Genomic DNA, 55,269 nt, shown 5'->3' on the forward strand with positions numbered 1-55,269 from the left:
GCGCGCGTCGAACGCGAACGGCGCGCGTCCCACCTTTCCTGAACCGAACCCTCCCGGAGGCTGCATGACCCTGGCGACCGCGCCCACCATCCTGATCGTGCCCGGCTTGCGCGATCACGTCGAAGACCATTGGCAGACGCATCTGCAACGACGCCTGCCGAACGCACGGTCCGTCGCGCCGCTCGAAGCCGACAAGCTGAGCCGCGCCGCGCGCGTCGCGGCACTCGATGCGGCGCTCGCCGCGATCGACGGCCCCGTGATTCTGGTCGCGCACAGCGCGGGCGTGATGATCACGGTGCACTGGGCACGGCAGGCCACGCGCAAGATCCACGGCGCGCTGCTCGCGGCACCGGCCGATCTCGACACGCCGATGCCCGCCGGTTACCCGGCGCCCGACGCGATCGCCGCGAACGGCTGGACCCCGGTACCGACCGGGCGGCTGCCGTTTCCGAGCGTCGTGGCCGCTAGCCGCAACGATCCGCTCGCGCGCTTCGAACGCGTCGAACTGCTGGCGGCCGGGTGGGGCAGCAAGCTCGTCGATCTCGGCGAAGTCGGGCATCTGAATCCGGCGTCCGGGTACGGCGAGTGGCGGGATGCGGAGCGGCTGATCGGGGAGGTGATCGCGCTCGGTGCGGCCTGAGCGCCATCGGCAACGCGCCGCGCATGAATTCCCTGCCGGCGCGTCAACGTGAACCGATTCCATTTGAGCGCCCAGCGACATACGACGTCCTAACACGCCGCGTGCCCGTCGCCGTGTCGCGGCGCCAAATCGTTCAATCTACAAATCCTCGGGAAACGGAAGGTTTCTGTTAGGGAAATTCCCGCCCCGCGCCAGTCGGTTTTTTGTTGACCGACATCGTATAACGCCGTCATGATTTCCTGAAAAGAAAGGTCCCATCCACCGACCGAAGTGAGGAGACATGAACGCCACCCCGATCGCTCGCCGTGTCCGCCGGATCGCACTCGCGCTGGGTTTCACGCTGTCGGCCGCGGCAGCCGTTGCCGCACCCGTATCGCTGAACGTCGTCGACGTCGCGGGCAACCTGCAGCTCACGCAGAAGGCCATCGAGGCGTTCAAGGAGAAGAACCCGAATCTCGTCGCGAACGTCACGTTCACGAACGCGCCCGCGCCGCAGCTGCCGGGCAAGATCAAGGCGATGCAGGCGGCGGGGCGCGCCGACATCGATCTCGTGCTGACCGGCACCGACGCGCTGGCCGCCGGCATCGAGCAGAACCTGTGGCTGAAGCTGCTGCCCGACAACGCGGGCGCGTTCCCCGGCGTGCTCGACCGGTACGCGCCCGGCCCGCGCAAGATGCAGGATGTCGCGCAGGGCTTCGGCCTCGAAGTGACCTACATGCCGGCCGGCCCGCTGCTCGAATACAACCCGGCGAAGGTCGCCGACCCGCCGAAGACGCCCGAACAGCTGCTCGCGTGGTGCAAGGCGCATCCGAACAAGCTGATCTACGCGCGCCCGGCGAACTCGGGCCCCGGCCGCACGTTCCTGATGGGGCTGCCGTACGTGCTGGGCGACAAGAACCCGCAGGATCCGATCAACGGCTGGGACAAGACCTGGGCGTTCCTGAAGCAGCTCAACGACTGCGTGCCGTACTACCCGGGCGGCACGTCGGCCGTGATGAAGGAGCTCGGCGAAGGCACGCGCGACATGACCGTGACCGTCACCGGCTGGGACCTCAACCCGCGCGCGCTCGGCATCGTGCCGGCCGACTTCCGGATCCAGGCGTTCGACAACATGACGTGGGTCAACGACGCGCACTACATGGTGATTCCGAAGGGCGTGGCGAAGGACAAGCTCGACGTGCTGTTCAAGCTGATGAACTTCCTGCTCGAACCGGCGCAGCAGGCGATGACCTACGACGACGGCTACTTCTATCCGGGCCCGGCGGTGAAGGGCGTGACGCTCGAGATGGCGCCCGCGCACAGCCAGGAAGTGATCAGGAAGTTCGGCCGCCCCGAGTACGCGAAGCTGCTCGCGGAACGTCCGCACGTGCAGCCGCTCAACGCGCAGGCGATGGTGGCCGCGTTCCAGAAGTGGGACCGCGAGATCGGGTCGCAGAAGTCGAAATGACGGATGAACCCGCGGGCGCCGCGGCGCCCGCGCCGACGGAGTTCGCGTAATGAAGCACAGTTTCGAACGGTTGCGGCTCGACGGCGTGTGCCGCAGCTTCACCAATGCGGAGGGCGCGCAGGTCGCCGCACTGAACGGGCTCGATCTCGACATCCGGCGCGGCGAGTTCGTCGCGCTGCTCGGCCCGTCGGGCTGCGGCAAGTCGACCGCGCTGAACTGCATCGCCGGGCTGCAGCCGCTCACGAGCGGCGGCATCTGGCTCGACGACACGCGCATCGACGTGCTGCCGCCCGAGCGCCGCGGCTTCGGCATGGTGTTCCAGAACTACGCGCTGTTTCCGCACATGTCGGTGCTCGAAAACGTCGGCTTCGGGCTGAAGATGCGCGGCGTGCCGAAGCAGGAAACGCGGCGGCGCGCGCAGCAGGCGCTCGAACTCGTGCAGCTCGTCGGCCACGAGGGCAAGCTGCCCGGGCAGTTGTCGGGCGGGCAGCAGCAGCGCGTCGCGATCGCGCGCGCGATCGTCATCGAGCCGCCGCTGGTGCTGATGGACGAGCCGCTGTCGAACCTCGACACGAAGCTGCGCATCGAGATGCGCGCCGAGATCCGCCGCATCCACACGCAACTCGAACGCGCGACGATCTACGTGACGCACGACCAGGACGAGGCGCTGTCGATGGCCGACCGGATCGTCGTGATGAAGGAGGGCGTCGTGCAGCAGGTCGCGTCGCCGAAGGACGTGTACACGCGCCCGCACAACCTGCACGTCGCGCGCTTCATGGGCTATCGCAACGTGCTGCCGTTCACGCTCGAAGGCATGGCCGGCGATTACGTGAACGTCGCCGCCGCGGGTGTGCGCATCACCGGCGTGCCGATGGCGGGCTTCGACGGCAAGGACGTCGTGGTCGCGCTGCGCCCCGACGACATCGAGCGCGCACAAGCAGGCGCCGACAACGCATTCGACGCGACCGTCGAAACGGTCGAATACGGCGGCCGCGACTCGCTCATTCGCGCGATCACGCCGTTCGGCCCGATCTGGGCGCGCGTCGCCGGCGAATTCGCGCAGGGCGAACGGCTGCGGCTGCGCGTGAGCCCGGCGCGCACGCTCGTCTATGCGGGAGACGCGCGATGAACGGCCGCGGCGCCGCGTGCGCGGCAGCGCGCCCCCGGGAGGCCAGCATGAAAACCATCCCCGATCGCCGCCGGACGCACATTCTTGCGCAACGGAATGCTTCTGTCGGGCACTGTCGAAACAGCACTTGCAAGGGCGGTGCCGCATGAGCACGCTCGCGACCGGCGGCGCGCCGCGCGACGCGAAGGCGTGGCTCGTCACGCCCGCGCTCGCGTTCATCGTCGCGCTGTTCATCTATCCGTTCGCGTACGGCCTCGTGCTGTCGTTCCAGCCGACGAACGGCGGCGGCGTGCTCGCGAACTACGTGCAGTTCTTCACCGACACGGCGATGTGGCCGACCGTGCTCGTCACGCTGAAGCTCGCGGTGCCGGCGACGCTGATCAACGTCGGCATCGCGGTGCCTGTCGCGTTCGCGCTGCGCCGCAACTCGCCGTACCAGAAGTTCGTCACGACGCTGCTCGTGATTCCCGTCACGCTCGGCACGGTGCTCGTCGCCGACGGGATGCTCACGTACTTCGGCCCGAACGGCTGGTTCCCGCAGGCGCTGCAAGGGCTGCACCTGTACACCGACGAGGTGCGCCTCACGCACAACTACTGGGGCGTGCTGCTGTCGCTGATCGTGTCGGGCTTTCCGTTCGCGTTCCTGCTGATGCTGTCGTACATCAGCGGCATCGACCCGACGCTCGCGCGCGCCGCGGCCACGCTCGGCGCGAACCCGTGGCAGCAGTTCCGGCGGATCTACCTGCCGCTGCTCGTGCCGGGGCTCACGATGGCCGCGTGCCTGTCGTTCGTGCAGGCGTTCTCGGTGTTCCCGTCAGCCGTGCTGCTCGGCGCGCCGGCCGGGCCGACGCGAGTGATCTCGATCGCGGCCGCCGAAGCCGCGTTCGAGAGCTACGACTATTCGCTCGCGTCGGCGATCGCGATCGTGATGGGCTTCGTGCAGCTGCTGGTGGTCGCGTCGATGCTCGGCGCGCGCCGCTTCTTCTATACCGGTCCGGTCACGGGAGGCAAGGGCTGATGGCGACCGACAATCATGCCGCGCCGGCGTGGCCGCCGAAGCACAGCCCGCCCGGCGCGCAGCCGGTCAACGCGATGAAGCCGCGCAAACTGCGCGGCAGCCTCGCCGGCCGTGCATGGAAGGCGCTCGTGTGGGGGCTGATGGCGTTCTTCCTGCTGAACGTGATGCTGCTGATCGCGACCGTCGCGGTGAACTCGGTCGCGACGCGCTGGTTCGGCACGCCGCTGCCGCAGGGCTTCACGCTGCACTGGTATGCCAAGGCGTGGGAAGACTTCCAGCTCGCGAGCGTGCTGTGGGTGACGGTCGAAGTGGTCGGCGCGGTGGTGCTGCTGTCGGTCGCGCTCGGCGTGCCGGCCGCCTATGCGCTCGCGCGCGTGCAATTCCGCGGCAAGCGCTTCGCGCTGCTGGTGTTCCTGCTGCCGCTGATGGTGCCGCCCGTCACGTACGGGATCCCGATGGCGACCGTGATGTACAAGGTCGGGCTCGCCGGCACGCTGCCGGGCGTGATCCTCGCGAACCTGGTACCGGCGCTGCCGTTCGTGATCCTCGTGATGACGCCGTTCATCGAGCAGATCGATCCGAACCTCGAAGCCGCCGCGCGCATCTTCGGCGCGAACACGTGGCGCTATTTCCGCTACGTGCTGTTGCCGCTGCTGGTGCCCGGCATGCTCGCGGCCGGGCTGCTCGTGCTGGTGCGCACGATCGGGATGTTCGAGCTGACCTTCTTCACCGCGGGCCCGAGCACGCAGACGCTCGTCGTCGCGCTGTATTACGCGGTGTTCTCGACCGGCGTGCGCGCGCCGCAGTCGATCGACGCGATGGCGATGATCTACATGGCCATCACGCTCGTGTGGGTCGTGATCGCGCTGCAGTTCGTGAGCCCGACGCAGCTCGTGAGTCGCGTGAAGCAGGAGCGGCAATAGGCGTCCACGTGTGGCGGCGTGCGTTAACGCGACTCAACGCGAAGGACAGCGGCGGCGCAGCGATGCAGGCGGTCCTGCCGATGCTTGCGCGCGCCATCCGTGCAATTGGTTACAAATGGATACCGCGAACCGTGCACGGACGTTGCAGACTACGCAGCGTACCGGCCCGGCGATACGTTCGCTCGCATCGCCGCATGCCGCCCGACGTTCACCCGATTCGCGGAGTTCCATGAAGTTTCCCACGCTGCTCACGCTCGGCTGTGCGGCCACGCTGCTTGCCGCCTGCAACCTGCTCCACGACGGCCCCGGATCGAGCGACGTCGATGCCGCGGTGCGCCGCGCGCTCGAAGCGGAAAACCACGGCGGCCTGAACGCGCTGTTCGGCCAGCCGCTGCCCGTGTCGGCCGACGTGATCTCGGCGAAACCCGACGGCGACTGCAGGAAGGTCGGCGAACGGACCTACACGTGCGACGTCGTGGTCACGTGGCGCAACCACGATTACGCGCCGTCGCGCGCGAACCTGACCTTCGTCAAGGCCGCCGACGGTTCGTGGCAGACCTCGGGCGTCGACGCGGCCATCGCGACCGGCGCCGCCAAATCGCTGATCGACCGGATCGGCAAGGCGTGGCCCGGCAACGCGGCGAGCGGTGCGTCAGCGCCGCAGTGACGCGGCCGGCGACGGGCTTCGTCGCGCTTTCTTCAGAGGACGCTCCCGGCGCGCGGAACCGTACCGTTCTCCACGGACCGCTGGCGGACTGCGCGAACGGTGCCGCGACCGCGGCGGTGCCCCATCTTGTTCGACCCGTGCTCGGGCCCGGATTAGCGGCAAAAAAGGGCGCAAACGCGACCGGGTATCGACCGAACCCATCCTCGGTATGCGGATCGGAATATAGGGAAAACCCTTAATTCGAGCTATAATCACGACCTAGAAGAAAGGTCGAACCATGCCCGAACGTCTCCAATCCCTTGAAAAATTTGTGTTTTCCCTGGTCGTGATGTCCGCGGTCTTCTGCTCCGCGTTCCTCGCGTACGAGCGTCACCCCGAGATCAAGATCGCGCTGCACGAAGGCGAAGCGCTGATGCGCGAAAGCGCCAAGTATTCGGTCATCTGCTCGCCGTCCAAGGTCGATCCTTGCGTCGAGATGTCCGCTTACTGATCGATCTTCGCGTCGAGGCTCGCGCGCCGGTCGGCGCGGCAGCGAACGGTGTCCTGGGCACCGTTTCATCAGTTTTGGACTCGTCCTACAGATTTGGCGGCCTGATTTCCTTGAAGTAGCGCCCATCAGGAATTCGGAAACCGGCCGCAAGACAGGGCGGATGTACGAACCCGTACCGTGCCGAGTCGCTGGCGTAAGCAGCCCCCATTCCGTCGGCCCCGCTTCGAGCAATCGAGCGGGGCCGCTCCATTTGCGCGGTCGATCTGCGCGCCCCATTTACACGGCCCTGACTGCACGGCCCGAATTCGCGCGGTCCGCAGGTTCGGTCCGCAGCGACCGGCGTCACACCACCTGCCGAGGTTCGCCGCGCGCAAACGCGGCAACGTTGTCGACGAGCTGATCGGCCAGTGCCCGCATCGCCTCGTCGCTCGCCCACGCGACATGCGGCGTCAGGATGAACGCCGGATGCGACAGGATCGCGTGGAACGGGTGCGCGGCCGGCAGCGGCTCCTGCGTGACCACGTCGAAGCCGGCGCCCGAAATCTGCCCCGACTGCAGCGCGTCGACGAGTGCACCTTCATCCACGAGCCCGCCGCGTGCGGTGTTGATCAGCAGCGGCCGGCGCGCCATCCGCGCGAACGCGGCCGCGTCGATCAGGCCGCGGGTCCCCGGCGTGAGCGGGCAGTGCAGCGTGATCACGTCGCTGTCGCGCAGCAGCGTGTCGAGCGGCACATGCCCGGCGCCCCGCGCAGCGCCGTGCGCGGCGAACAGCACGCGCATGTCGAGCGCGCGGGCGATGCCGGCCAGCGCACGGCCGAGCACGCCGTCGCCGACGATCCCGAGCGTCGCGCCGGCCAGGTCGCGGATCGGATGATCGAAGAAGCAGAACTGTCCGCTGTCGAGCCAGCGCCCCGCGCGCACCGCGTCGCGATACGCGACGAGGCTGCGCCGCAGCGCGAAGATCAGCGCGAACGTGTGTTCGGGTACGGTGCGCACCGCATACCCGCGAATGTTGCTGACGACGATGCCGCGCGCGGCGCACGCATCGAGATCGACGATGTCGGTACCCGTCGCGGCGATCGCGATCATTTTCAGGTGCGGCGCACGGTCGAGCGCCGTCGCGTCGAGCCGGACCTTGTTGGTCACGACGATGTCCGCGTCGCCGATACGCGCGGCCACTTCGTCCGCGGCCGTCCGTTCGAAGGTCCGCAGCGCGTGCGGAAACGGAAACGGCTTCAGCACGGTCTGCGGCGACAGCGTCGCGCGGTCGAGAAACACGATCTGCGCAGGAGAGGAACTGGAAAACATGGCGGGCCTCGCTGACGGGCGCCCGGCGGGCGCGCAACGGCAACGATTCTGCCAACGGCGCATGCGATCGGGCTTGCGCATTGCGCGAGCGCGCTTTCCCGCGTGGAAAACGTCGATGCCATCCGTGCACGGCCGGCCCGACGACTTCCCGGTTCACTGTTCCGTCGCACGAGCCGCTGTGGCAGCGCCCCGTCGTGCTGCAGGCGATGGCGCACGCGGGCGCCACTGGGACGATGCGTGTGCGGCGCTCGACGAAGCCGCCGTGCTGGCCCGCGAAAAGAGCCACGCGCCCCTTTCCGTTCAGGAAAGGCTGGTTGAGCATCGATCGATTTTCGCCGGATGCGAACGCCGTCATGATCGCCGTCATCGACAACACGATTTTCAGGAGACAGTCATGACGCGCCCCCTGGACGGTATCCGCGTGCTGGAACTCGGCCAACTGATCGCCGGGCCGTTCGCGGGCCGGATGCTCGCCGAATTCGGCGCGGACGTGATCAAGGTGGAGCCGCCCGGCGTCGGCGACCCGCTGCGCAAATGGCGGCTGCTGCACGACGGCACGTCGGTCTGGTGGGCCGCGCAGTCGCGCAACAAGCGCTCGCTCGCGCTCGACCTGCGCACGCCCGAAGGGCAGGACGTCGTGCGCCGCCTCGTCGCCGGGACCGACGTGCTGATCGAGAACTTCCGGCCCGGCACGCTGGAAGGCTGGGGGCTCGACTGGGAGACGCTGTCCGCGATCAACCCGCGTCTCGTGATGCTGCGCGTATCGGGCTTCGGCCAGACCGGCCCGTATCGCGACCGGCCCGGCTTCGGCGTGATCGCCGAAGCGATGGGCGGCCTGCGCCACCTGACCGGCGAGCCCGGCCGCACGCCGGTGCGCGTCGGCGTGTCGCTCGGCGATTCGCTGTCGGCGCTGCACGGCGTGATCGGCATCCTGCTCGCGCTGCGCCATCGCGAACAGCAGGGCGGCAAGGGGCAGGTCGTCGACGTCGCGCTGTACGAATCCGTCTTCAACATGATGGAAAGCCTGCTGCCCGAATACTCGGCGTTCGGCGCGGTGCGCGAGCCGGCCGGCAGCAGCCTGCCGGGCATCGCTCCGACCAACGCGTACCGCTGCCGCGACGGCAGGTACGCGCTGATCGCCGGCAACGGCGACAGCATCTTCCGGCGCCTGATGGCGCTGATCGGGCGCCCCGATCTCGGCGACGATCCCGCGCTCGCGCACAACGACGGGCGCGTCGCGCAGGTCGCGCGCATCGACGCGGCGATCGGCGAATGGAGCGCGCGGCTCGATCTCGACGACGTGCTCGCCGCGCTGCACGACGCACGCATCCCGTCCGGGCGCATCTACGACGTCGCGGACATCGCGGCCGATCCGCATTACCGCGCACGCGACATGATCGTCGACGCCGCGCTGCCCGACGGCACGCCCGTGCTCGTGCCGGGCATCGTGCCGAAACTCGGCGCGACGCCGGGATGCATCGAGCGTCCGGCGCCCGCGCTCGGCGCCGATACCGACGCGGTACTCGAATCGATCGGCATCGATGCGGCGACGCGCGACGACTGGCGCACGCGCGGCGTGATCTGAAGCGACCAACCCGCCGCCACCCGGACGACGACATGAACCAGCCCCATCCCCAACGACTTTATATTCACGAAGTCGCGACACGCGACGGTTTCCAGAATGAAGCGGCGTTCGTCGACACCGACGACAAGATCGCGCTCGTCGACGCGTTGAGCGCGTGCGGCTACGCGAAGATCGAGGTCACGTCGTTCACGTCGCCGAAGGCGATCCCCGCGCTGCGCGACGCGGAAGCCGTGATGCACGGCATCGTGCGCGCGCCGGGCGTCGTCTATACGGTGCTCGTGCCGAACGTGCGCGGCGCGGAACGCGCGCTGTCGTGCGGCGTCGACGAGGTGAACCTCGTGATGTCGACGAGCGAGAGCCACAACCGCACGAACCTGCGGATGACCCGCGAGCAGTCGTTCGCGCAACTGCGCGACGTGATCGACACGGTGCGCGGCACCGGCGTCGCGCTCAACGTGTCGCTGTCGACCGCGATGGGCTGCCCGATGGAAGGCGACGTGCGCGCGCAAACCGTGCTCGCGTGGATGCAGCGCTTCGCGGATCTCGGCGTGCACGGCTTCACGCTGTGCGACACGACCGGCATGGCGTATCCGTCCCAGGTGCGCGACCTGGCCGAACGCGCGCGCGAACGCTTCGGCGCGCTGCAGCTCACGCTGCACTTTCACAACACGCGCGGCATGGCGCTCGCGAACACGCTCGCCGCGCTCGACGCCGGCATCGACCGCTTCGACGCATCGCTCGGCGGCCTCGGCGGCTGTCCGTACGCGCCGGGCGCGACCGGCAACGCGTGCACCGAGGAGCTCGTGCACATGCTCGCGCTCGACGGCTACGATACGGGCGTCGACTTGGCGGGCGTACTCGCCGCGGCCGCGCGGTTGCCCGCGCTGATCGGGCATGACGTGCCGAGCCAGATCCTGAAGGCCGGGCGCCGCTCGGACCTGCATCCGCCACCGCGCGCCGAAGCCGGCCACATGCCGGCGCAGCGGGCTTTCTCGTAACCGAACCGGAGCGAATCACATGGCACTGATTGACCACCTCGACCACCTCGTGCTGACTTGCGTCGATCCGGAGCGGACGAAGCATTTCTATACCGAAGTGCTGCAGATGCAGCTCGAAACCTTCGGCGCGGGCCGGCTCGCGTTCCGCTTCGGCAACCAGAAGATCAACCTGCACGTGCGCGGCGCGGAGTTCGAGCCGAAGGCGCACGTGCCGGTGCCCGGCGCGCTCGACCTGTGCTTCATCGCGTCGGTGCCGCTCGACGACGTGATCGCGCATCTGCACCTCGTCGAATGGCCGATCGTCGAAGGGCCCGTCGAGCGCACCGGCGCGACGCAGAAGATCCGGTCGGTGTACGTGCGCGACCCGGACCTGAACCTGATCGAGATCTCCGAGCTGATCTGAGTTGCGTTGCCGTGAATTGCACGGCGCGCGCGGCGGTCATGCCGAGCTGTCGTGCGGCGTGGGCGCAGCATCGCGTCCGTTCTGCCGGTTCCGCATGCGCCGGCGCGATGCGCCCGCCACGCAGCAATCCTCCGCCGAAAGCGGACAGGCGCGTACCGCACCCGCCGATTCCGGATAGGCGCGCCCCGTTGTACTGCGGATAATGGCGTGCATCGGCGCCGGTCCGTCCGCCGCCTTCGCAGCGGGCGCGACGCGCGTCCCGCGGATCCGCAATCCGACCCACGCACATTCCGAATGACGATCCTCTATCGCGGCATGGACCGCGCGGCGCTCGACGCCGCTTACCTGAACACGAAGGCCATTCCTGACTTCCCCGCGGTACTCGCGTCCTGCCAGGCACGCAGTGCCGCGCTTTACGCCGCGACGCCCGCGCAGCGCGACCTGCGTTACGGGTCGCGCCCCGCGCAGCGCTTCGACTGGCTGCGCTGCGGCCTGCCCGGCGCGCCGCTGTTCGTGTTCATTCACGGCGGCTACTGGCAGCACTGCGCGAAGGAAGATTTCGCGTACGCGGCCGCCGGGCCGCTCGCACGCGGGTTCGATGTCGTGCTCGCCGAATACACGCTCGCACCGGCTGCATCGATGACCGACATCGTCGGCGAGATCGGCGCGCTGCTCGACCATCTCGCGGCCGATCCCGATCGCATCGGCACCGGCGGCCGGCCGATCCACCTGAGCGGCCACTCGGCAGGCGGTCACCTGACCGCCGTGTATCGCGCGCATCCGGCGGTCGTGTCGGCGCTTGCGATCAGCCCGCTCGTCGATCTCGAGCCGATCTCGCTGTGCGTGCTCGGCGAGAAGCTTCGACTCACCGCGCAGGAAATCGCCGCCTACAGCCCGCTGCGTCATGTCGGCCCCGGTGCGCCGACCGTCGTCGCGGTCGGCGCGGCCGAGTTGCCGGAGCTGGTGCGCCATGCGCATGAATACGCGGACGCATGCGAGGCGGCCGGCGAGCCGGTTGCACGCGCGTGGCTGCCGGGCATGCAGCACTTCACGGTACTCGACGATCTAGCGCGACCGGACAGCGCGATGCTCGCCGCACTGCAGGCGATCGCGCCGCGCTGAGCGCGCCGTCCTGCGCCGTCTCGCGCGCTTTCGCCGCGTGCATGGCCGGGCGTATGATCGGCATCAAGCCGGTCGGGCGCCGTTCGCACGCGCCGCACGGCACACCCCAGGATCCTCGTCATGGTGAACCCGCTTCATTTCGATCTGCAGTCGCTGCGCGTGTTCGCGCTCGTCGCCGAGCACGGCAGCCTGACCAAGGCGGCCGAACACGGTCAGCTCACGTTGTCCGCGGTCAGCAAGCGGATCGCCGAACTCGAGAGCGTGACCGGCAGCGCGCTGTTCGTCCGGCATGCGCGCGGCGTCGAGCTGACGCCCGCGGGCCGCGCGCTGCTCGAACATGCGGCGAAGGTGATCGAGCAGGTGAACCGGATGGCGCACGAGATGAGCGATTACGTCGCCGGCGTACGCGGCCACATTCACGTGTGGACCAATACGTCGGCGATCGTCCAGTTCCTGCCGGCCGATCTCGCCGCGTTCCTGACCGACAACCCGGGCATCAAGGTCAGTCTCGAGGAAAGGCTGAGTCACGAGATCGTCGATGCGCTCGGGTCCGGCAAGGCCGATCTCGGCGTGTTCGCGGACAACGTGCCGGCGCCGGGCATCGAACGCCGGCTGTACCGGCGCGACGAGCTCGTGCTGCTCGTGCCGCGCGGGCATCGCTTCGCCGCGCGCGACAGCATCCGCTTCGCGGATACGCTCGATGAAGACTACGTCGGCCTGAGCGACGGCAGTTCGCTGCTCGCGCGGATGACCGACGCCGCGTTCGCGGCCGAGCGCTCGCTGAAGCTGCGCATCCAGGTATCGAATTTCGACGGCGTGAGCCGGATGATCGAGGCCGGGCTCGGGATCGGCGTGCTGCCGCGCGATGCGGTGACGGGCGAGCGCGCGGCGCGGCTCGGCGTCGTGACGCTCGACGACGCGTGGGCGACGCGCACGCTGTGGGTCGGCGTGAAGGCCGGCACCGTGCTGACGACGGACATCGCGAAGCTGTTCGATTTCATGTCGGCGCGCTGAATGCGAAGAATGCGACGAATGCGCGACCTGCGTTCAACGCGCGGCAGGCGCGACGCACGGGGCACGCATGCCCCGTGCCGCATACCGCGTCATACCGGGTTGATGTCGTCCTGGCTGCGCCGCGTGGTCAGCGGCCCGAGCACGCGCAGCGTGACCGCGACGATGCCGAGCGCGACCGAGATCACGCCGAACATCGCTCCGGCGCCGTGCTCGGCCAGCACCGGCAGCAGCACGAACGGCAGCGCGCCGCTGACGATGCGCGACAGCGAGTAGGTGCTGCCGATCGCGGTCGAGCGCACGCGCGCCGGGAAGATCTCCGCCTGATACACGTGATACGCGTTGCTGAACACGTTCGACGCGCAGGTCGTCAGGAACCCGAAGCAGACGATCAGCGCCGTATTGCCCGAATACGCGAAGCACAGCCCGAACGCGGCGATCGAGAGGATCGACACGATCACGAGCGTGCGGCGCTCGATCCAGTTCAGCAGCGGAATCGACAGCAGCGAGCCGATCGGATAACCGATGAACGACAGTGCGATGAACAGCGTGCTGTCGGTGACGTCGAACCCGCGGCTCTTGACGACCGTGCTCGCGAGCGTGCCGAAGCCGTAATAGCCGAAGCCCTGGAACAGGTGGAATACCGCGAGCATCAGGTAGCGCGCGCCGTAGGGCCGGCGGCGCAGCAGCGCGATGCGCTCGCCGACGCGCAGCGGCCGCTGCGGTTCGGCCGATGCCGCGAACTGGTCGGGCACGCGCACCCCCGCGCTGTCCGCGAAGCGCTTCGCCGCGGCATGCGCATCCGCGGCGCGGCCCTGCGCGAGCAGCCAGCGCGGGCTTTCCGGCAGACGATGCTGGACCAGCAGCACGTACACGGCGCCGAGGCTGCCGATCGCGAGGATGATGCGCCAGCCGGCCACGCCCGCGACGTGCAGCGGATTCAGCCACAGCGCGAGGAAGCCGACCAGCGGCACGGCGACGTACGAAGTCGTATAGGCCCATGCGGCAAGCCGTCCGCGCTTGTCCTTCGGCAGGATTTCGGACAGGAAGCTGTCGGCGACCGGGTAGATCGCGCCGACGCCGATGCCCGTGAGAAAGCGGCATGCGACGAGCATGTCGGCGTTCACGGAGAACGCGCCGATCAGCGAGAACGCGCTGTACCAGACGAGCGTCATCAGGAACGCCTTGCGCCGGCCGATGCGGTCGGCGAGGCTGCCGAGACACAGCGCGCCGACGAACATTCCGATGAATGCCGACGCGAGCAGCAGCTTGAAATCGACGCTTTGCCGGCTGAGCCCGTATTCGTGCTGCAGCGCGGAGCCGATCGTGCTGACGAGGAAGATCTCGTACATGTCGAAGAACAGCCCGATGCCGATCACCCAGACGACGAACCGGTGCAGCGCACCGACCGGCAGGTCGTCCATGAATTCGCCGAGCGTGATGCCACGCGCGGGCAGGGCCGTCGCATCGGCGCCGGCCCGGGCCGCGGACGATGCGGCGGACGCGGGTCCGCCCGCGGTGCCGCCAAGGTCGAGGGATTGGCTGTTCATCGTGTCTCCTGATTATCGATTTGCCGTGGCGCGATGCCCGGCCGTTCGCGGCTATTCGCGGCCGGCATCACGGGCCCGGTCGCGCGACGCGGCGCACGTGCCCGCAAGGCCCGCGAAAGGCCGGATGCGCGCGATCGCGCCGATCGTCCGAAACATGGTCGGCGAATTTGCGCGACGCGATAATTGCGGATGCTTCAAGCATCCTTTCCCGCGCAGAAAGGCCGGGAAACGCCCGCTGGGCGGGCGTCGGACGGAAGGCGAGCCGAAGCTGGAAGGTCAGGGCAGGGAAAACGATAGGCCGCGCTGCGCGGATTCGGCGGCCGGTGATGGTGATGGCGTACCGCGCGGTTCGGTATCCTCGGTCAATCCGCCGGCGCCGCGCGACGGAACGGCGGAGCGACGCCGCGGGACCTTGCATTCGTCAGCGTTCATCGATCGCTGCGACGCACCGAATGTGCAGCGCCGCCGCTCGTCCGCCCATCCGGCTCATGGCGACGCGCACGGATCGGACCGTTCATCCGTCGCCGCCGCACCGGCATCGGTGCCGGTCCCGACCCCGACGTCCGCCCGTTCATGCCGCACCGTCTCCGACGCAACCGCCTGCAGCTTCACCGCCAGGTCCGGCGCGATGCCGAGCTGCGCGGCTGCTTGCTCCCGCGCGCCCAGGGTGCGCACGTCGACGCCGGCGATCTGCTGGAACAGCACGAGGGCGCTGAGGTAAGCGCCCGTCACGCCCGGATGCTGATAGTCGAGCCGCGAGATCGGCGGGTCGTTGTGCGCGCGCATGCCGTACCACAGCAGCGGGGCGCCCGACGGCGCATACGGATCGGGATCGGCGATGCCCGCCATCCACGCGCGCTGCCATGCGCGGCCGACCGGCGCGACGGCCACGATCGACGGATCGGTGCGGCGGGCGCGTTCGAATGCATCGCGATACGCGGCGCCGAGTTCGGCGAGACGCTCGACATAGCGCGCGTGAAAGCCGGCGCTGCCCGGCTCGCCCGCTAGCGCCTTCGCGAGATCGGCGCCCGGCCAGGTTTCGTACAGATAGACGCGCGCTTGCGGTGCAGCAGCGCGAATGCCGCGCGCGATCTTCGCGACGCTCGCGCAGAAGGCGGCGGGATCGCTGGCACGGCTATGCGTGAGCACGAACGGCAGCGGCTTCGCGCTCAACTCCTGCAGCACGACCGCGTCCCAGACGGGCCGGTCGATCACGTCCGATGCAACGCGGTCGTGTTTGGCGAGACTCGTCGCCGACATCGCTTCGAGATGGACGTCATAGTCGAGCCCGGCTTCGACGGCAAACCGCGCGAAGATGCCCGGAATCCCGCCCCACGGGCCCGGCTCGCGTTCCGCGCGGGCGCCGGTCTGCCCGAAGTTCTCGTCGATCACCCGCGCCGCGGCCGCGCCTGCGGCCTGACGGCCGGCATGCATCGCGCCGTACGAACGCACGGGCGTGTAACGGCCGTGCGTGAGACTGTCGCCGACGAACAGGATGCGTTGCGGCGAGCGGATTGCGGGCGCCGGCAACCCGGGCGGCGACACCGCCGACGAGCCGGCCATCGCCGGCCCGGCGACCAGCCACGCGACGACGCACGCCGACGCGCAACGCATGACGACGCAACGCAACGCGGGCACGGCAGGCAAGTCGGTCATCTCGAAGTTCCGCAAGGACGCGTGGCCGAAGTATTTCACGAAGCGGCGCGACCGCGCTGCCCCCGCGTTGCGCAACGCGTACGGTAGACTGCTCGCTGGCTTTTCCCGCCCACGACACGACCCCACGCGCCCCCGCACACGACATGGACCGAATCGATGCGATGAAGGTGTTCGTCGCCACGCTCGACGAGGGCAGCCTCGCGGGCGCGAGCCGCCGGCTGGGCCGCTCGCCGGCGGCCGTCAGCCGCGCGCTCGCGTTTCTCGAGGAACACACGGGCACCGCGCTGCTGTACCGGACCACCCGGACGATCCGTTTGAGCGAAGCCGGTGAACGTTATGCGGCAGCGTGCCGCCGCATCCTCGCGGATCTCGAGGAAGCCGACATGCTGATCGCCGACGAACGCTCGGCGCCGCGCGGCCTGCTGACGATCACCGCACCGGTCGCCGCGGGCGAAGACGTGCTGCGTGCGCTCATCGACGAATTCATCGACCGCCATCCGGCCGTGTCGATTCGCCTGCAACTGCTCGACCGTCCCGTCAGCCTGATCGACGAGGGCATCGACGTCGCGCTGCGCATCGCGCACCTGAGCGATTCGACGCTCGTCGCGATGCCGGTCGGCGCGGTGCGGCGTGTCGTCGTCGCGTCGCCGGACTACCTTGCGAACCATCCGCCGATTACCGCGCCGGCCGATCTCGCCCGGCACCGGATCATCTCGATGACGCACTTCGGGCTCGATTCGTGGAGCTTTCCGCCGTCCGCGCCGTCGGCGCTGCCACAGGTGGTCCAGTTCGCACCGCGCTTCATCGTCAACACGATCCGCGGTGCGCTCGCGTCGGCGCTCGCCGGCCACGGCGTCACGCGGCTGTTCTCGTATCACGTCGCGGAGCCGGTGCGGGACGGCGCGCTGCGCATCGTGCTGCGCGACAGCGAGCACGCGCCGCTGCCGATTCATCTGGTCACGCCTTACGGACGCCTGTCGGTGCCGAAGGTGCGGACGTTCGTCGATTTCGCCGCGCCGCGATTGCGCGAGCATTTCGCGCAGCTGGCGGCCATCACCGACGGAGATTGAATCGCGTTGCGGAAGAATGGCTTCCGTGCTGCATGGATTCTCCCGATACCCGGTTCAATCTAGACTTCCTTCAACCGGCGGATGCGCGTGCATCCGCCCAGCGAATGGGAGGTCTCCATGCAACAAGCGCTTCTCGACCGGCCGCACGCCCCCGCGTTCAACGTGTGGCGCGGCACGGTATCCGGCGCCAGCGCGAGCCTGATCGGGATCGGCCTGGCGCGCTTTGCGTACACGCCGCTCTTGCCGGCGATCATCGGTGCGCACTGGTTTCCCGCGTCCACCGCCGCGTATCTCGGGGCGGCCAACCTCGGCGGCTATCTGGCCGGCGCGCTGGTCGCCGGCACGCTCGCGCGCCGCGCCGGCTCGACCGCCGTGCTGCGCGCGATGATGCTGCTCGCGACACTCGCATTCGTCGCGTGCGCGGCACCAGTGTCGTTCGTGTGGTTCTTCGTGTGGCGGTTCGCGTCCGGCCTGTCGGGCGGTGCGCTGATGGTGCTCGCGGCGCCGGCGATCCTCACGCACGTGCCGCCGTCCCGGCGCGGTTTCGCGAGCGGCGGCATCTTCACCGGGATCGGGCTCGGCATCGCGGCATCGGGCACGATCGTGCCGATCCTGCTGCGGCAAGGGCTCACCGTCACGTGGCTCGGGCTCGCGATCGTGTCGCTACTGCTGACCGCCGTCGCGTGGCGCGGCTGGCCGGCCGACGACGCACGGCCCGCAGCCGCCGCGGCGCATGCCGCGCACGCGCGCAACCTGCCGGCCGGCAGCCTGCGCGCGCTGTACGTCGAATACGGGCTCAACGCGGTCGGGCTCGTCCCGCACATGATCTTCCTCGTCGACTACGTCGCGCGCGGACTCGGCAAGGGCGTCGACGCGGGCGCGCAGTACTGGGTGCTGTACGGCCTCGGCGCGATCGTCGGGCCGCTCGCGTGCGGGCATCTGGCCGACCGTGCGGGCTTCGGCCGCGCACTGCGGATCGCATTCGCGATCGAAGCCGTCGCGGTCGCGCTGCCGCTGCTCGGCCTGGGCCCGGCCGCGCTGATCGTGTCGAGCCTGCTCGTCGGCGCGTTCACGCCCGGCATCGTGCCGCTCGCGCTGGGCCGCGTAAACGAGCTGCTCGCGCATCATCCGTCGGTCGCGAAGCGCGCATGGCGCAGCGCGACGACCAGCTTCGCGATCATGCAGGCGGTCGCCGCCTACGGTCTGTCGTACCTGTTCGCATCGAGCGGCGGCCGTTACGAAGCGCTGTTCGGCGTCGGCACCGCCGCGCTGTTGCTGGCGCTCGCGGTCGACGTGATCTCCTCGGCGAGGACGCGATGAGCACGACCGCCCACGCACCGGCCGCCGCACACGCCGGCCGCTCGAGCGCCGGCTACGCCGAACGCAATGCGCGCTACTGGCGCCGCAATCTCGCCGTGTGCGTGTTCGGTTCGTTCACGACGCTCGTGAGTCTCAGCATGCTGCTGCCGTTCCTGCCGCTGTATGTGCGGCAGCTCGGCGTCGACGCGCAGTCGGCCGTGATCCAGTGGTCGGGCGTCGCGTTCGGCGCGACGTTCCTCGGCACGGCCGTCACCGCACCGCTGTGGGGCCGCCTCGCGGACCGCTTCGGCCGCAAGCCGATGCTCGTGCGCGCGGCACTCGGGATGGCCGTCGTGATGTCGCTGATCGGCGTCGCGCACAACGTGGTGGAACTCGTTGCACTGCGGCTGATCGCCGGGCTCGTCGGCGGCTATGCGTCCGCGTCGACCGTGATGGTCGGCACCCAGGCGCCGCGCGAACGCGCGGGCTGGGCGCTCGGCATCCTGTCGACCGGCGCGCTCGCGGGCAATCTCGTCGGGCCGCTCGTCGGCGGCCTGCTGCCGGGCTGGCTCGGCATTCGCGGCACGTTTTTCGCGGGTGGCGCGATGATCGCCGTCGCCGCGCTGCTGACGATCGTCGTCGTGAAGGAGGACTTCGATCCGGCCACCGACGCGCACGCGCGGCACGCCCGCGCAACGTCGGCGAACCCGGCCCGGCGCACCGATCGCGTGGCGGTCGCCGCGCTGCTCGTGACGGCGATGATGGTGCTGCTCGCGAACATGTCGATCGAGCCGATCATCACGGTCTATATCGGCGGGCTCGGCGTGGACGGCAATCATCTGGCGCGCGTCGCCGGCGTCGTGATGGCCGGCTCCGCACTCGGCAGCATGCTGACCGCCGCGCGGCTCGGCGCGCTTGCCGACCGGATCGGCAGCTGGAACGTGATCGTCGGCTGCCTGCTGCTGACCGCGCTCGCGATGCTGCCGCAGGCGTTCGTCACGCACTGGTGGCAGCTCGCCGCGCTGCGCGTGCTGATGGGGATGACGCTCGCCGGGTTGCTGCCGTCGATCGGCAAGCTGGTCCGGCAGTCGGTCGACGAGCGCGCGACGGGCCAGATGCTCGGCTACCTGCAGTCCGCGCAGTTCGGCGGGCAGGTGATCGGCCCGGTGATCGGCGGACAGATCGGCGTCGCGCTCGGCCTGCATTCGGTGTTCTTCGTGACGGCCGCGCTGCTGGCGGCCTGCGCGGCGCTCGCATATCGGGTGCGCAGCCGGTAGAAGCGCTGCGCGCTGGCCCGCGGGCGGAGCTCTGGCGTAGCATGGGCGCAGTTGCGGGGCGGCCGGTTCGAACGCCGTGCGGAGGCGACGCCGCAACCACGCGTCGCGACGGCCGCGTCGTCGTTTGGTCAGCCGCCGTATCCGGCACCGCTTTCGCATTCGCATGACAGGGTCCATACGACGCACCGCGCATGCGCGACGTCGCCGGACCCGACCCAGCCGCTTCGGCCGGCAGCCGGCCCGAGCCTTCCGATCCCGGACGTTGCAGGAGGCAACGACATGAATCGACCGACCGACAACCGGACGCTGCTGCGCACGCTCGGCGTCCGCACTCCGATCATCCAGGCGCCGATGGCCGGCGTCAGCACGCCCGCGCTGGCGGCTGCCGTGTCGAACGCGGGCGGGCTCGGCTCGCTCGGCGTCGGCGCGACGAACGCCGACGGCGCGCGCAAGATGATCCGCGACACGCGCGCGCTCACCGACCGGCCGTTCAACATCAACCTGTTCTGCCACCAGCCGGCCCGTGCCGATGCCGCCGTCGAGCGCGCGTGGCTCGAGTGGCTCGCGCCGGTGTTCCGCGAATACGGCGCGACGCCGCCGGCGGCGCTGTCGGAGATCTACACGAGCTTCGTCGCGGACGATGCGATGCTCGCGATGTTGCTCGAGGAAAAACCGGCGGTCGTGAGCTTTCATTTCGGGTTGCCGTCCGACGAGGCGATCGCGATGCTCAAGCGCGCCGGCATCACGCTGTTCGCGTCCGCGACGCATCCCGACGAAGCCCGCCAGATCGCCGCGGCCGGCATCGATGCGATTGTCGCGCAGGGCATCGAGGCCGGCGGGCATCGCGGCGTATTCGACTCGACGGCGCACGACGACCGGCTCGGCACGTTCGCGCTGACGCGACTGCTCGTGCGCGAATGCGCGCTGCCGGTGATCGCCGCCGGCGGCATCATGGACGGCGACGGCATCGCCGCGGCGCTCGCGCTCGGTGCGCAGGCCGCGCAACTCGGCACGGCGTTCGTCGCGTGTCCCGAAACGTCGATCGACGACGGATATCGCCGCGCGATCCTCGGCGACGCGGCGCACCGCACGACCTTCACGACCGCGATCTCCGGCCGTGTCGCGCGCGGCATCGCGAACCGGCTGACGGCGCTCGGCGACGATCCGCACGCACCGGCGACGCCCGCCTATCCGATCGCGTACGACGCCGGCAAGGCACTGCATGCGGCCGCGAAGGCGAAGGGCGAGTTCGGCTACGGCGCGCAGTGGGCAGGGCAGGCGGCGCCGCTCGTGCGGTCGCTGCCGGCGGCGGAACTGTTCGCGACGCTCGAGCGCGAGACGCGGGCGGCCATCTCGCGGCTGCAGCACGCGCTGGACTGAGTGCCGGATCACGCGGCGCGCGGCGGACGCGCCGGAAGGCGCTGAAGTCCGCACCGTTCGCGACAAAATTGCAATGCTCTGTGTCTGCGCACCGCGCGGATACAGAGCGATACAACGCGTCCGCCCGGGTTCGATATAAAGCAGACATCACCTCTCGAGGAGCACGACATGTCTGCTACATGGTTCAACGGATCCTGCCATTGCGGCGCCGTGAAATTCCAGGTCCGGACCGCGCTTGCGCCGGCCGTTCGCTGCAACTGCAGCCTTTGCCGCCGTCGCGGCGCGTTGATGAGCCCGATGTTCCCCGCCGCCGACCTGAAGATCGTCGCAGGCGAGGACGCGCTGACGACCTACCGTTTCAACACGCGCACGGCCCGTCACTTTTTCTGCAGCCGGTGCGGTGTCTACCCGTTTCATCAGACGCGCAAGGATCCCGCGTGCTGGCGCGTCAATCTCGGCTGCCTCGAAGGCGTCGATCCGTATGCGCTCGACGCGACCGTCGCCGACGGCGCGAGCCTGTCCGTCGTGGAGGATGCATGAAACGCTGGCTGACGATCCTGCTGTTCGCCGCGGGCGGCCTCGCGACCGAAATCGCGCATCCGGTGCAGTGTTCGCTGCTGTCGATCAGCCGGCAACGGCACGGCGAGCGCCGGGGCCGGAACGACGGCGATCGAGCCTGAGCGTGAGCGGGCATCGCTCGCGTCGCGTGCTGTCGATCGGAAACGATAATCATGCTTCCGATAAGATCGCACGCGATATATAATGCATTCATCTGCGACACGCCCCCGTGTCGATGGAGGATGCTCATGAAACCGACCGAAACCCAATCGCCCGCCACGCCGAAGCTTTCCGAGTTCCTGTGCTTTGCGATCTACTCGACGAACCTCGCGTTCGGCAAGGCCTACAAGCCGATCCTCGAGGAGCTCGGCCTCACGTACACGCAATACATCACGATCATTGCGCTGTGGGAGGAGGGCGACCAGACGGTCGGGCAGCTCGGCGAAAAGCTGTTCCTCGAATCGAACACGCTGACGCCGATCCTGAAGAAGCTCGAGGCGATGGGCTATCTGGAACGGCACCGCGATCCGTCGGACGAGCGTCAGGTGGTCGTGAGCCTGACGAAAAGCGGTCGCCGCGTGCGCGAGAAGGGGCTCGACATGAATCTCGTCGAAGCCACCGGGCTCAAACCCGACGAATTCGCGAAGATGCAGAAGGCGATCGTCACGCTGCGCGGCAACCTGATCGATTCGATCGACGAGTAAACCACGAATAGCCTGGCCGCCGGCTCGATGTCGAGCCGGGATACGATTGCAGCCGGCTTCCTCCACGATTTCCATGCTTTTCCGGCCGTCCGGACCGACTTTTGCAATGCTGCGCCCGGTTGCTTACGGCTGACGCTCGGGCTGGCCCGTCCCGGTATCCTCACGCCCCAACACCAGCAATTGCATGTCGCGACGGATCGTGAAACCGAGCGCCAGATAGCGCTCGATTGCGACGCGATTCGACGACAGCACATGCAGAAACGGCGTTTCCGCCCGCGCATGAATCCGCGCGATCAATGCGCGGATCAGTCCGGCCGCGAGGCCCTGGCCGCGAAAGGCGGGATCCACGCACACGGCGCTGATCTCCGTATGGCCGCCGGCAGTCAGTCGCTGACCGGCCATCGCCACGAGCCGTCCTTCTCTCCGTACACCGAGATAGCCGCCGAATTCGATCGTGCGCGGGCCGAACGGACCCGGCTCCGTCGCCGCGATCAGCTCGAGCATGGCCGGTACGTCGACTTCGGTCAGCCGGACATGCTCCAGCGGCTGCGCATCGTCAGGCGTTCCCTGCCAGATCATCTGATGCAGCACCGCGCGCCGGACCACGGAACATCCGCCCGGCGTCGGGATCTCGTCAGGCGTGACCAGTGCCGCGGGCCCGTGCGTGTCGATCAATGCGCGCAACGCGTCGAAAGCGGCCGGGCTGCGCTCGGCGAGGCCGGCAAAGGGCGCGAGTTCGGGAGGAAAGCGCCGCGCGCGCTCGTCGCCGAGCGCAAAACGCTGCTGCTCGCCGGCGAGCGCATGCCAAACGGCGTTGTCGAGCGGATGCGCTCCGCTTCCTTCGTTCCCCGTCGTTGCTTGCCGCATTGCCTGCTCCCTGATTGAAGGTCGTTCGTCGCACAGCATAGACGCGATCGTCCATTCAGGTCTCAGACGAACAAAAAGCGCATACGATTATATCGCATACGCTTTATTTGATGGATGACGTCGTCGATTTCGGCGCGGTGCTCAATGACCGAAGTAGATCGAGCGCTCGGCCGTGCGAACGACGTTCCGGCTGCCGGCTTGCGTCGCGCCGTCGGCGTCGGTGCCGTAACCGGATGCGTCGGTATCGGCCGCTGTCGCAGCGTTGTCGCGCACCCGCTTCAGCGCGGTCTGCAGATTCTCCGGATAGTTCGGATCGTTCGGGCGATTCGGCAGGTAGCCGGCCTTCTGGAGCGCGGCCAGTTCCGCCCGCACCTGCGCGCGCGTGACGGTGCTTTCGGTCGCGAATGCCGGTGCGGCAGCGGAAACGGACACGGCGACGAGCAGGGCAGCAATCAGTTGGGTCTTCATCATTTACCTCGACAGAAAAGAGTGATCGGAGTGTGGGCGTCGCACGCCGGCAATCGGCGCCGATCGCGATTTCATTCAATGGCCGAAGTAGATCGAGCGCTCGGCGACCCGCATGGCAGGACGGCTGCCCGACTGCGTGCCGGCTGCCGCGTCGCTGCCGTAACCGGACGTCGCCGTATCGGCTGCGGCGGTGTCGTTCGCATGGATACGCGTCAGCGCGGCCTGCAGGTCGTCCGGATAGTGCGGATCGTTCGCGCGGCCCGGCACATAGCCGGCTTGCTGCAGCTGGGCGAGCTCGGCACGTACTTGCGCACGCGTCACGACGGCTTCATTGGCAAAGGCGGGGGCGGCAACGGCGGCGGATACGGCAACGAGAAGGGCGGCGATCACTTGGGTTTTCATCATTTACCTCGACAGATTCAATGGAAAGAAACGGGGCGTTCAGGCATGTGCGGCATGTCGACGCGATTCGTCCGGAATCGCGGATCGCGCTCAACGACCGAAATAGATCGAACGCTCGGCCATCTGCACGACCGCGCGTCGGCCCGACTGCGTCGCCGCGACGGCGTCACCGCCGTAGCCCGCGTTCGACGGTGCGTTGGCCACCGCGTCGTCCGCGTGGATCTGCGTCAGCGCGGCCTGCAGGTTGTCCGGGTAGGTCGCGTCGCTGGCGCGGTTCAGCGGGTAGCCGGTCCGTTCGAGCTGCACGAGTTCGGCGCGCACTTGCGCACGCGTCACGACGGCTTCATTGGCGAAGGCCGGCGCGGCAACGGCAGCGGACACGGCGACGAGCAGGGCGGCGATCAGTTGGGTCTTCATCATTTACCTCGACAAGAAAATGGCAGGAGATTCGGGAGGGCGGCGCCTGGCCGCCCGATTCAACGTTCAGACGATGCGGATTTCGACGTCGATGTTGCCGCGCGTCGCTTTCGAGTACGGGCAGGTCTGATGCGCGGTGTCGACGATGTGCTGCACGACGTCACGATCGAGCCCGGGCGCGCTCACGTTCAGGCGGGCCTGCAGGAAGTACGCGTTGCCGCCCATGCCCAGGTCCACTTCCGCATCGACCGCGAGATCGGCCGGCAGCGTCACCTTCGCCGCACGTGCCGCGAGTTGCATCGCGCCGATGAAGCAGGCCGACCAGCCGGCCGCGAACAGTTGTTCCGGATTCGTGCCGGTTCCGGCGGTGCCCGGCGACGACAACTGGATGTCGAGGCGACCGTCGGAACTGCGCGCCGCGCCGTCGCGGCCGCCGGAAGTCGTATGCGTCTTGCCCGTGTACAGCACTTTTTCGATCTTGCTCATCGTTCACTCCGTCAGGTTGGAAGGTTCCATCTAATGCGATTCGATCGCATGCGATGCAGTTTGGTCGAGACGCCGAACCTCATCAAGCGGATTCGATTAAATCGCATGCGATATTTTGTATTTCAATGTATCTGGATCGTGTACGGCCTTGCCAGGCAAGGATGTGCGGTGTTCCATCCCTTATATCGAAAAGATCGCGTCGCGCGACATTCCGGGCGCGGACAGGGCGGCCGCCGTCGGAACGGCGGCTGCCCGCGCAACCACAACGCGGCTACGCCGGCCGGATTTCGGCGATCACGACCAGAATCACGGCTGCGTCGGCCGGCAACTGGCGCTGGGAAAACGCCGAGCGCGCATGTCCGGCCTTGTCGCCGAGCACGGCGGCGAACAGATCGGATGCGCCGTCGATCACGGCCGGCTGGCCGAAAAAGCCGTCCGCCGACGCAACGTGCCCCTCGACACGCACGATGTGATGCAGGCGCTCGAACCCGCCGAGGTGTTTGCGGATCTGCGCGAGCACGTTCAGCGCCGCGAGTTGCGCCGCATGCCGCCCGTCGTCGACGTTCAGCCGTTCGCCGACGCGGCCTGTATAGGCAACCTTGCCGTCGACGAGCGGCAGTTGTCCGGAGATGAACAACAGGTTGCCGGCTTCGCTGACGGCCGTGTAGCTGCCGAGCGGTTGCGGCGGTTCGGGTAACGTGAGGCCGAGTTCGGCCAGCTTCTGTTCGATCGTCATCGCTTGCTCCTTCGGGGAAGCTTGAGTGGCGCCCAGGCTCGGAAGATTCACTCGCACGGGTCTCTGGCAGTCACTCTATTGAGGCGGTCGACGCCGGTAAATATCGTTCGCGCAATTGAATCGACACGCGATGTAACGAATCGCGCGCGGCGCAATGTGGCGCGAACGGTTGCCGGCGACGGTCGTCGGTACGCTGGTTTCCCGGCCGGGATTCATGCACACTCGCTGCTTCAGCGTCACGCGACGAAACGGCGCGCGCCGGCTCACCGCGAGCGCGATTCCGTGATGCCTACGTTCGCGTTGCCGGCCACGCCACGCACGAAGCAGCAGGAGCGCCCCATGCAGAGAAAATTCGACGACCTGCTGCTCGGCAGCATCGAGCTGTTCTGCCTGGCCGCGGAACTCGGCAGCTTCACGCTCGCGGCGACGGCCGCGAGCGTCACGCCGGCCGCGGTCAGCCGCTCGGTCGCGCGCCTCGAGGAGCGTCTCGGCGTACGCCTGTTCGTGCGGACGACACGGCAGATCCGCCTGACCGATTCCGGCCGGCGCTATTTCGAGCAATGCCGTGATGCGCTCTCGCAGCTCGTCGACGCCGAGCGCGAAGCGACGGGCCAGCAGGCCACGCCGGCCGGCGTGCTGCGCATCAGCATGCCGACGCCGTACGGACACTATCGCGTGTTGCCGCTGTTACCCGCGTTTCGCGAGCGATATCCGGACGTGCGCGTCGAAACGCATCTGAGCAACCGCAACATCGACTTCGCCGAGGAGGGTTTCGATCTTGCGATCCGCGGCCGCGCGCCGGCGGATTCGAGCCTGGTCGCGCGCAAGCTGGAGGATGCGGAACTCGTTGTCGTCGCGACGCCCGGCTACCTGAAACGCGCCGGCGTGCCGCGCGCCGTCGACGATCTGCACACGCACGAATGCATCCAGTTCGAGCTCCCGAGCAGCGGCCGGCCGATTCCGTGGTTGTTCAACGACGGCTCGGCGGAAATCGACGTCGCGACGACCGGCGGCTACGGCACGTCGGGCGACGTCCTCGCCGGCGTCACGCTCGCGCGCAGCGGCGCGGGCCTGTTCCAGACCTATCGCTTCATCGTCGACCGGGATCTGCGCGAGGGCACGCTCACGGAGGTGCTGTCCGGCCAGGGCGGCCGGTCGCGGCCGTTCATGCTGCTGTATCCCCACGCGCGCTATCTGTCTTCGCGCGTGCGCGTGTTCGTCGACTTTCTCGTCGAACATCTGCAACAGGCGCCCGGCAAGCGGGCGCGCTAGGCTCGTCCGGGGTGGAATGCCGGCAACGGGGCAGAGCGGGGCGCGAATGGCGCGGCTGCGCCGTTGCAGGACCGCCGCGCTCCGCGCCCCGCTCGCCATTCGCGCCATTCGCGTCAGCGCAGTCTCCCATCGTCGCCGCTCAATGCCCGGCGCTCTGGCCGCCATCCACGTGCAGGATCTCGCCGGTAACGAACGGCGCCGAATCCAGATACAGGATCGCGCCGACGATGTCGCTCATCTCGCCCATCCGGCCGACCGGATGCAGCGAGGCGAGCGTCGCGTGCGTGTCGGGCGCATGCATCGGCGACTTGATGATGCCGGGGGACACGGCGTTCACGCGGATGCCGGCCTTCGCGTACTCGATTGCGAGCGACTTCGTCGCCGCGTTGAGTCCGCCTTTCGTCAGCGATGCGAGCACCGACGGCACGTTGCTGTTCGCGTGGTCGACGAGGCTCGTCGTGATGCTGACCACGTGTCCGCCGCCGTTGCGTTGCATCGCCGCGATCGCGCGCTGCGTGACGTGGAAGAAACCGTCCAGGTTCACGCGGGTGATGGCCGCATAGTCGTCGGCGGTGTATTGCGTGAACGGCTTCGCGATGAACACGCCGGCGTTGTTGACGAGCGTGTCGACCCGGCCGAAGCGCTCGAGTGCGGTATCGACCACGCGCCGCGCGACGGCCGGGTCGCCGATGTCGCCCGCGACGGTGACCAGGCCGGGATCGTCCGACGCGCCGATCGAACGGGACGTCGCGACCACCCGATGGCCCTGGGCGCGGAATGCGTTGACCGTCTCCGCGCCGATGCCTTGCGATGCGCCGGTGACGATGATGACTTTGGATGTGCTCATGATATGCCTCGACAGGTGACTGGTTTTCGGCTTCGGTGCCGACCGGATCGATGAATCCGATGGACCAGACTTTAGGCGCGTCGCGCCGGAGTTCGAACACCCACCGTGGACCAACAGTCTTGCGTCGCGGGAACAAATGCGGGAAAGAACGGGGCGGCCGCGACGGCGATCGTTGCGGCGGAAGGGGAATCGACGCGGCTGCGAACGAAGCAGCAATCGCGGGCGACACCGCGCGTCGAATCGCCGTGAAATCCGGGATTCGTGCGAGGAAGTGCTGTCAATGCCGCGCGATGGCGTGCCCGGACGCGCCGGGTACTTCGATGGCTTATCGGATCTGTCCGGATAACTTTTCTTATCACAATAGCATCGATATGAATCGAAACCGGCGAGTACGAAAACGCGTCTGACCTGACCTGCATACGCTTCCTGTTCCGTCCGCGGCCCAGGCTTGCTCATCTGCTGGCGCATCGAATCGAACTGCAATCACCGCAACGGTCCGTACGTCTCCTTTTTCTCGCCTACGTCGGCCTCCGACTCAAGCCTCGGAGAACAGTCGGGCAAGGTGCGGTTCGAGATCGGGGAGAGCATCTGCGTGCCGATCTCCGAGCCGGTCTGGCGTCGAGGGCTTGGGTTCCGCGCCCAACCTGGCCGATGTCTGACCGACCCGATACCGCGGCAGATCGATGGACGACGCCTTGATCATCGCCATCGAGTTGCTGCACATCGCATTCCGCGTGCGCTTTGGACGAAAGACCGAATCCCCCCGGGCAATCGAGTCGCCCGTCAGAATGCAAACCCCGTCCTCTCGGGCAACAACTCTCCGCCAGGTCTGTTCGCCATATCGACACGCCGTCGAGCTGCTCTACGAGATGAGAACGGTGTCGGTTGACGGGCGCTCGAGAATCACGATGCGGACGGCCTCCAGGTTTGAGTGGCTCATGCACGCACGCTCATCCACTCCCGGAAAGGGCGGTGCGGCCGGAGGCGATCGCAGGGCGTCGAGAATCCTGTCCCAGCGATGCCGGTCGCTGATGCCGTTCGTGACATCGTCGGTACCTGGAGTGTTTTCCATAGCTTCATGATCGCCATTGGATAAGCGTCAAAGGCGACGTCGGCGTGAACCCGGCGTGTGCGATCGTGCTGACGCCGATCCGCGGCCACGCACCGTTCAACGAACGAAAAACGCGTGAAAAGCGGGAGAGGGAGGTGACCCGCGAATGCAGGTCACACTTGCAAAGTACGGGCGTCGACGTTTCGTGTCGGTAACTTCGGTCGTCACGCTTCAACTGGACGTGACGACGCACTGACGCGTGAGAAATCCAGAACGACCGTCACGCTTGTTTCGTCGATTTTGAGGCCGACCTGCGTGCGCGGTTTCGCGAACCTGCGTCATCGCATGCCGCCACTGGCGACGATATGCTCGCCCGTCAGCCACTTTGCGTCGTCGGACGCGAGGAAAACCGCAATCGACGCAACGTCGTCCGGTCTGCCCACGCGCCCGAGCGGCGTCTGGCTGACCGCGGAACTCTCGAACTCCGATCCGATCACCCCGGCGCTTTGCGCGCCTTCGGTCACGATCACGCCGGGATTGATCGTATTCACGCGAATGCCTCGCGGCCCGAGTTCACGGGCGAGCGCGCCGGTGATGGAATCCACCGCGCCTTTCGTGCCGCTGTAGACGGCAGTCGTCGCCGGTGTGAGCGTCGAGACGACCGAACTGACATTGATGATGCTGGCGCCTTCGCCCAGGTGCTGGACGGCGGCCTGTGTGGTGAGCAGCACGCCGAGCACGTTGATGTCGAACTGCCTGCGGTATTGCGCTTCCGTGAACGCCTCGATCGGGGCGAACTCGTAGACGCCCGAGTTGTTGACGAGGATGTCGAGGCGGCCGTACGTTTCGATCGCCGCATCGACGATGCCTTTTGCATCGGCAGCCTTCGACACGTCACCTCCGACGGCAACCGCTTTTCCTCCGGCCGTGGTGATGGCGGACACGACGTCATCCGCGCCCGTCTTGCTGCTTGCGTAGTTCACTACGATCGACGCGCCCTCTGCCGCGAGCGCCTTGGCGATGGCGGCACCGATACCCTTCGACGCACCGGTTACGACGGCCACTTTCCGTGCAAGCTTGCCCATGATGTTCACCTCAGTGTGAATGATTCCGTTGATGGACACCGGCATGCCGTCTCGCCCAATGCGATCGCCGGTGTTTTCTGCCTATGCGGACCTGCGTACGATCGCGATCGGGTGGCGCGGCGCGACTGGCCGGGCATCGATGCGCGGGACACGGCACCTTCAACCCGGCCATGCCGAATTGCGGATGACGGAACAGAAATTCCCCCGATGGAAATGAGGCTCCTTGTCGGCGATCACGTCGGCTTTCACGTTGCCGAACGTGGTTTCCGGCTTGTGCCTGATGCCGTCGTAGAACGCCTGAATGATCTCTTCCTTGAAGTGCGGCGGGCGGGGATGCGCATGCGTCACGGCTTCGCGCTCCTCGTGCGTGAACGCGTGGTACGACAGTCCGAGCACATCCATCTCGACCCCGGCGGTCACCAGCGCGACGACCGGGTGCATATGGCGCGGAATGCCGGGCGTGGTGTGCAGCGCAATCGCCGTCCAGACGAGATCGATGTCGGCCGCGTCGATGCCCCGGCCCGAGAGAAAGTCGCGGGCCGCATTGGCCCCGTCGACTTCGAAGCGTTCGGTGGCGCTGCTGTACGCTCCGGTGAGGCCGACGTCATGAAACATGGCACCGGCGTACAACAGTTCCGGATCGAATTTCAGGCCGCGGCGCACACCCTCCAGCGCACCGAACAAATATACGCGGCTCGAATGATGAAAGAGCAGCGGGGTGGACGTGTCGCGCACGAACTCGGTAATTTCCCGCGCAAGCTGACTGTCGGGCACCGCGACATCCTGAATGAACTCTGACATGACGGTCCTCCATCGAAATGTGAGCGGACGCCGGCGTCGTGGCGGACGCCGCACGCGAATGGCTGGCTACTTGGCTGCAGTCGTCGCCCCGATTCTTGCCAGGGCCTCGCGAACACCCGCGCCGTACTCGGGGTCGGCCTTCGTGCAATTGAGGATGTGGCGTTCCTGGATATGCGCCTGAACGGAGGCCATCTGGCGTGCGGTGTTGTCGAACAGCAATTGTTGCTGCGCCTGACTCATCAGGCGAAACAGGTTTCCCGGCTGCGCGAAGTGATCGACGTCCACGCGGTGGTCCCAATGCGCGGCGTCGCCTTCGATTCTCAGCGGCGGCTCGTGAAGATCGGGCCGCACTTCCCACTCGCCGGAACTGTTCGGATAGTAAGAAGGCGTGCCGCCGAGGTTGTCGTCGGTGCGCATGGCGCCGTCGCGGTGGTAGCTGTGGAAGGGGCACTTCGGCGCATTGACGGGAATGTGATTGAAGTTCACGCCCAGCCGATACCGTTGCGTGTCGCCGTAAGAGAACAGACGTGCCTGCAGCATCTTGTCCGGCGAAAAGCCGATGCCGGGCACGACGTTCGCGGGCGAGAAGGCCGCCTGCTCGACCTCGGCGAAATAATTGCCCGGGTTGCGGTTCAATTCGAGTACGCCGACCTCGATCAACGGGAAATCGCTTTTCGGCCAGACCTTGGTCAGGTCGAACGGATTGAACGGCAGAGACCTGGCCTCGTCGTCGTTCATCACCTGAATGAAGAGTGTCCAGCGCGGGAAGTCGCCGCGCTCGATGCTTTCGTAAAGATCGCGGCCATGCGTTTCGCGGTCCTTGCCCACGAGCTGTTCGGCTTCGTCGTCCGTCAGATTCGCGATGCCTTGCTGCGTACGGAAGTGAAACTTTACCCACGTCCGCCGATTGTCGGCATCGACCAGGCTGAACGTATGGCTGCCGAAACCATGCATGTGGCGATAGCTGCGCGGAATGCCCCTGTCGCTCATGACGATCGTGACCTGGTGAAGCGCCTCCGGCAAAAGCGTCCAGAAATCCCAGTTGCTGTTTGCGCTGCGCAGTCCCGTGCGCGGGTCGCGCTTGATCGCGTGGTTGAGATCGGGAAAACGCAGCGGATCACGGAAGAAGAACACGGGCGTGTTATTGCCCACGATGTCCCAGTTTCCTTCTTCCGTATAGAACTTCACCGCGAAGCCGCGGATATCGCGCTCGGCATCGGCGGCGCCGCGCTCGCCGGCGACCGTCGAAAAGCGCATGAATACGGGCGTTGCCTTGCCGATTTCCGAAAAGAGTTTTGCCTTGGTGTAGCGCGTGATGTCGTGCGTTACCGTGAATACGCCGTGCGCGCCCGATCCTTTGGCGTGCATGCGTCGTTCGGGAATCACCTCGCGGTCGAAGTGCGCGAGTTTCTCGATCAGCCAGATATCCTGCAGCAGCGCGGGGCCGCGCGGGCCGGCCGTTTCGATGTTCAGATTGTCGGCAACGGGCGCGCCCGTTGCGTGATCAAGACGCGTAGACGTATCGCGGTTTTTCATGCCTCGACTCCAGGAGGGTTGGGCGGACCGGCGCAGCGCCATACCGTTCCAGGCTGGCGGCCGCGCGAAACTTTACGGGCAAATCAGCGTGCTATCCCGGCGGGTGCGGTGAAAAAGAAACGGCCATACCGCGACGGCCACCCGCTCGATCCGTGACGAGCCGCGCAGGCATCGACGAGTCGATGTGAGAGAAGCGTACCTGTCGGGTGCCAGAACGATCTTGTATAAAACAACGATTCGATGGACGAATCGCGGACGGCCGTCGGACACCGGGGCAGTGGTTGAACTCGGATCAGAGGCGGTGGTGCGTCGCGCGTCGACGCATATCGAGCGGGCGCGCAAGCGCCGATAACGACGTTCGCACCTGTCCGGCGCTATCGGTTCCGCTGCGCCCAGTCTTTCGGCCCGCACCCTTCGAGGCGCGAGAACACGCGCGAAAAATGACTCTGGTCGAAAAATCCGCAGTCCGATGCGATGCTGGCCAGGCTCGCATCTGTTTCCCGCAACAGCGATTTCGCGCGCTCGATGCGGCGCTTGAGCAGCCACTGATGGGGTGTGCTGCCGGTCGTCTGCTTGAAGGCTTCACCGAAATAGCTGGTGGAGAGATTGCACTCGCGCGCGAGATCGGCAATCGAAGGATTGTCGTGCAGGTGGGACGCGAAATAATCTTCGATGCGCCGCATCTGCCACGGAGCGAGTCCCGAGCGGCGCGGCCGGAGCGCCGGATCGGCTCGGCCATATCGTGTGACGACGTGTTCGCAAAACGCCAGCGCGAGGTAATCGATGAACAGCGCACTCGTCAGGTCGGGATGCTGCAGGACCGCCTGCAGCGTATGCGAAAGACTGAACAGCACCGGGTCGCTGGCGCCGAGATGCGGCTGCACGAGTCCGCCTATGCGCCGGCGCCGCTTTTGATCGGTGAATTCCTCGATCGCGCTCTGGGCCAGATAGAGCCGCATGGTATCGAACGGCATGTCGAGACGGCGCGTCGGGCTCGAGCGCAGGTCGAGCAGAAAGCAACTGCCGGGACTGCACGACGCGGAAGCATCGAGGTTACCGCCTGAATAACGGAGGCCGGGATCGGGGCTCAGTATCAGCGGCATCTGAAAGACAAAGGCTTCCTCCGGTTGCGGCGTGAGCGAGCGCCCCGGTTGAGGCCGGGGGTTCGTCAACCGTGTGAACGAGATAGGCTGCCCGTGGGAGAAAACGCCGGCCCGCACGGTGGGCGCATCTCGCAGTAGAAACCGTTTGGCGAGGGCGTCGTCTGCAACGGGTTGCCCGAAATCGACGTGATTCCTATCGTTCATTCATCGCGCCTTGGAGTGCGCCCGTACAGGCGTCGTGTGCCTTTACCCGACGGCGGGTTCAAATGAAAACAGGCCCAATTTAGCGCAATTCGATGACTGGCGCGCGACTGGTGTCGTGATGCGCGAGACGCTCTCCGATTGCGGGCGCGACGCGCACGTCAATGGTGCGGTGCGCTATTGCGCGAACCAGGAACGTGCGCAGGCTCCATTGCGCGCGCCAGTGCAGGGCGGTGGCGTCAGCGTGAGCTCAACGACGTCTGCGCATCGTGCGATGCCGGGTCCCAGCCGCCGCCGAGCGCCTTGAACGTCGAGATCGCTGCACGAGCGGATTCCGTCTGTGCCTGTGCACGCGCGTCGGCGGCCTGGAGCAGCGTCTCGTTGGCGTGCAATACGTCGATGAAACTCGCTGCACCGCTGCGGTACGCGGTCATCGAGGAATCCTTGGCGCGGGAAAACGACGACTCGGCATGCGACAGCGTGGCAGCCTGCGCCTCTCGATTCACCAATGACGAGAGCGAGTTTTCGACGTCCTCGGAGGCGCGGAGCACGGCCTGCCGATAGGCCGCGAGCGCTTGCGCGTCGGCGCCTTTCGCCGCGTCGACATCGGCACTGATGCGGGCGAAATCGAACAGTCGCCAGCGCAGCCCGACGAGGCCGGCCGCCTGGTTGGCGCCGCCCGAGAACAACGTACCGGCGGCGGCCGAGGTCGCGCTGCCGAGGAAGGCGTTCAGCGAGACCGTCGGGTAGTACTCGCCGATCGCAGCGCCGATGCGCGCATTGGCGGCGGCGAGGTGACGTTCGGCGGCGATCAGATCGGGACGTCTTTGCAGCAGATCGGCTGGCGTGCCCATTTCCGCGAGCGCCGGCGCGACGGGGATCGGGGAAGGCGAGCCCAGCTCTGCCCGGTGCGTGCCAGGAGGTGTACCGAGCATCACGTCGAGGGCGTTCGACGCCGCATCAAGCGCCGCGAGGAGGACGGGCACGCTGGCCTGCACCTGGTCGAGCGCACCTTGCGCCTGCTGAACCTGATAGTCGGCTGCCGCGCCCTTCGAATACAGGAGTTTCACGTCTGCGAGAAGCGCCTGCTGCGTCTGCACCTGCCGGGTCGCGATATCCAGACGGGCCTGGAGCCCCCGGATCGTGACGTAGATATCGGCAGTCTGGGCCGCGACGGCAAGCCGGGTGGCAACTGCCGCCGCCTGCGTTGCCGAGTAATCGGCGAGCGCGGCTTCACGCTGACGGCGCAGACCGCCAAAAATGTCGATCTCCCAACCGGCCTCCAGGTTGGTTTCGTACGCGGTGCCCCAGCGCTCGTACCCCGGCGTGGCGTTGAGCAATCGCCCCAACGGCGTATCGACAGACTGATAGGCTCGTGCCGCCGACGCGGAAACCGAGGCCGACGGCAGGAGCGCCGCGTTGGCCGTGCCGAGGCGCGCGCGCGCCTGAGTGATTTGCGCGACGGCCTGGGCCAGGTCCAGGTTCTGGGCCAGCGCCAGCGAAACGTAATGCGTGAGCAGCGGGTCGTTGAAGCTTTCCCACCATGCGGACAGATCGGCAACCGGCGCCTTTGCCGCGCGGGCGGGCGGCTGGGTCATGTAGTGCTGCGCCAGCGGCGCATCCGGGCGGCGGTAGTCGGGACCCACGGCGCACGCCGAAAGGGCGGCGACGCTAGTCAGGAGAACAAGTGGACGGCGCAAGGGCATGATCATCTCGGGAGCGACAACGGGAGGGGAAATATAGTGACCAATATACAATATGGTCACACGTTGTCAACTGACGAGCGTCGGACTAAGCTTGAGGCATGAACAAACCGACTCCCTCCACCTCTTCGTCCCGTGGCCCCTCGGACCACGAAGTTCGCGCCCAGATCGTCGACGCCGCGACGGAATACTTCAGCCGTTACGGCTACGAAAAAACCACGGTCTCCGATCTCGCGAAGGAAATCGGGTTTTCAAAAGCCTATATTTACAAGTTTTTCGACTCCAAACAGGCGATCGGTCAGGTCATCTGCGCCAATCGCCTCGCCGCGATGATCGCCGCAGTCAGGGAAAACATCGACGGCGCGCACAGTGCGACGGAAAAATTTCGCTGCATGTTCAAGACCTTACTTTCAACCGGAGGCCAGCTTTTCTTCCAGGATCGCAAGCTCTACGATATTGCCGCCGTGTCGGCCGAATCGCTCTGGCCATCTGTCCAGAGTTATGAGGACCAGATCCGGCAACTCATCGCCGATATCCTGCGGCTCGGACGAGAAACCGGCGAATTCGAACGCAAGACGCCGCCGGACGAGGCGGTGAACGCGATCTTTCTGGTGATGAAGCCTTACTTCAATCCCTTGCTGCTGCAGTACAACCTCGATGGCGCGGAAGAGGCGACGGCCCAACTCGCGAGCCTGGTACTCAGAAGTCTTGCTCCATGAATCTCGCTGTGACTATTGACTGATTTAGTCACCGGTATCAGAATGAGGTCTCCTGTTCTTTGCGAGAGGGGATCTCATGTTCCGGCGCCATCGTCTTGTCTACACATTGGGCCTGGCTTCGCTTGCGCTCGCAGCATGCGGCGAGCATCCGGCTGCTGATCCGCGTACCGAGGCGCCACTGGTCCGTACAAGCGCCGTTCACGGTGCGGCGGGTGCGAGCCGGTCGTTTTCGGGTGTCGTGGGCGCCCGCGTTCAGAGCGATCTCGGTTTCCGCGTTCAGGGTAAAGTCATCGAGCGACTGGTCGACGCGGGCCAAACGGTCAAGCGCGGCCAGCCCCTGATGCGCATCGATCCGATCGATCTGGGGCTGCAGGCCCGTGCGCAGCAGAAACTCGTGGACGCTGCGCAGGCGCGCGCGACGCAGACGGCTGCCGACGAGGCGCGGTATCGGGATCTCGTCGGGGCGGGCGCGGTGTCGGCATCGACCTACGACCAGCTCAAGGCGGCCGCCGATTCCGCCAGGGCCCAGCTCGTCGCAGCGCAGGCGCAGGCCGTGCTCGCCAACAATGCTTCCGGATACGCCGTCGTCATGGCGGACGCCGACGGCGTGGTGGTCGAGACGCTGGCGGAGCCGGGCCAGGTCGTCGCGCCGGGACAAATCGTCGTGCGGCTCGCGCATGCCGGCCCCCGCGAGGCCGTCGTCCAGCTTCCCGAGACGCTGCGTCCCGCGTCCGGCTCGATTGCCGCGGCGACGCTTTACGGCGCGGACCAGAAGCCCGTTCCCGCCGTCCTGCGCCAGCTCTCCGATTCTGCCGATCGGCTGACACGGACCTACGAGGCGAGATACGTCCTCGAGGGCGCGCTCTCGAATGCACCGCTCGGCGCGACCGTGACCATCGATCTCGCCGGCGATGCCGGCCAGACACAGGCCGGCATGGTGGTGCCGGTCGGCGCCTTGTTCGATCCGGGCACGGGCACCGGCACCGGCGTCTGGACCGTCGATCGATCTCAATCGCGTGTGACCTGGCACAAGGTTCGTGTCACCGCATTGAGCGACGACAGTGCGACGGTGACTGGCGATCTTCGCGAAGGCGACCAGGTCGTCGCGCTCGGTGCCCAGTTGCTGCACGACGGAGAGCGCGTGCGTCTCGCCAACGACAAGCTGGCCGCGGCATCCGTCTCCACGCAAGGAGCCGCGCAATGAGCGGCTTCAATTTGTCGGCTCTTGCGGTGCGGGAGCGCTCGGTCACGCTGTTTCTGATCATCCTGATTTCGATCGCCGGCGTGATTGCCTTCCTGAAACTGGGGCGGGCCGAAGATCCGCCATTCACCGTCAAGTCGATGACGGTCATTACGGCATGGCCCGGCGCGACCGCGCAGGAAATGCAGGACCAGGTGGCCGAGCCGCTCGAAAAGCGCATGCAGGAGCTGCGCTGGTACGACCGGACCGAGACCTATACGCGTCCGGGGCTGGCCTTCACCACCGTGACCTTGCTCGACAGTACGCCGCCCGCGGACGTGCCCGAGGAGTTCTATCAGGCGCGCAAGAAGCTGCACGATGAAGCGGGCAACCTGCCGCCCGGGGTGATCGGCCCGCTCGTCAATGATGAGTATTCCGACGTAACGTTCGCGCTGTTCGCGCTCAAGGCGAAAGGCGAGCCGCAACGATTGCTGGTGCGCGACGCCGAGGGATTGCGCCAGCGGCTTCTTCATGTGCCGGGCGTCAAGAAGGTGAACATCATCGGCGAGCAGGCGGAACGGATCTACGTGTCGTTTTCGCACGACCGGCTCGCGACGCTCGGCGTGACGCCGCAGGAGATCTTTGCCGCGCTGAACAACCAGAACGTTCTCACGCCGGCTGGTTCGATCGATACGGCGGGCGCGCAGGTCTTCATTCGTGTCGAAGGCGCCTTCGACAAGCTGCAGACCATCCGTGACACGCCAATCGTCGTTCAGGGCCGCACACTGAAGCTCTCCGATGTGGCGACCGTCGAACGCGGTTACGAAGACCCGGCCACGTTCCAGATTCGCAACAAAGGCGAACCGGCGTTGCTCCTCGGCGTCGTGATGCGGGACGGCTGGAACGGGCTCAATCTCGGCAAGGCGCTCGACACGGAAGTCGCATCGATCAATGCCGGGCTGCCGCTGGGCGTGAGCCTCACGAAAGTGACCGACCAGGCCGTCAACATCCATTCGGCCATCGACGAATTCATGGTGAAGTTCTTTGTCGCGCTGCTCGTGGTGATGGTCGTGAGCTTCGCGAGCATGGGATGGCGTGTCGGCATCGTCGTGTCGGCGGCGGTGCCGCTGACACTCGCGGGCGTCTTCGTCGTCATGGCCGCAACGGGCAAGAGCTTCGACCGCATCACGCTCGGTTCGCTGATTCTCGCGCTCGGCCTGCTCGTCGACGACGCGATCATCGCCATCGAAATGATGGTCGTGAAAATGGAGGAGGGCTATAGCCGCGTCCAGGCATCAGCTTACGCGTGGAGCCACACGGCCGCACCGATGCTGTCGGGCACGCTGGTCACGGCTGTCGGCTTCATGCCGAATGGCTTTGCGCGCTCGACGGCCGGCGAATACACCAGCAACATGTTCTGGATCGTCGGCATCGCGCTGGTCACCTCGTGGATCGTGGCCGTCGTCTTCACACCGTACCTCGGCGTCAAGCTGTTACCCGACATCGCCGTAATCGAAGGCGGCCACGAGGCGATCTACAACACGCCGAACTACCGGCGCTTTCGCCGCTTCCTCGGGCGCGTGGTCGCGCGCAAGTGGATGGTCGCCGGGATCGTGGTGGCATCGTTCGTGGTCGCCGTGATGGGCATGGGGCTCGTGAAGAAGCAATTCTTCCCGACTTCCGATCGCCCGGAAGTGCTCGTCGAAGTGCAGATGCCCTATGGGACTTCGATCGAGCAGACCGCGTCGGCAACGGAAAAGGTCGAGGCATGGCTCGCGAAGCAGCCGGAAGCGCAGATCGTGACCTCGTACATCGGGCAGGGCGCTCCGCGCTTCTATCTGGCCATGTCTCCGGAGTTGCCGGATTCGTCCTTCTCGAAGATCGTGATCCGCACGAATGACGAGCGACAACGGGAAGCGCTCAAATTCCGTCTGCGCAAGGTCATCGCCGAAGGGTTGGTGCCCGGAGCGCAGGTTCGCGTCACGCAGCTGGTGTTCGGCCCTTACTCGCCTTACCCCGTTGCGTTCAGGGTCATGGGCCCGGACGCCCAGACGTTGCGCACCATCGCCGCACAGGTCGAACGGACCATGAACGCCAGCCCGATGATGCGAACGGTGAACGCCGACTGGGGGCCGCGCGTTCCCACCGTGCATTTCACGCTCGATCAAAATCGGCTCGGGGCGTTTGGACTGACGTCCAGCTCGGTCGCGCAGCAACTGCAATTCCTGCTGACCGGCATTCCCGTCACGCACGTGCGCGAGGACATTCGTTCCGTGGAGCTCGTCGCGCGTTCGGCGGGCGACATCCGGCTCGACCCGCAACGGATCGACGGATTCACGCTGATCGGCGCCGCAGGGCAGCGGGTGCCGCTCTCGCAGGTCGGCAAAGTCGACATCCGCATGGAGGATCCGATCCTGCGCCGGCGCGACCGAACGCCGACGATCACCGTGCGCGGCGATATCGCCGAAGGGTTGCAGCCGCCCGATGTGTCGACCGCGATGCTCGCGCAGCTTCAGCCCATCATCGCGAAGCTGCCGGGCGGCTACCGGATCGAGGAGGCCGGCTCCATCGAGGAGGCCAACAAAGCGACAACTGCGCTCGCGCCGCTGTTCCCGATCATGATCGCGCTGACGCTGCTCATCATCATTTTTCAGACCCGCTCGATTTCCGCCACGATGATGGTGTTCGCGACCAGTCCGCTGGGTTTGATCGGTGTGGTGCCGACACTCCTGCTGTTCAATCAGGCCTTCGGCATCAACGCATTGGTGGGACTCATTGCGCTCTCAGGCATCCTGATGCGCAACACGCTGATCCTGATCGGCCAGATCGAAGAGAATGCGCGCGCGGGCATGACGCCGTTCGATGCGGTGGTGGAGGCAACGCTGCAGCGCTCGCGGCCCGTGATCCTGACTGCGGTCGCCGCGATGCTTGCGTTCATTCCGCTTACCCATTCCGTGTTCTGGGGCACGCTGGCTTATACGCTTATCGGAGGAACATTCGCCGGAACGGTTCTGACGTTGGTGTTTCTGCCGGCCATGTACTCGATCTGGTTCAAGATCCGTCCCGGGGCAGGGGAAAACCACTCTGCGCTCGAACCCAGCGCCAGCGTGACGACGTAGGCCGGTGCGCTCCGGGCGATGACGGTCTCGCCCGGGGCGTCGATGTGAACCCGCAACGGCGCGTCCGGCCGGAAAGCAACTCCGGGTAATGCGTGGCATTCCCACAGCTTCTCGCAAGCCAGCGTCGGCCCGAAATCGGCGTAGCGATCACGGATGATCGACAGTGCTCGATCGGCCAGATCAGCGTCCAGCCGCCGATTACCGGGACGCCCACGCTTGCGCGAAGCCAGTCCGGCGGCGCCAGACTCACGGTAACGATCCACCAGACGCTGGAGCTGACGCACGGTCACGCCCAGTCGTTCGGCCGCGCGTCCGGGCTTGAGTCCCATGTCCACCACGGCCTGGATTACCTTCAGACGGTCGAGTTCTCGCATGTTCAGTGTCACCAATGCACCTGGATACATGGCCGGCTCCGTGGTCCCGCAAAGAACCGGCCAGCATACCGAGGTCAAAACACGACATTTCTAAGTAGCCAGAACACGACATTTCTAAAAAGCTACTACAACCAGTCATATCGATAATTGAGATTATGTCAAATATGAAATTCACCCGAAAACGCCCCTGAAATCCCCGCCGCACACCACCGGCCTCCTTCCTCACCAGTCACGCGCAGCCACCTTTCTTGCAGCGTGAACCCCGCCTCAGCAAAAACCTGCGGCACGCAATGCCCCCGACGGCCGCCCGCCAGACGCCGTCTCCAGCCACCGCAAACCGCCCGCAACAGGACGATCAGGACAACCACATCCCCTGCATCTTGTGCGAGAAATGCGCGCGCTCGGCCGTCTCCATCAGCGACAGGAATTCATCCTGCATCATGTGGATCAGCGCTTCGTGGTCGCCGGCCTCGAAATACACTTCCGGCTGCTGCGCGAGATGTTCCTCGAGGAACGTCTTCATCCCGTACGCCATGCACACCGGCGGCAACGCGCCCAGGTCGCAATCCTTGAAGAGTTCGCGCAGTTCGATTTCCCTGGCGAGCACGAGATGGCGGCCGGTCTTGACCCAGAGGTCCGACAGCCGCACCGCGTGCGACGTCGGCAGCACGGCGGCGACGTAGCCTTCGTCGTCCTCGAGCAGCACGGTTTTCGCGAGGCGATCGCCGGGGATATGCGCGGCGGCGGCCGTCTCCATGCTGGTATGGCTATACGGGTGGTACACGACTTCGTACCGCGATGACTTCTGGCGCAGGCAATCCTGCAGGGTGGCTGATACAGGCATGGCACACCTCTCTGGACGAATCGGACGAACGAAGTTCGCTCCGGGTTTGTTCAGCATAGGTCGCATTGCGGCCAATGGAAACGCCCTCGCACGACGCCCGCACCGACGCTCGCCCCGGCTTCGGCCCCCTTTTTCCGGCGCGCGCAATCCGGGCCCGGAATCCGCATGGAACATGTCTGCCTGCCCCCGCCTTTCCTGAAGACACAACGAGACGCAACGGGCGGTAACGGTTCCCGTACGAGGACCCCACCACATGTGATGGCGGATCTGCGCCAGACCGTTAGTTGCATTTTAAGGAAGAACGTCGAGACCTGAAAACCGTCGCCATCGGCGGGCCACGCACCAACGAGGCCACCGCAAACCGCGCCGACAAAGACAGAACCTCGCCCTATACTGAGCCAACACCCGCCATCCCGCGGCGGCCGATTCCGGGAGCGACCATGCATTACCAGCTGATCTACGAACTCGTCGACGATTACCTGTCCCGGCGCGAACAGTACCGCGCCGAGCACCTCGCACTCGCGCGGGCGGCAACCGAACGCGGCGAACTCGTGCTCGCCGGCGCGTTGCAGGATCCGGCCGACCAGGCCGTGCTCGTGTTCGAAGGCGATTCGCCGGAAGCCGCCGAATCGTTCGCGCGCGCCGATCCCTACGTGCAAAACGGCCTCGTCAAGTCCTGGCGCGTGCGTCCGTGGCGCGTCGTGGTCGGCAAGCACGCTCCGCGCTGACGGTGCACGGGGCCACGGCTACAGCCACCCCGCCCGCTTGAAGCGCCACCACAACGCGAGATCGGCTACGACCATCACGCCGATGCAGCCGTAGAAGCCGTACTTGAGGTGCAGTTCGGGCATGTTCGCGAAGTTCATCCCGTAGATGCCGGCAATCATCGTCGGTATCGCGAACAGCGCGGCGAACGAGCCGAGCCGCTTGGTCACCTCGTTCTCCGCAAGCGAGATCATCCCGAGATTGACCTGGATCGCGGTCACGACCATCTCGCGCCGCCCTTCGATCGTCTTCACGATCCGCTGCAGGTGGTCGTACACGTCGCGGAAGTAATGCTCCATCCCGCTGCAGACCTGCGGAATGCGTCCGCCGGTGAGCTTCGCGAGCGGCTCGATCAGCGGCGCCGTGTGCTGGTGCAGCATCACGAGCCGGCGTTTCAGCGAATAGAGATCCTCGATGATCGCGCGCGACGACGCGGGCGTGGCCTTGGTGAAGATGCGGTCCTCGAGTTCCTCGAGCTCGTTGCCGAGCGTCTCGAGGATCGGGAAATAGCGGTCGACGACCTGGTCCATCAACGCATAGAACACGAACGCCGACCCTTCCTGCAGCAGATGCGGCTCGCGCTCGCAGCGCTTGCGCACCGCGCGGAAGTCCTGTTCGGTATGGTTGCGGATCGACAGCACGTAGTTCGGGCCGACGAACACGTTCAGCTCGCCGACATTGAATTCGCCGTCGTGGTCGAGCTCGACCGTGTGCAGCACCGCGAACAGCGAATCGCCGTACTCCTCGATCTTCGGCCGCTGATGCCCCTTGCGGGCATCCTCGAGCGCGAGCTCGTGCAGCCCGAATTCCTCGCCCATCAGGTCGATCTCGTCCGGCGTCGGATCCTTCAGCGCGACCCATACGAAACACTCGGGTTTCGACACGTATTCGCTGATGGCGTCGATATCGATATCGGCCAGCTTGCGGCCGTCCTGGTATGCAGCACAGTTGATGAGCATGATGTCCGTCATGTTGCCGTTATCGCACCAGTTTACCGGGTTGCCGCGCGGGCGGCCCGGCTTGCGCGGCACGCCGATATTGGTCATGATCGGATTGCGTGCGCCGCGGCTCGCGCACGGCATCGCTTCGACAAGTGCACGGCACGGCCGTGCCGCCCAACCTTCAAGGAGACAGACCCATGTGGTATTTCTCGTGGATACTCGGCATCGGCGTGGCGCTCGGCTTCGGCATCATCAACGCGATGTGGCTTGAAGCGGAAGTGTTCTCGCGCGACGGCAAGCGCACCGCCGCACCGCGCACGGATTCGGGGAGCCGGTATTCGTGACGCACCTGGTGTTCTTCTGCGGTCATGCCGGCACCGGCAAGACCACGCTCGCGAAGCGGCTGATCGGGCCGCTGATGCGCGCGACCGGCGAAGCCTTCTGCCTGCTCGACAAGGACACGCTCTACGGCCGCTACAGCTCGGCCGCGATGGGCGCCCTCACCTCCGATCCGAACGACCGCGACAGCCCGCTCTACCTGAAGCATCTGCGCGATCCCGAATACCAGGGCCTGCTCGACACGGCCCGCGAGAACCTCGCGCTCGGCATCGGCGCGCTCGTGGTCGGCCCGCTGTCGCGCGAAGTGCGTGACCGGCGCATCCTCGACCGCACGTGGCTCGGCATCGGGCCGGACGTCGCGCTGACGGTCGTGTGGGTCCACACCTCGGAAGACGTCGCGCACCAGCGGATCGTCGCGCGCGGCAATCCGAACGACGCGTACAAGCTCGCGCACTGGGACGAATACCGGCAACGCCGCTTCGTGCCGACCGGCCACGAATGCGACGGCATCGTGATGTTCGACAACACCGCACCGTCCGACGCGGACATCGATGCGCTGCTGTACCGCATCGTGCCGCCCCCGCCGGCGGCAACGATCGTCCCGCCGCTGCCCGCCTGAGCGGCGCGCACCGCCCTGCTCCTCGTCGCTTCACCATGTCGCGTGAAGGCATCGCGACGCAACGTGTCGATTCGGCCGACGCCAATGCGATCCGTGAAGCCGTGAAGGGCTTCGACGCGCTCGTCAAAAAAAACGCCGGAAGCGCTGTTGCGCTCCCGGCGTCGCACGGCCCTCGTGCCTGGGACCGATCGTCAGGCGACTTCGTGCACGCGCTCCATCGTGCCGCCTTCGTACAGCTTGCCGAAGCGGTTCGCGAGGAACGCCTTCAGCGACACCTTTTCCTGCGGGATGAAACCGCTTTGCGGCAGCTTCTTTTCGCGGAACAGATCCAGCACCGCGCACATCGCGCCGGCCGTCGTGATCTGGATGGCGCTCATGTGCATCCCGCACACGTCCTTCGCGAAGATCTTGCGGGTGAACACGTCCTGCACGAGCTGGCCGTCCTTCACGCCCGTCACCGTGACGAACACGAGCACGACGTCCTGCTTCGTCGACGGCACCGCGCGGCGCATGATCGACTTCAGCGTGTCGCGGTCGCTCGACAGTCGCAGGTCTTCGAGCAGGAACTGCACGAGTTCGCGGTGGCCCGGATAGCGCACCGACTTGTAGTCGAGCGTCTCGACCTTGCCCGACAGCGTCTCGCACAGCGTGCCCAGGCCGCCCGACGTGTTGAACGCTTCGTATTCGGTGCCGTCGAGCGAGAAATGTTCGAGGCCTTCGAGCGGCTGCACCCACTGCTTGCGGCCGTCGCGGATCGCTTCGCACGGCTGGCAGTATTCGTTGATCAGGCCGTCGACGCTCCACGTCAGGTTGTACTTCAGCGCGTTGGTCGGATACTCGGGCAGCGCGCCGACGCGCATCTTCACGTCGCGCACTTCGCTGAAGCCGTTCACGAGCTCGTGCGCGGCGATGCCGATGAAGCCCGGTGCGAGGCCGCACTGCGGCATGAACGCGCGGTCCGAACCGTCGGCCAGTTCGCGGATCGCGTGGGTCGCGCGCACGTCTTCGGTCAGGTCGAAGTAATGGACGCCGGCCGCCTTGGCCGCCGCTGCAACGTTGACCGCCAGGTAGTACGGCAGCGCGTTGACGAGCGCATCGAAGCCCTTCACGGCTTCACGGATCGCATTGGCGTCGGCCGAATCGACACGTTGCGTCGCGATGCCTTCACGCGACAGCTTGGCGAGCGCATCAGCGTCACGGTCGAACGCGACGACTTCGTAGTCGCCCGTTTCACGCAGCATGTGAGCAATGGTGTGGCCGATCAGACCTGCGCCGACGATGGCGATTTTCATGCGCTTATCTCCTGATGATGGGTTTGGTGTTGGTGTACGGCGTCGAGCCATGAACACAGTTTAGGGACGTGCAAAATCAGTTCCAAGACGAAGAATGATGCGAAACGACCGATACTTTCGACGAAATGACTACACATTTCGTCACAACGACCAAATCATCTAAAAAACGCGTATACGACGGGCCGCAGAAGGGCCGCGATCGACGCGTGTGGACGCGTGTGGACGCGTGTGGCCGGACAGGAAAGAACCCGCAAGGCGGGACATGGCGGGCAAATGAATCGTTGCGCGCGCCCGGGCACGCATTCGACACAACGATGCTCGCGTGCGGACGCGCGAGGCAACGCCCCGCCCCGCGGCGAGCGCAGGCGGCGGGCATCAAGGCATCGAGGGAAGGGAAAGGAGGAAAAAACCTGCGCGACGAATCGAATCGCGCCGCGGCGTCACATGCAACACCGCATGCGACGCGTCATCCGCCGATCGTGCCGCGATCGATCTTGCGCGACAGAATGATCGACGTCGTCGTACGCTCGACGCCTTCGAGCGTGCCGATCTGGTCGAGCAGGTCGTTGAGCCGTTCCGGCGAATCGGCACGCAACCACGCGACATAGTCGTATTCGCCACTCACCGCGCACAACAGCTGCACCTCGGGCATCCGGTCGAGCTTGCGCAGCACGTCCTTGCCGAACTTCGGCGTGAGAATGATGCCGACGTATGCGTAAATGCTCGCGTCGAGCACGTCCTGACCGAGCCGCACGCTGTAACCGGCGATCACGTTGGTACGCTCGAGCCGCGCGATGCGCGCGACGACCGTCGTGCGGGCAACGTCGAGCTGTCGCGCGAGATCGGCGACGCTTGCACGCGCATCCGCTTGCAGCAGCGCGACGAGTTGCCGGTCGAGGTCGTCGAGTTGGTCGAGGCGAGGAGGACGCATGAGGCTGGGCCGGCGTGCAACGCGCCGGCGAAATGGAACGTGACGCGATGATAGCGCCGAACGCCGGTGCGCCCAAACGGGATCTCACGCGTTCGCATCGCCCCGCCTCGTTCGCGCGCGGCGCCCGACTCGCCGATCGAACACCATCGATCACCGGCCTTCCCCAGGTCCCTTTCAATTTCGATTCGTATCGGATGTAAGCAAGTGTCGCTTTCGCTGCTGCACTGCACTCAACGTGCTACTAATAAGGTGCGACGCGAGATGCGCGCTCGCGGCACTGGCCGCCGCGCCCGCTCGCACGACACCACCCCGGAGAGCCAACCATGAAGAAGATCTCGCTCACCCTCGCTACGCTCGCCGTTGCAGCCAGCGCATTCGCGCAAACCCCGCCGCAACCGCAGACGCCCGCTCCGGCAGCGGCAACGGCGTCGTCGGCCCCGAGCGCCGAGCAGCGTGCGGCGCGCCACGAAGCGCGCATCGAGCAGCGCATCAAGTACCTGCACGACCAGTTGAAGATCACGTCGGCGCAGGAACCGCAATGGAAGACGTTCGCCGACACGATGCGCGAGAACGGCGACACGATGGGCCGCCTCTATCGCGCCCGGATGGAAAGCCATGACGTGTCCGCGGTCGACGACATGAAGCAGTACGCGGAACTCGCGCAGGCGAACGCGGACGGCGCGAAAAAGCTCGCCGACGCATTCGCGCCGCTCTACGAGCGCTTCCCGGCCGACCAGAAGGCGCTCGCCGACACGACGTTCCGCAGCTGGCTGCACCACGGCGGCGAACACCGCGGCAAGGGCAAGGCCGCGAGCAAGGAAGGCAAGGCAGCAGCCGCGCCGGCCGCCAGCGCGCCCGCGCAACCCTGACGTCCGCCCCGTCGGCGCCGCACTGCCCGTGCGGGCCGAACGGCGTCGCGCATCCCGCGGGAATCCGGCGCGTCACACGGCGCGCCGGATTCGGGATAAGCTCCCGGCTTTTCCCGCACTTCCCCCCTGCCATGCTCGAACTCAAGCACCTCGATCTGCGTACCGACCCGCAGGCCCGTCGCGTCGTGAAGGATGAAACCGTCACGGTCGCATTCGCGGATGCCGACGGCGAACTGATGAGCCTCGAAGGCCCGAACCGCTATGTCGCGGGCGACGCGCTGATCACCGGCTCGACCGGCGACCGTTGGGTCGTGTCGCGCGCGCGCTTCGACGCGAAGTACCTGCCCGCCGATCCGGCGCTCGCGCACGGCGCGCCGGGCGCCTACCGGAACCGGCCGGCCGTCGTGCTCGCCCGTCGCATGGACGAGCCGTTCACGATCGCCCGCTCGGAAAACGGCGACACGCTGCGCGGCGTGGCCGGCGACTGGGTCATGCAATATGCACCCGGCGACTATGGCGTCGTGCAGGCGCAGCGCTTCGCGCAGGTTTATCGCGACGCGTAAGCGCGCGTCGCGTGACACGCGCCGCGCCGGCATCGTGCCGGCGCGCGCCGGCGTCGCCGCTCACGCAAAGTCTTCGTCGAGTTCGAGTTCCGCGGTGCGCTCGACGGCTTCACCCGCCGCGTGCCGCTCCTCGAGCGAGCCCAGCATCGCTTCCGTGTACGCATGCAGCACCGCGTGGCTGCGGGCGCGCTGCATCGGCCTGAGCGCCAGATAGCGCGCCAGCGCGGCCGGCACGATGCGGATATCGAGCGTCATCCGTTTCGGCGTCGAACCGAAACGCATCGCGAGCCACTGCACGGACAGGAAGCGCCCGCGTTCGTCGCTGCTTTCGGCAAAACGCGTCTGCTCCGGAAAGAGATCGCAGATCACGCGCGCGAGCGCGTCGAATTCGGCGCTTGCGCATTCGATCAGATAGTCGTCCATTCCGCCTCTCCCGTCAGGCCGCCGCGCGCGGCGACCGGCACGTCTTCACCAGCACGGCGACCAGGATCGCGGCCAGCACGAAATACACGGCCTCGAGCGATCCGGCCGGCAGCACGCGCACCTGGTACAGCAACGCCGGTGCGGCCGCCAGCGCATGCAGCACGATCGCGAGCGGCAATACGCCCGCGCGGCCGGCACGCACGCCGCGCCAGACCAGCACCGACAGCGCGAGCTGCACCGCGAACGCCGCGCAGCGCTCGATCAGCAACAGCAGGATCGACTGTGCCGACAGCGTCGCCAGCATCACGTGCAGCCGCACGACGGTATCGCCCGGCAGGTCGGCAAGCTGCGTCTCGAGCTGCCCGCGGCTCGCGAGCCACGCGAGATACGACCACTGGCCCCAGACGAGCACGCCGACGAACCAGGCTTCGGCGCCGGCATGGCCGATCCCGTAGCCGATGCCGCGCCCGTCGCCGGCCGACGCGCCGTAGCGGCGGTTCAGGAACCGGATCCCGAGATAACGGCCGACCTCCTCGAACACGGCGGTCGCGAGCGCGCTGTACGCGACGAATGCGAGCGGCTGCGTGAGCCAGCCGCCGGCGGGCGTCTGGCTCAGCACGAGGCCATGGAATGCGCGTTCGACGATCATCGCGAACAGCGTGAAGACGGCGACGCCGACGATCGTGTCGCGGCGGTCGAGCGCAAGCGGCTTGCGCAGGGTACGGAAGAGAACGAACGGCAGTAGCGCGATGATCAGCGTGGCGGCGATCAGCACCGCCAGCGTGACGGGAGCGACAGTCATGAATTTCCTTGTTCGGGGCAGCGCACCTGACGCGCCGCGTGCCCCGCATGATACTCAGCTTGCGGTCGACGCGCGCGCAATCAGCTCGCCCGGCAGCATCGCGACGCGCACGTCGCCGACCGCGCCGTCGATGCGCTCGTGCACGAATTCGACGGCCTTGTAGCCGATCTCGTAGGTCGGCTGACGGATCGTCGTGATGCCGATCAGCTCGGCCCACTCCGGATCGTCGATCGACAGCAGCGCGGCCTTTTCCTGCCATGCGGCGCCGAAGCGGGCGCGCAGGTGGCGCGCGATCGCGAGCGCGACCGGCGCGTTCGCGGCGAACAGCGCCGCCCGCACGCCGCGCTGCGTGGCCGCGTCGACGCGCGCGTCGAGGTCGGCGAGCGCCACGGCGGCCGCGGCCGGCTCGTTCAGGTCGAGCACGACCGTCGGCGGCACCGGCAGCCCGCGCGCCTCGAGCGCCGCGCGGAACGCGGCCTCGCGCAGGCGCCGCGAGCTGACGCGCTCGAACGGCTGCACGACGAAATGAATCGCATCGAAGCCGCGCGCGATCAGGTGCGCGAGCGCCGTCTCGATCGCATCGGTGTTGTCGAGCCCGATCAGGTCCGCCTCGAAGCCCTCGACCGTGCGGTCGACGAGCACGGCCGGGATGCCGCCGCCGCGCAGCGGGCGCAGCACGTCTTCCTCGGCGCCGAGCGCATTGACGATCAGCCCTTCGACCCGGTAGGTCGTGAGCAGCTGCAGGAAGCGCCGCTCCATCTCGACTTCATTCGCCGCGTGGCAGATGAGCGGCATGTAGCCGAGCGCGTGGCACGCGGCCTCGACGCCCAGCAGCACTTCGACGGTATAGGGATTGGTCAGGTCGGCCGCGAGCATGCCGAGCAGCCGGTTGCGGCCGCGCTTCAGCCCGCGCGCCATCTGGTTCGGCCGGTAGTTCAGGCGCGCGATCGCCGTCTCGATCCGCTGGCGCAGATCGGCGGACAGCACGTGCGTCTCGCCGTTCAGATAGCGCGAAACGCTGGTCTTGCCCGTGCCTGCTTCGCGTGCGACGTCGCTGATCGTCGCCGGACGCTGCGTGGAAGGTTGCGAATCGCTCAAGTCGTGCCTCGCGACGTACGATCCGCGCCGCTTCGTGTGCGGACGGACCTTTGTTGTTGGATACGAACGCCCCCCGGCGCACGCCGCCGCTCCCCTGCTTCGCGGTCGATCGAAGCCGGCGCCTTCGCGTCCGCTCCGCTCGCCTGACACGCACGGCGATCGGCCGCACCGGGCTGGCACGGATGCCCGTCGCCGGACGCCGCCGGCCGCGTGGCCGGGTCGTCGATGCGCGACGAGCGGGCGATCATAACGCAGCCTGCCCTCCCGCACCAAGACCATCGACTCTAACGGCGGCGGCGGCCCGCCGGCCGGCCGCCGCCGCTCAGACGCGCGCGAGCGCGTCCGGATTGACGAGATTCGTGCGCAGCGTGCCGGCCAGCGCGCCGACCAGGTTTTCCGCGGCGCAGCGCGCCATCGCATGGCGCGTCTCGTGCGTCGCCGAGCCGATATGCGGCAGCGCGACGACGTTGCTCATCCGCAGCAGCGGCGAGTCCGCCGCCAGCGGCTCCTTCTCGAACACGTCGAGCCCCGCGCCGCGGATCGTGCCGGCCCGCAGCGCGTCGATCAGCGCGGCCTCGTCGACCACCGGCCCGCGCGACGCGTTGATCAGGATCGCGCCACGCTTCATCTTCGCGAATTCGGCCGCGCCGATCAGGTGATGCGTTTGCGGCGACAGCGGCACCTGCAGGCACACGAAGTCCGACTGCGCGAGCAGCTCGTCGAGCGTCACGCGGCGCGCGCCGTACTGCGTCTCGGCTTCGGCGTGCGCGGCACGGTTCGTGTACAGCACCTGCATCCGGAAGCCGAGCGCCGCGCGGCGCGCGACCGCGCCGCCGATCCGCCCGAGCCCGACGATGCCGAGCGTCTTGCCCTGCACGTCGGTGCCGTACAGATCGGGGCCGATGCTGCGCTGCCAGTGGCCGGCCTTCACCCACTCCGCCAGTTCGACCACCCGCCGCGCGGACGCGAGGATCAACGAGAACACGGTATCGGCGGTCGATTCGGTCAGCACGTCGGGCGTATGCGCGAGCACGATCCCGCGCCGCGTGAGATCCGCGACGTCGAAGTTGTCGTAGCCGACCGAGATCGTCGACCAGGCCTTCAGCCGCGGCGCGCGATCGAGCATCTGCGGCGTGACCTTCAGGCTCGCGCCGATCGCGCCGTCCGCGTCGCCGAGGGCGTCGGCGAGCGCGTCGGCGCCGTCGGCCTGCACGAGCTCCGCATGCTCGCGCAGGTACGCGAGCACGTCATCGGGCAGCGGCTTGTACGCGACGATACGAGGCTTCATCGTTTTCATTTTCCTTGCAGCGGCGTCGCGAGCGGGTGCGCATCGCGCGCCTGGGGTTTGACGGACAGCGTGAGGATCACCGCGGCGACGAGCGCGACGCTCATGAACGCATACGATGCGACGGGCGACCCGGTCGCCCCGTTCAGGTAGCCGACGAAATACGAGCCGACGAACGAGCCGAGCGCGCCCATGCTGTTGATCAGCGCCATCGCCCCACCGGCGACGTTCCTCGGCAGCAGTTCCGGCACGATCGCGAAGAACGGGCCGTACGGCGCGTACATCGCGGCGCCCGCGACGACCAGCAGCGCATACGAGATCCAGAAGTGCGACGAGCCGAGCGCATACGACGCGGCGAACGCGGCCGCGCCGACCAGCAGGAACGGCCACACGAAGCCGCGGCGCGAGCCGACCTTGTCGGACGCCCACGACGCGACCAGCATCGCGATCGTCGCCGCGAGGTACGGCAGCGCCGACAGCCAGCCGGTCGCGACCATCCCGAGCTCGGAGCCGTTCTTGACGATCGACGGCAGCCACAGCACGAAGCCGTACACGCCGATGCTCCAGCAGAAATACTGCGCGCACAGCTTGATCACGGCCGGCGAGCGGAACGCCTCGCCGTAGTTGCGCACGGGCTTGATCGCCGCCTGTTCGGCCGCGAGCGCGGCGTCGAGGTCGCGCTTTTCCTGCGCGGTGAGCCACGGCGAATCGGCCGGCTTGTCCTGCACGAGGAACCACCAGCATACGGCCCAGATGATGGCCGGCACGCCTTCGGCGATGAACATGTGGCGCCAGCCGAATTCGTGCACGAGATAGCCCGACACGATCGACATCCACAGCACCGTGACCGGGTTGCCGAGGATCAGGAACGTGTTCGCACGCGAGCGCTCGTTCTTCGTGAACCAGTTGCTGATGTAGATCAGCATCGCCGGCATCACCGCCGCCTCGACCACGCCGAGCACGAAGCGGATCGCCATCAGCGACGGGATGTTGGTGACCACCCCCGTGAGCGCCGCGCACGCGCCCCACAGCACGAGGCTGGCGAACACGAGCTTCTTGACGCTGCGGCGCTCCGCATAGATCGCGCCGGGAATCTGGAAGAAGAAGTAGCCGAGGAAGAACAGCGCGCCGATCAGCGACGACAGGCCCTTGCTGATCCCGAGGTCCTGGTTGATGCCGGCGGCTGCAGCGAACCCGTAGTTCGCGCGGTCGAGGTAAGCGAGGCTGTAGGTGATGAACACGATCGGCATGATCGTCCACCAGCGTCGTGCTGCGAGATTGGCTGCCATCAGAGTGTCTCCTTGGGTGATCGGAGTGGGCGGGTCAAACGCCCGGCTCCGCTCCCGTCCTTTCGGGAATCGACCGGCGTCGGCGCGATGGCGCCTGCTCCGGCCTCATGCAAAACCGTGCACGAAGCACGAATTGGGTCCGCGGATTGTGCCGTGTCCGGCCTCTCATTGCGCGGTGACGGTTTCCTCTAGGCGATCGGCGCGATTGCTGACGTTTTCGAGCCGATCGAGCGCCGCGCGGGTCGGCAAGCCTTCCGAATCGCCGATCACCTGGATCGCGAGCGCCCCGATGCGATTGCCGCGCGCGACCGCCTGCTCGACGGAGCGGCCTTCCAGCAGCGCGCTGACCACGCCGACCGCGAAGCCGTCGCCGGCGCCGACCGTGTCGACCACGTTCGCGACACGCTCGCCCGCCACCGTGCCCTCGCGGCCGTCGGCCGTGCGGAAGTACGCGCCGTCGGCGCCCAGCTTGATCACCACGCCGCGCGCGCCCTGTGCCAGGTAGAAGCCCGCGATGTCGGCCGGCGTGTCGTGCCCGGTGAGCTGCTGCCCTTCGGCCAAGCCCGGCAGCACCCAGTCGGCGAGCGACGCGAGCGCGTTCAGCGTCTTCGCCATCACGTCGGCGGACGGCCACAGCGTCGGGCGCAGGTTCGGATCGAACGAGATCGTCTTGCCGGCCGCACGCATCTCGCGCGCCAGCCGGAACGCAAGCTCGCACGACGTCGCGGAGATCGCGGGTGCGACGCCCGTCAAATGCAGGTGCCGTGCGCCGAGCACGTAGTCGGCCACGTAGTCGTCGCACGACAGGTGGCTCGCGGCCGAGCCCTTGCGGAAATATTCGACGGTCGGGTCACTGCCGTCGTCGTTGCGCGACTTCAGCTGGAAGCCGGTCGGATAGCGCGGATCGACGGTCACGCACGACGCGTCGATGCCTTCGCGCGCGAGCGTGTCGAGCACGTAGCCGCCGAACGAATCGCGGCCCACCCGGCTCATCCAGCCGACCCGGAAGCCGAGCCGCGACAGGCCGATCGCGACGTTCAGGTCCGCGCCCGCGATCCGTTTCGTGAATTGCGCGGCGTGCGCGAGGTGGCCGGGCTCGGCGGCGACGAACATCGCCATCGCTTCGCCGTAGGTCACGACATCGAGTGCTGCCTTCATGAGTGCATTCCTCCGTATCCTTCGAGCGTCACGCGGCGGCGAGCCACGCGACGCGCCGGCCGGCATCGCCCGCCAGGTCGGCCGCATCGAACGGGAATTCGATGCCGCGCGGCGCCGCTTGCGGCAGGGCCGCGAGCACGCCCGTGACGAGCGTGTCGCCCGGCGCCGGCGCCACCGCGAAACGGCGCGCGCCCTCGCCAGCGACTGCCTTGCAATGAATGTATTCCACATGCGGCGCGAGTGCGTGCGCGCATGCGAGCGGCGCTTCGCCCGGCCACTGCCAGTTGCCGATGTCGAACGTCATGCCGAGCGCATCGGGCGCGCCCGCCTCGGCCAGCGCCGCGAACAGCCCGCTGAATTGCACGAGCGCGCCGCCCACCGGCAACTGGCCGTTCTCGACCACCACGCGGGCACGCGCGCCGCGCGACAGCGCGACGATCTCGGCTGCGTGCGCGTTGCCGGCGAAGCCGCCGAGCTGGAACTTGACGAAGCGCGCGCCGAGCGCGTCGGCTTCGACGAGCGTGTCGCGCAGCGCTTCGGCGTCGAGCGCGCCGGTTTCCGTGTACAGCGTGGCCGGCGTCGAATAGACCGACCACAGCCCGTGCGCGGCGAGCGCCGTGCCGAGCTCGGCCAGCGCGCCGGGCGTCGCGTCGTCGTCCGATGCGAACAGTTCGCGCCGCACCTCGAAGCCGGTCGCACCGGATGCCGCCGCGGTCGCGATGAATGCACGGTGGCCCTCCTGACGCACGCGGTCCATCCCGAATGCGCTCGCCACGATCACGATGTCTGCCATGTCTGCCCTTTTTTCTCCGGAATGGAACCGGTTCCATTTGCTTGAGACGGATGGTGCGCTTCGCCCCGGGCGCACGCCATAGAGGAAATCCCTAAGGATGGCCGCCGCACGAACGTGCGCGGGCGCAGGGGCATCCGGCGCTCCAGGACCGGCTTCGGGTGTCTACCCGGCGTCGTGCGCGAGGCTCATTTCCAGGAACTGGGCGGCCACGCGCGACGGCGCCGCGCCGTGCGGCACCAGGATCGAGAAATGACGCGTGAGCGGCGCGGGGGCGAGCGAGCGCGGCACGAGCGCCGCACCCTCGTGGCGCAGCGACATCGCGGACACGAAGCCGACGCCCATCCCCGCGCGCACGGCCTCCTTCACGGCCTCGACACCGGCGATCTCGAACGCGACACGCATCGGCGCGCCGCCGTGCGCGAACGCGCGTTCCACGAGTTGCCGCACGCCGGAGCCCTCCTCGCGCAGCACGAGCGGATGCACGGCGAGTGCCTCGAGCGTGACGCCGGCTGCGTACTCGGGCGCGGCGAGCGCATGCCCGGCCGGCACGACCGCGACGATCTCGTCCTCGTGCCATGCGTGCACGGCGGTGCCGGGCGGCAGCGCCTCGCCGGGCGGCCCTTCGATCATCGCAATGTCGAGCGATGCCAACGCGG

The 55,269-nt window shown here is 67.2% G+C and carries 56 protein-coding genes and 2 pseudogenes (2 of these 58 running past the window's edge); 29 read left to right on the forward strand and 29 right to left on the reverse strand.

Annotated features, from left to right (window positions below):
- The 8 genes from DIE17_RS04610 to DIE17_RS04645 form a co-directional block, all read left to right on the forward strand.
- Nucleotides 1-42 carry the end of an MFS transporter gene (locus DIE17_RS04610; RefSeq protein ID WP_124521756.1) on the forward strand. 1,287 nt of this gene lie to the left of the window's left edge, so 42 of the gene's 1,329 nt are visible here — the last part of the coding sequence; its start codon lies off the left edge, out of view; its stop codon occupies nt 40-42.
- Between the two features lie 22 nt (nt 43-64).
- The gene (locus DIE17_RS04615) at nt 65-640 is read left to right on the forward strand and encodes an alpha/beta hydrolase (RefSeq protein ID WP_124485477.1); all 576 of its coding nucleotides are present in this window, start codon (nt 65-67) and stop codon (nt 638-640) included.
- A gap of 280 nt (nt 641-920) precedes the next feature.
- Nucleotides 921-2,087 (forward strand): ABC transporter substrate-binding protein, encoded by a 1,167-nt coding sequence (locus DIE17_RS04620; protein ID WP_044843531.1) that lies wholly within the window; start codon nt 921-923, stop codon nt 2,085-2,087.
- A 49-nt stretch (nt 2,088-2,136) separates the two neighbouring features.
- Entirely contained in the window at nt 2,137-3,216 is a 1,080-nt protein-coding gene (locus tag DIE17_RS04625) for an ABC transporter ATP-binding protein (protein ID WP_124521754.1), read from the forward strand.
- Nucleotides 3,217-3,361: 145 nt separating this feature from the next.
- Entirely contained in the window at nt 3,362-4,234 is an 873-nt protein-coding gene (locus DIE17_RS04630; RefSeq protein WP_044843529.1) for an ABC transporter permease, read from the forward strand.
- Nucleotides 4,234-5,157: an ABC transporter permease gene (locus DIE17_RS04635; RefSeq protein ID WP_124521752.1), complete on the forward strand. Its 924-nt coding sequence runs from the start codon at nt 4,234-4,236 to the stop codon at nt 5,155-5,157. The genes DIE17_RS04630 and DIE17_RS04635 overlap by 1 nt, the downstream gene beginning before the upstream one ends.
- Before the next feature lie 229 nt (nt 5,158-5,386).
- Entirely contained in the window at nt 5,387-5,824 is a 438-nt protein-coding gene (locus tag DIE17_RS04640; RefSeq protein WP_124485474.1) for a hypothetical protein, read from the forward strand.
- Between the two features lie 277 nt (nt 5,825-6,101).
- Nucleotides 6,102-6,314, forward strand: a complete 213-nt coding sequence (locus DIE17_RS04645) for a hypothetical protein (RefSeq protein ID WP_044843526.1) — start codon at nt 6,102-6,104, stop codon at nt 6,312-6,314.
- A 342-nt stretch (nt 6,315-6,656) separates the two neighbouring features.
- On the opposite strand, the gene DIE17_RS04650 is transcribed toward DIE17_RS04645, so the two are convergent.
- Complete coding sequence (locus tag DIE17_RS04650; RefSeq protein ID WP_124521750.1) at nt 6,657-7,622, reverse strand: D-2-hydroxyacid dehydrogenase; 966 nt, start codon at nt 7,620-7,622, stop codon at nt 6,657-6,659.
- 394 nt (nt 7,623-8,016) lie between these two features.
- Here DIE17_RS04650 and DIE17_RS04660 point away from each other — a divergent pair, with 394 nt between their 5' ends.
- The 5 genes from DIE17_RS04660 to DIE17_RS04680 all read left to right on the forward strand — a co-directional run bounded on the left by DIE17_RS04660 (nt 8,017) and on the right by DIE17_RS04680 (nt 12,744).
- A complete protein-coding gene (locus tag DIE17_RS04660) occupies nt 8,017-9,207 on the forward strand; it encodes a CaiB/BaiF CoA transferase family protein (protein ID WP_044843524.1) in 1,191 nt (396 codons plus the stop codon).
- A gap of 32 nt (nt 9,208-9,239) precedes the next feature.
- On the forward strand, nt 9,240-10,205 hold the full coding sequence (locus tag DIE17_RS04665; protein WP_124521746.1) for a hydroxymethylglutaryl-CoA lyase: 966 nt from the start codon (nt 9,240-9,242) through the stop codon (nt 10,203-10,205).
- A gap of 19 nt (nt 10,206-10,224) precedes the next feature.
- On the forward strand, nt 10,225-10,608 hold the full coding sequence (locus tag DIE17_RS04670) for a VOC family protein (protein WP_124485470.1): 384 nt from the start codon (nt 10,225-10,227) through the stop codon (nt 10,606-10,608).
- A 294-nt stretch (nt 10,609-10,902) separates the two neighbouring features.
- Nucleotides 10,903-11,730, forward strand: coding sequence for an alpha/beta hydrolase (locus DIE17_RS04675; RefSeq protein ID WP_124521742.1), 828 nt, complete (start codon nt 10,903-10,905; stop codon nt 11,728-11,730).
- Nucleotides 11,731-11,850: 120 nt separating this feature from the next.
- The gene (locus DIE17_RS04680; protein WP_124485468.1) at nt 11,851-12,744 is read left to right on the forward strand and encodes a LysR family transcriptional regulator; all 894 of its coding nucleotides are present in this window, start codon (nt 11,851-11,853) and stop codon (nt 12,742-12,744) included.
- Nucleotides 12,745-12,833: 89 nt separating this feature from the next.
- On the opposite strand, the gene DIE17_RS04685 is transcribed toward DIE17_RS04680, so the two are convergent.
- Nucleotides 12,834-14,291, reverse strand: a complete 1,458-nt coding sequence (locus DIE17_RS04685) for an MFS transporter (protein ID WP_124521740.1) — start codon at nt 14,289-14,291, stop codon at nt 12,834-12,836.
- Between the two features lie 486 nt (nt 14,292-14,777).
- Entirely contained in the window at nt 14,778-15,947 is a 1,170-nt protein-coding gene (locus DIE17_RS04690) for a hypothetical protein (RefSeq protein WP_124521738.1), read from the reverse strand.
- 143 nt (nt 15,948-16,090) lie between these two features.
- On the opposite strand from DIE17_RS04690, the gene DIE17_RS04695 reads away from it, so the two are divergent.
- From DIE17_RS04695 to DIE17_RS04720, 7 genes are all read left to right on the forward strand, one after another.
- Nucleotides 16,091-17,017, forward strand: a complete 927-nt coding sequence (locus DIE17_RS04695) for a LysR family transcriptional regulator (protein WP_044843518.1) — start codon at nt 16,091-16,093, stop codon at nt 17,015-17,017.
- 117 nt (nt 17,018-17,134) lie between these two features.
- Nucleotides 17,135-18,337, forward strand: a complete 1,203-nt coding sequence (locus DIE17_RS04700; RefSeq protein ID WP_124521736.1) for a YbfB/YjiJ family MFS transporter — start codon at nt 17,135-17,137, stop codon at nt 18,335-18,337.
- On the forward strand, nt 18,334-19,593 hold the full coding sequence (locus DIE17_RS04705) for an MFS transporter (protein ID WP_124521734.1): 1,260 nt from the start codon (nt 18,334-18,336) through the stop codon (nt 19,591-19,593). The genes DIE17_RS04700 and DIE17_RS04705 overlap by 4 nt, the downstream gene beginning before the upstream one ends.
- Before the next feature lie 279 nt (nt 19,594-19,872).
- On the forward strand, nt 19,873-20,973 hold the full coding sequence (locus DIE17_RS04710) for an NAD(P)H-dependent flavin oxidoreductase (protein WP_124521732.1): 1,101 nt from the start codon (nt 19,873-19,875) through the stop codon (nt 20,971-20,973).
- 168 nt (nt 20,974-21,141) lie between these two features.
- The gene (locus tag DIE17_RS04715; protein ID WP_044843515.1) at nt 21,142-21,513 is read left to right on the forward strand and encodes a GFA family protein; all 372 of its coding nucleotides are present in this window, start codon (nt 21,142-21,144) and stop codon (nt 21,511-21,513) included.
- Nucleotides 21,510-21,653: a hypothetical protein gene (locus DIE17_RS37280; protein ID WP_185500367.1), complete on the forward strand. Its 144-nt coding sequence runs from the start codon at nt 21,510-21,512 to the stop codon at nt 21,651-21,653. The genes DIE17_RS04715 and DIE17_RS37280 overlap by 4 nt, the downstream gene beginning before the upstream one ends.
- A 126-nt stretch (nt 21,654-21,779) precedes the next feature.
- Nucleotides 21,780-22,235: a MarR family winged helix-turn-helix transcriptional regulator gene (locus DIE17_RS04720; RefSeq protein ID WP_044843621.1), complete on the forward strand. Its 456-nt coding sequence runs from the start codon at nt 21,780-21,782 to the stop codon at nt 22,233-22,235.
- 123 nt (nt 22,236-22,358) lie between these two features.
- Here the strand turns inward: DIE17_RS04720 and DIE17_RS04725 are convergent, their stop codons facing one another.
- From DIE17_RS04725 to DIE17_RS04750, 6 genes are all read right to left on the reverse strand, one after another.
- Complete coding sequence (locus tag DIE17_RS04725) at nt 22,359-23,102, reverse strand: GNAT family N-acetyltransferase (RefSeq protein WP_124521730.1); 744 nt, start codon at nt 23,100-23,102, stop codon at nt 22,359-22,361.
- A gap of 141 nt (nt 23,103-23,243) precedes the next feature.
- Nucleotides 23,244-23,573 carry a DUF4148 domain-containing protein gene (locus tag DIE17_RS04730; RefSeq protein ID WP_124521728.1) on the reverse strand — a complete coding sequence of 110 codons (330 nt, stop codon included), beginning with the start codon at nt 23,571-23,573 and terminating at the stop codon, nt 23,244-23,246.
- A 72-nt stretch (nt 23,574-23,645) separates the two neighbouring features.
- Nucleotides 23,646-23,972 carry a DUF4148 domain-containing protein gene (locus DIE17_RS04735; RefSeq protein WP_124521797.1) on the reverse strand — a complete coding sequence of 109 codons (327 nt, stop codon included), beginning with the start codon at nt 23,970-23,972 and terminating at the stop codon, nt 23,646-23,648.
- A 90-nt stretch (nt 23,973-24,062) separates the two neighbouring features.
- Nucleotides 24,063-24,389, reverse strand: coding sequence for a DUF4148 domain-containing protein (locus DIE17_RS04740; protein WP_124521796.1), 327 nt, complete (start codon nt 24,387-24,389; stop codon nt 24,063-24,065).
- 66 nt (nt 24,390-24,455) lie between these two features.
- Nucleotides 24,456-24,875: an organic hydroperoxide resistance protein gene (locus tag DIE17_RS04745; protein ID WP_124485459.1), complete on the reverse strand. Its 420-nt coding sequence runs from the start codon at nt 24,873-24,875 to the stop codon at nt 24,456-24,458.
- Nucleotides 24,876-25,146: 271 nt separating this feature from the next.
- The gene (locus DIE17_RS04750; RefSeq protein ID WP_124485458.1) at nt 25,147-25,611 is read right to left on the reverse strand and encodes a RidA family protein; all 465 of its coding nucleotides are present in this window, start codon (nt 25,609-25,611) and stop codon (nt 25,147-25,149) included.
- A 339-nt stretch (nt 25,612-25,950) separates the two neighbouring features.
- On the opposite strand from DIE17_RS04750, the gene DIE17_RS04755 reads away from it, so the two are divergent.
- A complete protein-coding gene (locus tag DIE17_RS04755; RefSeq protein WP_124521726.1) occupies nt 25,951-26,883 on the forward strand; it encodes a LysR family transcriptional regulator in 933 nt (310 codons plus the stop codon).
- 139 nt (nt 26,884-27,022) lie between these two features.
- Here the strand turns inward: DIE17_RS04755 and DIE17_RS04760 are convergent, their stop codons facing one another.
- The 7 genes and pseudogenes from DIE17_RS04760 to DIE17_RS04790 all read right to left on the reverse strand — a co-directional run bounded on the left by DIE17_RS04760 (nt 27,023) and on the right by DIE17_RS04790 (nt 35,219).
- Nucleotides 27,023-27,730, reverse strand: a complete 708-nt coding sequence (locus DIE17_RS04760; protein ID WP_124521724.1) for an SDR family NAD(P)-dependent oxidoreductase — start codon at nt 27,728-27,730, stop codon at nt 27,023-27,025.
- Between the two features lie 535 nt (nt 27,731-28,265).
- Nucleotides 28,266-28,574, reverse strand: a pseudogene (locus DIE17_RS38385) (DUF3331 domain-containing protein); the annotation flags it as partial.
- Nucleotides 28,575-29,119: 545 nt separating this feature from the next.
- Nucleotides 29,120-29,866, reverse strand: a complete 747-nt coding sequence (locus tag DIE17_RS04770) for a glucose 1-dehydrogenase (RefSeq protein ID WP_124485714.1) — start codon at nt 29,864-29,866, stop codon at nt 29,120-29,122.
- Nucleotides 29,867-30,025: 159 nt separating this feature from the next.
- A complete protein-coding gene (locus tag DIE17_RS04775; protein ID WP_124485454.1) occupies nt 30,026-30,667 on the reverse strand; it encodes an HD domain-containing protein in 642 nt (213 codons plus the stop codon).
- 66 nt (nt 30,668-30,733) lie between these two features.
- Entirely contained in the window at nt 30,734-32,203 is a 1,470-nt protein-coding gene (locus DIE17_RS04780) for a catalase (protein WP_124521722.1), read from the reverse strand.
- A 374-nt stretch (nt 32,204-32,577) separates the two neighbouring features.
- The gene (locus DIE17_RS04785) at nt 32,578-33,510 is read right to left on the reverse strand and encodes an AraC family transcriptional regulator (RefSeq protein ID WP_124521720.1); all 933 of its coding nucleotides are present in this window, start codon (nt 33,508-33,510) and stop codon (nt 32,578-32,580) included.
- 236 nt (nt 33,511-33,746) lie between these two features.
- Complete coding sequence (locus DIE17_RS04790; RefSeq protein WP_409333452.1) at nt 33,747-35,219, reverse strand: efflux transporter outer membrane subunit; 1,473 nt, start codon at nt 35,217-35,219, stop codon at nt 33,747-33,749.
- Nucleotides 35,220-35,311: 92 nt separating this feature from the next.
- On the opposite strand from DIE17_RS04790, the gene DIE17_RS04795 reads away from it, so the two are divergent.
- The 3 genes from DIE17_RS04795 to DIE17_RS04805 all read left to right on the forward strand — a co-directional run bounded on the left by DIE17_RS04795 (nt 35,312) and on the right by DIE17_RS04805 (nt 40,228).
- Nucleotides 35,312-35,929 carry a TetR/AcrR family transcriptional regulator gene (locus tag DIE17_RS04795; protein WP_124485450.1) on the forward strand — a complete coding sequence of 206 codons (618 nt, stop codon included), beginning with the start codon at nt 35,312-35,314 and terminating at the stop codon, nt 35,927-35,929.
- A 76-nt stretch (nt 35,930-36,005) separates the two neighbouring features.
- A complete protein-coding gene (locus DIE17_RS04800) occupies nt 36,006-37,133 on the forward strand; it encodes an efflux RND transporter periplasmic adaptor subunit (protein ID WP_124521717.1) in 1,128 nt (375 codons plus the stop codon).
- Nucleotides 37,130-40,228 (forward strand): efflux RND transporter permease subunit, encoded by a 3,099-nt coding sequence (locus tag DIE17_RS04805; RefSeq protein WP_124485448.1) that lies wholly within the window; start codon nt 37,130-37,132, stop codon nt 40,226-40,228. Before DIE17_RS04800 ends, DIE17_RS04805 begins: the two co-directional genes overlap by 4 nt.
- A gap of 86 nt (nt 40,229-40,314) precedes the next feature.
- Here DIE17_RS04805 and DIE17_RS04810 read toward each other — a convergent pair.
- Together DIE17_RS04810 and DIE17_RS04815 are read right to left on the reverse strand one after the other, a co-directional pair.
- Nucleotides 40,315-40,632: pseudogene (locus DIE17_RS04810) on the reverse strand (helix-turn-helix domain-containing protein); the annotation flags it as partial.
- Between the two features lie 325 nt (nt 40,633-40,957).
- The gene (locus tag DIE17_RS04815) at nt 40,958-41,446 is read right to left on the reverse strand and encodes an aminoacyl-tRNA deacylase (RefSeq protein ID WP_044848239.1); all 489 of its coding nucleotides are present in this window, start codon (nt 41,444-41,446) and stop codon (nt 40,958-40,960) included.
- Nucleotides 41,447-41,886: 440 nt separating this feature from the next.
- On the opposite strand from DIE17_RS04815, the gene DIE17_RS04820 reads away from it, so the two are divergent.
- Nucleotides 41,887-42,174, forward strand: a complete 288-nt coding sequence (locus tag DIE17_RS04820) for a YciI-like protein (RefSeq protein ID WP_124485447.1) — start codon at nt 41,887-41,889, stop codon at nt 42,172-42,174.
- A gap of 18 nt (nt 42,175-42,192) precedes the next feature.
- Here DIE17_RS04820 and corA read toward each other — a convergent pair whose 3' ends face one another.
- Nucleotides 42,193-43,170, reverse strand: coding sequence for a magnesium/cobalt transporter CorA (gene corA / locus DIE17_RS04825; RefSeq protein WP_044848267.1), 978 nt, complete (start codon nt 43,168-43,170; stop codon nt 42,193-42,195).
- A 179-nt stretch (nt 43,171-43,349) separates the two neighbouring features.
- Between corA and cydX the strand changes: the two genes are divergently transcribed.
- On the forward strand, nt 43,350-43,496 hold the full coding sequence (gene cydX, locus DIE17_RS04830) for a cytochrome bd-I oxidase subunit CydX (RefSeq protein WP_044848241.1): 147 nt from the start codon (nt 43,350-43,352) through the stop codon (nt 43,494-43,496).
- Nucleotides 43,493-44,110: an AAA family ATPase gene (locus DIE17_RS04835; protein WP_044848242.1), complete on the forward strand. Its 618-nt coding sequence runs from the start codon at nt 43,493-43,495 to the stop codon at nt 44,108-44,110. The genes cydX and DIE17_RS04835 overlap by 4 nt, the downstream gene beginning before the upstream one ends.
- 191 nt (nt 44,111-44,301) lie before the next feature.
- Here the strand turns inward: DIE17_RS04835 and DIE17_RS04840 are convergent, their stop codons facing one another.
- A complete protein-coding gene (locus DIE17_RS04840; protein ID WP_040144221.1) occupies nt 44,302-45,402 on the reverse strand; it encodes a saccharopine dehydrogenase family protein in 1,101 nt (366 codons plus the stop codon).
- A 466-nt stretch (nt 45,403-45,868) separates the two neighbouring features.
- Nucleotides 45,869-46,333: an Lrp/AsnC family transcriptional regulator gene (locus tag DIE17_RS04845; protein WP_006481526.1), complete on the reverse strand. Its 465-nt coding sequence runs from the start codon at nt 46,331-46,333 to the stop codon at nt 45,869-45,871.
- 323 nt (nt 46,334-46,656) lie between these two features.
- On the opposite strand from DIE17_RS04845, the gene DIE17_RS04850 reads away from it, so the two are divergent.
- Together DIE17_RS04850 and DIE17_RS04855 are read left to right on the forward strand one after the other, a co-directional pair.
- Nucleotides 46,657-47,202 carry a Spy/CpxP family protein refolding chaperone gene (locus DIE17_RS04850; protein WP_124485446.1) on the forward strand — a complete coding sequence of 182 codons (546 nt, stop codon included), beginning with the start codon at nt 46,657-46,659 and terminating at the stop codon, nt 47,200-47,202.
- Between the two features lie 131 nt (nt 47,203-47,333).
- Entirely contained in the window at nt 47,334-47,765 is a 432-nt protein-coding gene (locus tag DIE17_RS04855; protein ID WP_124521715.1) for a PGDYG domain-containing protein, read from the forward strand.
- A 60-nt stretch (nt 47,766-47,825) separates the two neighbouring features.
- On the opposite strand, the gene DIE17_RS04860 is transcribed toward DIE17_RS04855, so the two are convergent.
- The 8 genes from DIE17_RS04860 to DIE17_RS04895 all read right to left on the reverse strand — a co-directional run.
- A complete protein-coding gene (locus DIE17_RS04860; protein ID WP_044848245.1) occupies nt 47,826-48,188 on the reverse strand; it encodes a DUF3022 domain-containing protein in 363 nt (120 codons plus the stop codon).
- A 13-nt stretch (nt 48,189-48,201) separates the two neighbouring features.
- Complete coding sequence (locus DIE17_RS04865) at nt 48,202-48,990, reverse strand: YhfC family intramembrane metalloprotease (protein ID WP_124485443.1); 789 nt, start codon at nt 48,988-48,990, stop codon at nt 48,202-48,204.
- A gap of 54 nt (nt 48,991-49,044) precedes the next feature.
- Nucleotides 49,045-50,088 (reverse strand): LacI family DNA-binding transcriptional regulator, encoded by a 1,044-nt coding sequence (locus tag DIE17_RS04870; RefSeq protein WP_124485442.1) that lies wholly within the window; start codon nt 50,086-50,088, stop codon nt 49,045-49,047.
- Nucleotides 50,089-50,410: 322 nt separating this feature from the next.
- Complete coding sequence (locus tag DIE17_RS04875) at nt 50,411-51,376, reverse strand: NAD(P)-dependent oxidoreductase (protein ID WP_044848268.1); 966 nt, start codon at nt 51,374-51,376, stop codon at nt 50,411-50,413.
- A 5-nt stretch (nt 51,377-51,381) separates the two neighbouring features.
- Nucleotides 51,382-52,662 (reverse strand): MFS transporter, encoded by a 1,281-nt coding sequence (locus DIE17_RS04880; protein WP_044848248.1) that lies wholly within the window; start codon nt 52,660-52,662, stop codon nt 51,382-51,384.
- Between the two features lie 165 nt (nt 52,663-52,827).
- A complete protein-coding gene (locus DIE17_RS04885) occupies nt 52,828-53,820 on the reverse strand; it encodes a sugar kinase (protein ID WP_044848249.1) in 993 nt (330 codons plus the stop codon).
- A gap of 28 nt (nt 53,821-53,848) precedes the next feature.
- Complete coding sequence (locus DIE17_RS04890) at nt 53,849-54,613, reverse strand: sugar phosphate isomerase/epimerase family protein (protein WP_124521713.1); 765 nt, start codon at nt 54,611-54,613, stop codon at nt 53,849-53,851.
- Nucleotides 54,614-54,775: 162 nt separating this feature from the next.
- A protein-coding gene (locus tag DIE17_RS04895) for a LysR family transcriptional regulator (protein WP_124485439.1) crosses the window boundary here: on the reverse strand, nt 54,776-55,269 show its 3' portion. Its footprint extends 400 nt past the window's final position; the window shows 494 of its 894 coding nt (coding positions 401-894); the start codon falls outside the window, past its right edge; the stop codon is at nt 54,776-54,778.

Origin of the sequence: Burkholderia sp. Bp9099, from assembly GCF_003857805.1 — a bacterium.
Lineage (GTDB): Bacteria > Pseudomonadota > Gammaproteobacteria > Burkholderiales > Burkholderiaceae > Burkholderia.

What these genes read in the sequence shown, in the direction of transcription:
- DIE17_RS04615 (WP_124485477.1), top strand. Translation starts at nt 65, where the DNA reads ATGACCCTGGCGACCGCGCCCACCATCCTGATCGTGCCCGGCTTGCGC.
- DIE17_RS04620 (WP_044843531.1), top strand. Translation starts at nt 921, where the DNA reads ATGAACGCCACCCCGATCGCTCGCCGTGTCCGCCGGATCGCACTCGCG.
- DIE17_RS04625 (WP_124521754.1), top strand. Translation starts at nt 2,137, where the DNA reads ATGAAGCACAGTTTCGAACGGTTGCGGCTCGACGGCGTGTGCCGCAGC.
- DIE17_RS04630 (WP_044843529.1), top strand. Translation starts at nt 3,362, where the DNA reads ATGAGCACGCTCGCGACCGGCGGCGCGCCGCGCGACGCGAAGGCGTGG.
- DIE17_RS04635 (WP_124521752.1), top strand. Translation starts at nt 4,234, where the DNA reads ATGGCGACCGACAATCATGCCGCGCCGGCGTGGCCGCCGAAGCACAGC.
- DIE17_RS04640 (WP_124485474.1), top strand. Translation starts at nt 5,387, where the DNA reads ATGAAGTTTCCCACGCTGCTCACGCTCGGCTGTGCGGCCACGCTGCTT.
- DIE17_RS04645 (WP_044843526.1), top strand. Translation starts at nt 6,102, where the DNA reads ATGCCCGAACGTCTCCAATCCCTTGAAAAATTTGTGTTTTCCCTGGTC.
- DIE17_RS04650 (WP_124521750.1), bottom strand. Translation starts at nt 7,622, where the DNA reads ATGTTTTCCAGTTCCTCTCCTGCGCAGATCGTGTTTCTCGACCGCGCG.
- DIE17_RS04660 (WP_044843524.1), top strand. Translation starts at nt 8,017, where the DNA reads ATGACGCGCCCCCTGGACGGTATCCGCGTGCTGGAACTCGGCCAACTG.
- DIE17_RS04665 (WP_124521746.1), top strand. Translation starts at nt 9,240, where the DNA reads ATGAACCAGCCCCATCCCCAACGACTTTATATTCACGAAGTCGCGACA.
- DIE17_RS04670 (WP_124485470.1), top strand. Translation starts at nt 10,225, where the DNA reads ATGGCACTGATTGACCACCTCGACCACCTCGTGCTGACTTGCGTCGAT.
- DIE17_RS04675 (WP_124521742.1), top strand. Translation starts at nt 10,903, where the DNA reads ATGACGATCCTCTATCGCGGCATGGACCGCGCGGCGCTCGACGCCGCT.
- DIE17_RS04680 (WP_124485468.1), top strand. Translation starts at nt 11,851, where the DNA reads ATGGTGAACCCGCTTCATTTCGATCTGCAGTCGCTGCGCGTGTTCGCG.
- DIE17_RS04685 (WP_124521740.1), bottom strand. Translation starts at nt 14,291, where the DNA reads ATGAACAGCCAATCCCTCGACCTTGGCGGCACCGCGGGCGGACCCGCG.
- DIE17_RS04690 (WP_124521738.1), bottom strand. Translation starts at nt 15,947, where the DNA reads ATGACCGACTTGCCTGCCGTGCCCGCGTTGCGTTGCGTCGTCATGCGT.
- DIE17_RS04695 (WP_044843518.1), top strand. Translation starts at nt 16,091, where the DNA reads ATGGACCGAATCGATGCGATGAAGGTGTTCGTCGCCACGCTCGACGAG.
- DIE17_RS04700 (WP_124521736.1), top strand. Translation starts at nt 17,135, where the DNA reads ATGCAACAAGCGCTTCTCGACCGGCCGCACGCCCCCGCGTTCAACGTG.
- DIE17_RS04705 (WP_124521734.1), top strand. Translation starts at nt 18,334, where the DNA reads ATGAGCACGACCGCCCACGCACCGGCCGCCGCACACGCCGGCCGCTCG.
- DIE17_RS04710 (WP_124521732.1), top strand. Translation starts at nt 19,873, where the DNA reads ATGAATCGACCGACCGACAACCGGACGCTGCTGCGCACGCTCGGCGTC.
- DIE17_RS04715 (WP_044843515.1), top strand. Translation starts at nt 21,142, where the DNA reads ATGTCTGCTACATGGTTCAACGGATCCTGCCATTGCGGCGCCGTGAAA.
- DIE17_RS37280 (WP_185500367.1), top strand. Translation starts at nt 21,510, where the DNA reads ATGAAACGCTGGCTGACGATCCTGCTGTTCGCCGCGGGCGGCCTCGCG.
- DIE17_RS04720 (WP_044843621.1), top strand. Translation starts at nt 21,780, where the DNA reads ATGAAACCGACCGAAACCCAATCGCCCGCCACGCCGAAGCTTTCCGAG.
- DIE17_RS04725 (WP_124521730.1), bottom strand. Translation starts at nt 23,102, where the DNA reads ATGCGGCAAGCAACGACGGGGAACGAAGGAAGCGGAGCGCATCCGCTC.
- DIE17_RS04730 (WP_124521728.1), bottom strand. Translation starts at nt 23,573, where the DNA reads ATGATGAAGACCCAACTGATTGCTGCCCTGCTCGTCGCCGTGTCCGTT.
- DIE17_RS04735 (WP_124521797.1), bottom strand. Translation starts at nt 23,972, where the DNA reads ATGAAAACCCAAGTGATCGCCGCCCTTCTCGTTGCCGTATCCGCCGCC.
- DIE17_RS04740 (WP_124521796.1), bottom strand. Translation starts at nt 24,389, where the DNA reads ATGAAGACCCAACTGATCGCCGCCCTGCTCGTCGCCGTGTCCGCTGCC.
- DIE17_RS04745 (WP_124485459.1), bottom strand. Translation starts at nt 24,875, where the DNA reads ATGAGCAAGATCGAAAAAGTGCTGTACACGGGCAAGACGCATACGACT.
- DIE17_RS04750 (WP_124485458.1), bottom strand. Translation starts at nt 25,611, where the DNA reads ATGACGATCGAACAGAAGCTGGCCGAACTCGGCCTCACGTTACCCGAA.
- DIE17_RS04755 (WP_124521726.1), top strand. Translation starts at nt 25,951, where the DNA reads ATGCAGAGAAAATTCGACGACCTGCTGCTCGGCAGCATCGAGCTGTTC.
- DIE17_RS04760 (WP_124521724.1), bottom strand. Translation starts at nt 27,730, where the DNA reads ATGAGCACATCCAAAGTCATCATCGTCACCGGCGCATCGCAAGGCATC.
- DIE17_RS04770 (WP_124485714.1), bottom strand. Translation starts at nt 29,866, where the DNA reads ATGGGCAAGCTTGCACGGAAAGTGGCCGTCGTAACCGGTGCGTCGAAG.
- DIE17_RS04775 (WP_124485454.1), bottom strand. Translation starts at nt 30,667, where the DNA reads ATGTCAGAGTTCATTCAGGATGTCGCGGTGCCCGACAGTCAGCTTGCG.
- DIE17_RS04780 (WP_124521722.1), bottom strand. Translation starts at nt 32,203, where the DNA reads ATGAAAAACCGCGATACGTCTACGCGTCTTGATCACGCAACGGGCGCG.
- DIE17_RS04785 (WP_124521720.1), bottom strand. Translation starts at nt 33,510, where the DNA reads ATGAACGATAGGAATCACGTCGATTTCGGGCAACCCGTTGCAGACGAC.
- DIE17_RS04790 (WP_409333452.1), bottom strand. Translation starts at nt 35,219, where the DNA reads ATGATCATGCCCTTGCGCCGTCCACTTGTTCTCCTGACTAGCGTCGCC.
- DIE17_RS04795 (WP_124485450.1), top strand. Translation starts at nt 35,312, where the DNA reads ATGAACAAACCGACTCCCTCCACCTCTTCGTCCCGTGGCCCCTCGGAC.
- DIE17_RS04800 (WP_124521717.1), top strand. Translation starts at nt 36,006, where the DNA reads ATGTTCCGGCGCCATCGTCTTGTCTACACATTGGGCCTGGCTTCGCTT.
- DIE17_RS04805 (WP_124485448.1), top strand. Translation starts at nt 37,130, where the DNA reads ATGAGCGGCTTCAATTTGTCGGCTCTTGCGGTGCGGGAGCGCTCGGTC.
- DIE17_RS04815 (WP_044848239.1), bottom strand. Translation starts at nt 41,446, where the DNA reads ATGCCTGTATCAGCCACCCTGCAGGATTGCCTGCGCCAGAAGTCATCG.
- DIE17_RS04820 (WP_124485447.1), top strand. Translation starts at nt 41,887, where the DNA reads ATGCATTACCAGCTGATCTACGAACTCGTCGACGATTACCTGTCCCGG.
- corA (WP_044848267.1), bottom strand. Translation starts at nt 43,170, where the DNA reads ATGCTCATCAACTGTGCTGCATACCAGGACGGCCGCAAGCTGGCCGAT.
- cydX (WP_044848241.1), top strand. Translation starts at nt 43,350, where the DNA reads ATGTGGTATTTCTCGTGGATACTCGGCATCGGCGTGGCGCTCGGCTTC.
- DIE17_RS04840 (WP_040144221.1), bottom strand. Translation starts at nt 45,402, where the DNA reads ATGAAAATCGCCATCGTCGGCGCAGGTCTGATCGGCCACACCATTGCT.
- DIE17_RS04845 (WP_006481526.1), bottom strand. Translation starts at nt 46,333, where the DNA reads ATGCGTCCTCCTCGCCTCGACCAACTCGACGACCTCGACCGGCAACTC.
- DIE17_RS04850 (WP_124485446.1), top strand. Translation starts at nt 46,657, where the DNA reads ATGAAGAAGATCTCGCTCACCCTCGCTACGCTCGCCGTTGCAGCCAGC.
- DIE17_RS04855 (WP_124521715.1), top strand. Translation starts at nt 47,334, where the DNA reads ATGCTCGAACTCAAGCACCTCGATCTGCGTACCGACCCGCAGGCCCGT.
- DIE17_RS04860 (WP_044848245.1), bottom strand. Translation starts at nt 48,188, where the DNA reads ATGGACGACTATCTGATCGAATGCGCAAGCGCCGAATTCGACGCGCTC.
- DIE17_RS04865 (WP_124485443.1), bottom strand. Translation starts at nt 48,990, where the DNA reads ATGACTGTCGCTCCCGTCACGCTGGCGGTGCTGATCGCCGCCACGCTG.
- DIE17_RS04875 (WP_044848268.1), bottom strand. Translation starts at nt 51,376, where the DNA reads ATGAAGCCTCGTATCGTCGCGTACAAGCCGCTGCCCGATGACGTGCTC.
- DIE17_RS04880 (WP_044848248.1), bottom strand. Translation starts at nt 52,662, where the DNA reads ATGGCAGCCAATCTCGCAGCACGACGCTGGTGGACGATCATGCCGATC.
- DIE17_RS04885 (WP_044848249.1), bottom strand. Translation starts at nt 53,820, where the DNA reads ATGAAGGCAGCACTCGATGTCGTGACCTACGGCGAAGCGATGGCGATG.
- DIE17_RS04890 (WP_124521713.1), bottom strand. Translation starts at nt 54,613, where the DNA reads ATGGCAGACATCGTGATCGTGGCGAGCGCATTCGGGATGGACCGCGTG.